General features: G+C 75.2%; 53 protein-coding genes and 1 riboswitch (2 of these 54 only partly in view). Of the genes, 31 read left to right on the forward strand and 22 right to left on the reverse strand.

Annotated features, from left to right (window positions below):
* From ACI78R_RS05685 to ACI78R_RS05705, 5 genes are all read right to left on the reverse strand, one after another.
* Nucleotides 1–76, reverse strand: partial view of a glycosyltransferase family 4 protein gene (locus tag ACI78R_RS05685; RefSeq protein WP_457039940.1) — the beginning only. The gene continues 1,043 nt to the left of window position 1, outside the view; the window shows 76 of its 1,119 coding nt (coding positions 1–76); the start codon lies at nt 74–76; its stop codon lies off the left edge, out of view.
* Nucleotides 73–1,389 carry a M48 family metallopeptidase gene (locus tag ACI78R_RS05690; RefSeq protein ID WP_457039941.1) on the reverse strand — a complete coding sequence of 439 codons (1,317 nt, stop codon included), beginning with the start codon at nt 1,387–1,389 and terminating at the stop codon, nt 73–75. Before ACI78R_RS05690 ends, ACI78R_RS05685 begins: the two co-directional genes overlap by 4 nt.
* Before the next feature lie 182 nt (nt 1,390–1,571).
* Nucleotides 1,572–2,618: a C40 family peptidase gene (locus ACI78R_RS05695; RefSeq protein ID WP_457039942.1), complete on the reverse strand. Its 1,047-nt coding sequence runs from the start codon at nt 2,616–2,618 to the stop codon at nt 1,572–1,574.
* A 161-nt stretch (nt 2,619–2,779) separates the two neighbouring features.
* A riboswitch (cyclic di-AMP (ydaO/yuaA leader) is annotated at nt 2,780–2,957 on the reverse strand.
* A 159-nt stretch (nt 2,958–3,116) separates the two neighbouring features.
* A complete protein-coding gene (locus tag ACI78R_RS05700) occupies nt 3,117–3,425 on the reverse strand; it encodes a hypothetical protein (protein WP_457039943.1) in 309 nt (102 codons plus the stop codon).
* Nucleotides 3,426–3,535: 110 nt separating this feature from the next.
* The gene (locus tag ACI78R_RS05705) at nt 3,536–5,263 is read right to left on the reverse strand and encodes an NlpC/P60 family protein (RefSeq protein WP_457039944.1); all 1,728 of its coding nucleotides are present in this window, start codon (nt 5,261–5,263) and stop codon (nt 3,536–3,538) included.
* A gap of 258 nt (nt 5,264–5,521) precedes the next feature.
* Between ACI78R_RS05705 and ACI78R_RS05710 the strand changes: the two genes are divergently transcribed.
* Together ACI78R_RS05710 and ACI78R_RS05715 are read left to right on the forward strand one after the other, a co-directional pair.
* Nucleotides 5,522–7,387 carry a DEDD exonuclease domain-containing protein gene (locus tag ACI78R_RS05710; protein ID WP_457039945.1) on the forward strand — a complete coding sequence of 622 codons (1,866 nt, stop codon included), beginning with the start codon at nt 5,522–5,524 and terminating at the stop codon, nt 7,385–7,387.
* Nucleotides 7,388–7,428: 41 nt separating this feature from the next.
* Nucleotides 7,429–7,716, forward strand: a complete 288-nt coding sequence (locus tag ACI78R_RS05715) for an Lrp/AsnC family transcriptional regulator (RefSeq protein WP_073422361.1) — start codon at nt 7,429–7,431, stop codon at nt 7,714–7,716.
* A gap of 7 nt (nt 7,717–7,723) precedes the next feature.
* On the opposite strand, the gene trpD is transcribed toward ACI78R_RS05715, so the two are convergent.
* Both trpD and ACI78R_RS05725 read right to left on the reverse strand, forming a co-directional pair.
* Entirely contained in the window at nt 7,724–8,782 is a 1,059-nt protein-coding gene (gene trpD / locus ACI78R_RS05720; protein ID WP_073422360.1) for an anthranilate phosphoribosyltransferase, read from the reverse strand.
* Nucleotides 8,779–9,216, reverse strand: coding sequence for a hypothetical protein (locus ACI78R_RS05725; protein WP_175562950.1), 438 nt, complete (start codon nt 9,214–9,216; stop codon nt 8,779–8,781). Before ACI78R_RS05725 ends, trpD begins: the two co-directional genes overlap by 4 nt.
* A gap of 132 nt (nt 9,217–9,348) precedes the next feature.
* Between ACI78R_RS05725 and ctaE the strand changes: the two genes are divergently transcribed.
* From ctaE to qcrB, 4 genes are read left to right on the forward strand one after another with little or no spacing between them, the layout of a single operon-like run.
* On the forward strand, nt 9,349–9,972 hold the full coding sequence (gene ctaE, locus ACI78R_RS05730) for an aa3-type cytochrome oxidase subunit III (protein ID WP_336029952.1): 624 nt from the start codon (nt 9,349–9,351) through the stop codon (nt 9,970–9,972).
* Nucleotides 9,973–9,979: 7 nt separating this feature from the next.
* Nucleotides 9,980–10,861, forward strand: coding sequence for a cytochrome bc1 complex diheme cytochrome c subunit (gene qcrC, locus ACI78R_RS05735; protein ID WP_073422359.1), 882 nt, complete (start codon nt 9,980–9,982; stop codon nt 10,859–10,861).
* Nucleotides 10,858–11,970, forward strand: coding sequence for a cytochrome bc1 complex Rieske iron-sulfur subunit (gene qcrA, locus ACI78R_RS05740; protein WP_083628976.1), 1,113 nt, complete (start codon nt 10,858–10,860; stop codon nt 11,968–11,970). Before qcrC ends, qcrA begins: the two co-directional genes overlap by 4 nt.
* Nucleotides 11,970–13,670, forward strand: coding sequence for a cytochrome bc1 complex cytochrome b subunit (gene qcrB / locus ACI78R_RS05745; RefSeq protein WP_073422358.1), 1,701 nt, complete (start codon nt 11,970–11,972; stop codon nt 13,668–13,670). The genes qcrA and qcrB overlap by 1 nt, the downstream gene beginning before the upstream one ends.
* Before the next feature lie 789 nt (nt 13,671–14,459).
* On the opposite strand, the gene ACI78R_RS05750 is transcribed toward qcrB, so the two are convergent.
* Nucleotides 14,460–14,864: a cytochrome c oxidase subunit 4 gene (locus ACI78R_RS05750; protein WP_073422357.1), complete on the reverse strand. Its 405-nt coding sequence runs from the start codon at nt 14,862–14,864 to the stop codon at nt 14,460–14,462.
* A gap of 42 nt (nt 14,865–14,906) precedes the next feature.
* Nucleotides 14,907–15,779, reverse strand: a complete 873-nt coding sequence (gene ctaC / locus ACI78R_RS05755) for an aa3-type cytochrome oxidase subunit II (protein ID WP_073422356.1) — start codon at nt 15,777–15,779, stop codon at nt 14,907–14,909.
* A 253-nt stretch (nt 15,780–16,032) separates the two neighbouring features.
* On the opposite strand from ctaC, the gene ACI78R_RS05760 reads away from it, so the two are divergent.
* Genes ACI78R_RS05760 through asnB form a run of 3 tightly spaced genes read left to right on the forward strand, consistent with a single transcriptional unit; the run spans nt 16,033 to nt 18,752 of the window.
* Nucleotides 16,033–16,398 carry a metalloprotease gene (locus ACI78R_RS05760; protein WP_073422355.1) on the forward strand — a complete coding sequence of 122 codons (366 nt, stop codon included), beginning with the start codon at nt 16,033–16,035 and terminating at the stop codon, nt 16,396–16,398.
* Complete coding sequence (locus ACI78R_RS05765; RefSeq protein ID WP_083628975.1) at nt 16,388–16,762, forward strand: DUF3817 domain-containing protein; 375 nt, start codon at nt 16,388–16,390, stop codon at nt 16,760–16,762. Before ACI78R_RS05760 ends, ACI78R_RS05765 begins: the two co-directional genes overlap by 11 nt.
* A 55-nt stretch (nt 16,763–16,817) precedes the next feature.
* The gene (gene asnB, locus ACI78R_RS05770; protein WP_457039946.1) at nt 16,818–18,752 is read left to right on the forward strand and encodes an asparagine synthase (glutamine-hydrolyzing); all 1,935 of its coding nucleotides are present in this window, start codon (nt 16,818–16,820) and stop codon (nt 18,750–18,752) included.
* A 65-nt stretch (nt 18,753–18,817) separates the two neighbouring features.
* On the opposite strand, the gene ACI78R_RS05775 is transcribed toward asnB, so the two are convergent.
* Entirely contained in the window at nt 18,818–19,174 is a 357-nt protein-coding gene (locus ACI78R_RS05775; RefSeq protein ID WP_073422353.1) for a HesB/IscA family protein, read from the reverse strand.
* A 143-nt stretch (nt 19,175–19,317) separates the two neighbouring features.
* Between ACI78R_RS05775 and ACI78R_RS05780 the strand changes: the two genes are divergently transcribed.
* Complete coding sequence (locus tag ACI78R_RS05780; RefSeq protein ID WP_336029832.1) at nt 19,318–19,929, forward strand: DUF3043 domain-containing protein; 612 nt, start codon at nt 19,318–19,320, stop codon at nt 19,927–19,929.
* Nucleotides 19,930–19,960: 31 nt separating this feature from the next.
* Nucleotides 19,961–20,944, forward strand: a complete 984-nt coding sequence (locus ACI78R_RS05785; RefSeq protein ID WP_073422351.1) for an aldo/keto reductase family protein — start codon at nt 19,961–19,963, stop codon at nt 20,942–20,944.
* A 54-nt stretch (nt 20,945–20,998) separates the two neighbouring features.
* On the opposite strand, the gene ACI78R_RS05790 is transcribed toward ACI78R_RS05785, so the two are convergent.
* The gene (locus ACI78R_RS05790) at nt 20,999–21,211 is read right to left on the reverse strand and encodes a hypothetical protein (protein ID WP_073422350.1); all 213 of its coding nucleotides are present in this window, start codon (nt 21,209–21,211) and stop codon (nt 20,999–21,001) included.
* A gap of 115 nt (nt 21,212–21,326) precedes the next feature.
* Here ACI78R_RS05790 and ACI78R_RS05795 point away from each other — a divergent pair, with 115 nt between their 5' ends.
* The 4 genes from ACI78R_RS05795 to ACI78R_RS05810 are packed head-to-tail and all read left to right on the forward strand — an operon-like array spanning nt 21,327 to nt 23,684.
* Nucleotides 21,327–21,767 (forward strand): phage holin family protein, encoded by a 441-nt coding sequence (locus tag ACI78R_RS05795; protein ID WP_073422349.1) that lies wholly within the window; start codon nt 21,327–21,329, stop codon nt 21,765–21,767.
* A complete protein-coding gene (locus tag ACI78R_RS05800) occupies nt 21,764–22,243 on the forward strand; it encodes a DUF3618 domain-containing protein (RefSeq protein WP_073422348.1) in 480 nt (159 codons plus the stop codon). The genes ACI78R_RS05795 and ACI78R_RS05800 overlap by 4 nt, the downstream gene beginning before the upstream one ends.
* Nucleotides 22,240–22,515: a DUF4235 domain-containing protein gene (locus ACI78R_RS05805; protein ID WP_073422347.1), complete on the forward strand. Its 276-nt coding sequence runs from the start codon at nt 22,240–22,242 to the stop codon at nt 22,513–22,515. The genes ACI78R_RS05800 and ACI78R_RS05805 overlap by 4 nt, the downstream gene beginning before the upstream one ends.
* A gap of 32 nt (nt 22,516–22,547) precedes the next feature.
* Entirely contained in the window at nt 22,548–23,684 is a 1,137-nt protein-coding gene (locus tag ACI78R_RS05810; protein WP_457039947.1) for a YihY/virulence factor BrkB family protein, read from the forward strand.
* Between the two features lie 34 nt (nt 23,685–23,718).
* Here the strand turns inward: ACI78R_RS05810 and gcvT are convergent, their stop codons facing one another.
* Complete coding sequence (gcvT, locus tag ACI78R_RS05815) at nt 23,719–24,828, reverse strand: glycine cleavage system aminomethyltransferase GcvT (RefSeq protein WP_457039948.1); 1,110 nt, start codon at nt 24,826–24,828, stop codon at nt 23,719–23,721.
* An 82-nt stretch (nt 24,829–24,910) separates the two neighbouring features.
* Here gcvT and ACI78R_RS05820 point away from each other — a divergent pair, with 82 nt between their 5' ends.
* The 4 genes from ACI78R_RS05820 to ACI78R_RS05835 all read left to right on the forward strand — a co-directional run bounded on the left by ACI78R_RS05820 (nt 24,911) and on the right by ACI78R_RS05835 (nt 31,005).
* Complete coding sequence (locus ACI78R_RS05820) at nt 24,911–26,422, forward strand: leucyl aminopeptidase (protein WP_457039949.1); 1,512 nt, start codon at nt 24,911–24,913, stop codon at nt 26,420–26,422.
* 150 nt (nt 26,423–26,572) lie between these two features.
* Nucleotides 26,573–27,952: a dihydrolipoyl dehydrogenase gene (gene lpdA / locus ACI78R_RS05825; protein ID WP_217651341.1), complete on the forward strand. Its 1,380-nt coding sequence runs from the start codon at nt 26,573–26,575 to the stop codon at nt 27,950–27,952.
* Nucleotides 27,953–28,018: 66 nt separating this feature from the next.
* Nucleotides 28,019–29,932, forward strand: coding sequence for a 2-oxoglutarate dehydrogenase, E2 component, dihydrolipoamide succinyltransferase (sucB, locus tag ACI78R_RS05830; protein ID WP_457039950.1), 1,914 nt, complete (start codon nt 28,019–28,021; stop codon nt 29,930–29,932).
* Between the two features lie 161 nt (nt 29,933–30,093).
* A complete protein-coding gene (locus tag ACI78R_RS05835) occupies nt 30,094–31,005 on the forward strand; it encodes a TIGR01777 family oxidoreductase (RefSeq protein ID WP_457039951.1) in 912 nt (303 codons plus the stop codon).
* Between the two features lie 5 nt (nt 31,006–31,010).
* On the opposite strand, the gene ACI78R_RS05840 is transcribed toward ACI78R_RS05835, so the two are convergent.
* A complete protein-coding gene (locus ACI78R_RS05840; protein ID WP_457039952.1) occupies nt 31,011–32,663 on the reverse strand; it encodes a serine/threonine-protein kinase in 1,653 nt (550 codons plus the stop codon).
* Between the two features lie 118 nt (nt 32,664–32,781).
* On the opposite strand from ACI78R_RS05840, the gene ACI78R_RS05845 reads away from it, so the two are divergent.
* The 4 genes from ACI78R_RS05845 to ACI78R_RS05860 are packed head-to-tail and all read left to right on the forward strand — an operon-like array spanning nt 32,782 to nt 35,834.
* A complete protein-coding gene (locus tag ACI78R_RS05845; RefSeq protein ID WP_457039953.1) occupies nt 32,782–34,026 on the forward strand; it encodes an NAD(P)/FAD-dependent oxidoreductase in 1,245 nt (414 codons plus the stop codon).
* The gene (locus tag ACI78R_RS05850; RefSeq protein ID WP_457039954.1) at nt 34,026–34,760 is read left to right on the forward strand and encodes a Type 1 glutamine amidotransferase-like domain-containing protein; all 735 of its coding nucleotides are present in this window, start codon (nt 34,026–34,028) and stop codon (nt 34,758–34,760) included. Before ACI78R_RS05845 ends, ACI78R_RS05850 begins: the two co-directional genes overlap by 1 nt.
* 22 nt (nt 34,761–34,782) lie before the next feature.
* On the forward strand, nt 34,783–35,442 hold the full coding sequence (gene lipB, locus ACI78R_RS05855; protein WP_457039955.1) for a lipoyl(octanoyl) transferase LipB: 660 nt from the start codon (nt 34,783–34,785) through the stop codon (nt 35,440–35,442).
* A gap of 5 nt (nt 35,443–35,447) precedes the next feature.
* Nucleotides 35,448–35,834 carry a PPOX class F420-dependent oxidoreductase gene (locus tag ACI78R_RS05860; protein ID WP_457039956.1) on the forward strand — a complete coding sequence of 129 codons (387 nt, stop codon included), beginning with the start codon at nt 35,448–35,450 and terminating at the stop codon, nt 35,832–35,834.
* A gap of 55 nt (nt 35,835–35,889) precedes the next feature.
* Here ACI78R_RS05860 and leuS read toward each other — a convergent pair whose 3' ends face one another.
* Nucleotides 35,890–38,805 (reverse strand): leucine--tRNA ligase, encoded by a 2,916-nt coding sequence (gene leuS / locus ACI78R_RS05865; protein WP_457039957.1) that lies wholly within the window; start codon nt 38,803–38,805, stop codon nt 35,890–35,892.
* Nucleotides 38,806–39,080: 275 nt separating this feature from the next.
* Between leuS and ACI78R_RS05870 the strand changes: the two genes are divergently transcribed.
* The 4 genes from ACI78R_RS05870 to ACI78R_RS05885 all read left to right on the forward strand — a co-directional run bounded on the left by ACI78R_RS05870 (nt 39,081) and on the right by ACI78R_RS05885 (nt 44,478).
* Nucleotides 39,081–41,297, forward strand: a complete 2,217-nt coding sequence (locus tag ACI78R_RS05870; RefSeq protein WP_457039958.1) for a putative bifunctional diguanylate cyclase/phosphodiesterase — start codon at nt 39,081–39,083, stop codon at nt 41,295–41,297.
* Between the two features lie 77 nt (nt 41,298–41,374).
* On the forward strand, nt 41,375–42,448 hold the full coding sequence (locus ACI78R_RS05875) for a hypothetical protein (RefSeq protein WP_457039959.1): 1,074 nt from the start codon (nt 41,375–41,377) through the stop codon (nt 42,446–42,448).
* A 102-nt stretch (nt 42,449–42,550) separates the two neighbouring features.
* Nucleotides 42,551–43,525 (forward strand): lipoyl synthase, encoded by a 975-nt coding sequence (gene lipA / locus ACI78R_RS05880; protein WP_073422333.1) that lies wholly within the window; start codon nt 42,551–42,553, stop codon nt 43,523–43,525.
* 62 nt (nt 43,526–43,587) lie between these two features.
* Complete coding sequence (locus ACI78R_RS05885) at nt 43,588–44,478, forward strand: DUF4191 domain-containing protein (RefSeq protein WP_457039960.1); 891 nt, start codon at nt 43,588–43,590, stop codon at nt 44,476–44,478.
* 77 nt (nt 44,479–44,555) lie between these two features.
* Here the strand turns inward: ACI78R_RS05885 and ACI78R_RS05890 are convergent, their stop codons facing one another.
* From ACI78R_RS05890 to ACI78R_RS05905, 4 genes are all read right to left on the reverse strand, one after another.
* Nucleotides 44,556–45,263, reverse strand: a complete 708-nt coding sequence (locus ACI78R_RS05890) for a DUF2652 domain-containing protein (protein ID WP_457039961.1) — start codon at nt 45,261–45,263, stop codon at nt 44,556–44,558.
* Between the two features lie 8 nt (nt 45,264–45,271).
* Entirely contained in the window at nt 45,272–47,002 is a 1,731-nt protein-coding gene (locus ACI78R_RS05895; protein ID WP_457039962.1) for an MFS transporter, read from the reverse strand.
* A gap of 61 nt (nt 47,003–47,063) precedes the next feature.
* The gene (locus tag ACI78R_RS05900) at nt 47,064–47,561 is read right to left on the reverse strand and encodes a GNAT family N-acetyltransferase (RefSeq protein ID WP_457039963.1); all 498 of its coding nucleotides are present in this window, start codon (nt 47,559–47,561) and stop codon (nt 47,064–47,066) included.
* The gene (locus tag ACI78R_RS05905) at nt 47,558–47,980 is read right to left on the reverse strand and encodes an RDD family protein (protein ID WP_336029882.1); all 423 of its coding nucleotides are present in this window, start codon (nt 47,978–47,980) and stop codon (nt 47,558–47,560) included. The genes ACI78R_RS05900 and ACI78R_RS05905 overlap by 4 nt, the downstream gene beginning before the upstream one ends.
* Nucleotides 47,981–48,142: 162 nt before the next feature.
* Here ACI78R_RS05905 and glnA point away from each other — a divergent pair, with 162 nt between their 5' ends.
* Nucleotides 48,143–49,579 carry a type I glutamate--ammonia ligase gene (gene glnA, locus ACI78R_RS05910; protein ID WP_073422327.1) on the forward strand — a complete coding sequence of 479 codons (1,437 nt, stop codon included), beginning with the start codon at nt 48,143–48,145 and terminating at the stop codon, nt 49,577–49,579.
* Between the two features lie 42 nt (nt 49,580–49,621).
* Here glnA and ACI78R_RS05915 read toward each other — a convergent pair whose 3' ends face one another.
* The gene (locus ACI78R_RS05915; protein ID WP_457039964.1) at nt 49,622–50,554 is read right to left on the reverse strand and encodes an EamA family transporter; all 933 of its coding nucleotides are present in this window, start codon (nt 50,552–50,554) and stop codon (nt 49,622–49,624) included.
* A 62-nt stretch (nt 50,555–50,616) separates the two neighbouring features.
* Between ACI78R_RS05915 and ACI78R_RS05920 the strand changes: the two genes are divergently transcribed.
* Entirely contained in the window at nt 50,617–51,120 is a 504-nt protein-coding gene (locus ACI78R_RS05920) for an Lrp/AsnC family transcriptional regulator (protein WP_457039965.1), read from the forward strand.
* A 77-nt stretch (nt 51,121–51,197) separates the two neighbouring features.
* On the opposite strand, the gene ACI78R_RS05925 is transcribed toward ACI78R_RS05920, so the two are convergent.
* Nucleotides 51,198–51,470, reverse strand: a complete 273-nt coding sequence (locus ACI78R_RS05925; RefSeq protein WP_073422321.1) for a hypothetical protein — start codon at nt 51,468–51,470, stop codon at nt 51,198–51,200.
* A 581-nt stretch (nt 51,471–52,051) separates the two neighbouring features.
* Between ACI78R_RS05925 and ACI78R_RS05930 the strand changes: the two genes are divergently transcribed.
* Both ACI78R_RS05930 and ACI78R_RS05935 read left to right on the forward strand, forming a co-directional pair.
* The gene (locus ACI78R_RS05930) at nt 52,052–52,828 is read left to right on the forward strand and encodes a transglycosylase domain-containing protein (RefSeq protein WP_457039966.1); all 777 of its coding nucleotides are present in this window, start codon (nt 52,052–52,054) and stop codon (nt 52,826–52,828) included.
* Between the two features lie 97 nt (nt 52,829–52,925).
* Nucleotides 52,926–54,386: a sugar porter family MFS transporter gene (locus tag ACI78R_RS05935; RefSeq protein ID WP_083628972.1), complete on the forward strand. Its 1,461-nt coding sequence runs from the start codon at nt 52,926–52,928 to the stop codon at nt 54,384–54,386.
* 27 nt (nt 54,387–54,413) lie between these two features.
* Here ACI78R_RS05935 and araA read toward each other — a convergent pair whose 3' ends face one another.
* A complete protein-coding gene (gene araA / locus ACI78R_RS05940) occupies nt 54,414–55,922 on the reverse strand; it encodes an L-arabinose isomerase (RefSeq protein WP_457039967.1) in 1,509 nt (502 codons plus the stop codon).
* Nucleotides 55,923–55,936: 14 nt separating this feature from the next.
* Nucleotides 55,937–56,555, reverse strand: partial view of an L-ribulose-5-phosphate 4-epimerase gene (locus ACI78R_RS05945; protein ID WP_457039968.1) — the 3' portion only. 56 nt of this gene lie beyond the right edge of the window; the window shows 619 of its 675 coding nt (coding positions 57–675); the start codon falls outside the window, past its right edge; its stop codon occupies nt 55,937–55,939.

A 56,555-nucleotide genomic window follows, 5' to 3' on the forward strand; every position in this document is an offset into this window, starting at 1 on the left:
GCAGCGCGGCGACGAAGGTCTGGATGCCGCCCTGCCGCGGCGGGAAGTCGTTGGTGACGACGAGCGTGCGGCTCACCGGCCGCCCAGTCCGAGCCAGTCCTCCGCCATCGCCACCCGCTGGGCCGTCGTCGGGTGCGAGCCGAAGAACCACTGCCAGGCCGCGGGCGGGCTGGGGTCGGAGAGGTTGGTCTCCCCCAGCCGCTGCTGCATCGCCACGAACGCCGCGGCGTCGCCGGTGAGGTCGAGGGCGTGCAGGTCGGCGCGCGCCTCCACGTGCCGCGAGACGAGGTTCTGCACCGGGGTGGCCGCCAGCGTGCCGACGGCGCTGAGCAGCAGCACCAGCGGCACGACCCGCGGGTCACCGGCGGACCCCGCGCCCGCCCGCCGGAGCAGGGGCGGCCACGACAGCAGCCAGCCGAGCAGCGCCACCGCTCCCGCCGCGCCGAGGGCGCCCATCAGCGTGCCGGTGAGGACGTCGTCGGTGGCCACGTGCCCGAGCTCGTGGGCCACGATCGACTCGATCTCGTCGTCGGGCACGTCGGCGAGCAGCGTGTCGTAGAGGACGACGCGGCGCGTGGAGCCGAACCCGGACACGTAGGCGTTGAGCGACGTCGTCCGGCGGGAGGCGTCGGCCACGAGGACGTCCTCGACCGGCGTGCCGCTCTCCTCGGCGAGCTCCAGGACGTCGGTGCGCAGTTGCCCGGCCGGGAGCGACGCGAAGCTGTTGAACGCCGGCTCGATCACCACCGGGTAGAGGAAGGAGCCGGTGACCACGAGCGCGGCGGCGCCCGCCGACGCCCACGCCCACCAGGTGCGCGGCGCCCACCGGGCCAGGGCGACCAGGGCGAGCAGCCCGAGCGCGGTCAGGCCGGCGTCGATGGCCGTGTTCACGGCGACGTCGCGCAGCCACAGCCCCCACGACCGGGTGGACAGGCCGTAGCGGTGCCGGACCACCTCGCCGTACGCGCTGATCGGCAGCGTGGCCAGCCGCCCGGCGAGCAGCAGGACCACCGTGGCGGCCAGGACGGTCAGCGGCCACCGGCGGCCGTCGGTCCGGCCGAGCGCGCCGACCAGCCGGCTGCCGAGGCGGGTCAGGCCGAACAGGGCGGAGACGGCCAGGCCGAGCAGGAGGTTGGCCAGCGAGGCGGGACGCAGGTCGGCGGCCAGCGCCTCGGCGCGGCGCACCACCTCGGCGGGCAGCCCGGCGTCGTCGCTGACCGGTGTGGCCCCGCCGGGCGGGGGCGGCAGCACGGTCCACGGCGTCCGGACGGCGACCACGACGACGAACGCCGCCCCGAGCACCGCGGCGACGACGAGGGCGGCGCGGCGGGCGGTCCAGCGGCGGGCCGGCGCGGGGCCGGTGCGGTCCTCCTGGCGGGCCCTGCTCACGCCGCCGCCCAGCCCACCCGGCCGATCCTAGGCGGGCGCCGGGACGGTCGGCCCGGGCCCCGGACGCGGCGAGGGCCGGGGACCCGTGCTGGGTCCCCGGCCCTCACCGGCGAGGTGCTGGAACGGCACCCTCCCGGGTCCCGCGCCGAGCTCGCGAGGCGTGGGGAGGAGGGGGTCCTTCGTCAGGCGATGCGGCGCATGGCGGTGATGCCGCCCATCGAGTCGACCGACACGACCTTCACCGGCACGCCGGAGGTGGAGGCGTGCACCATCTGGCCGTTGCCGATGTACATCGAGACGTGGCTGACCGGGCTGTAGTAGAAGATCAGGTCGCCCGGCTGCAGCTGCGACCGCGTGACCGCGGTGCCCATCTGCGACTGCATGCGGCTCGAGTGCGGGAGGCTGATCCCGGCCGCCGCGTAGGCGTACTGGGTCAGGCCCGAGCAGTCGAAGGCGTTCGGCCCGCCGGCGCCCCACACGTAGGGGTCGCCGACCTGCGCCAGCGCGGTCTGCACGGCGGCCTGCGCGGCGCCGCTGCCGCCACCGGCCGCCGCCACCGGGGCGGGCTGCGCCGCCGCGGCCCGACCGGCGGCCTGCGCGACCGGAGCGCTCTCGCCGGTGCTGCCACCGGCCGCCGCGGGAGCCGCGGCCTGCTCGGCCTCGCCGGCCTGCTGGGCGGCCAGGGCGGCCGCCTGCTGGGCGGCGGTCAGCGCGGCGAACTGCGCCTGGTAGTCGGCGATGTCCTCCTCGAGCCGCGCCTCCTGAGCGCTGAGGTCGTCGAGGGTGCGCTGCGCGTCGGCCTCGGCGGCGTCGGCGTCGGACTGCGCCTGCTGGGCGGCCGCGGCAGCCTCCCCGACCTCGGCGAGCACGTCGGTGGTGTGCCCGGCGATCTGGTCGAGGGTGGCCAGCGAGTTGACGAAGTCGTCGGCGGAGTCGCTGGTCATCAGCAGCTCGAGGCCGGCGAAGGTGTCGTTGCCGCCGGTCCACGCGGTGCGGGCGACCTCGCGGATCTGCCCGTCGAGGGCCTGCAGCTGGGCCTGCGCGTCGGCGAGCGCCTGGTCGGCGGCCGCGGCGGCGGCCTGCTGCTGCAGGACGGTCTCGCGGGCCTCGTTGACCTGCTCGGAGACGGCCTCCAGGCGGCGGCCGGCGTCGGCGGCGAGCTCGGCGGCCTGCTCCGGCGTGGTGGCCCGCTCCGGGTCGGCCACGGCGGTGCCGGGCAGGAGCGTCACGGTCAGCGCGGCGGTGGTGCCGACCAGCGCGACGCGGCCGAGGAGACGGCGGCGGGAGGGGCGGTGCGCCCCCGCGACACGGGCGGTGCTGCGGGACGCGGACTGTTCACGGGCATGCCCCAGGGAGGGGCGGGGGGTCGCCACGGGCGGCGGCTCTCCGTTTCTTCCTCAGCTACCGCCTACCGAGTTAGCTGACGGGTTCGGGCTGGGAAGACGTGCCCTATCTCTGGACCCCGGCGGACCGGTGTCCGTGAGAACTCACCCCAGTGCTGCGGTGGGTCCCCGGCTCACCTCGCGCACACCCGGGGGCGGCGTCCGGTGACTCGGCGGTGACCGGCCGAGGTCACCTCGCAGTGGGTGACGACCACCCGGCCGGACGCGGCCACAGTACGGACGTGATGCAGATGTGACAAACGCGGACCCCGGGAACTGTGAGAACACACACGGTGAGCAGTCGCGCCACTCCGGTGCGTGCCCGCCCGGGCCGTCACCTGCGTCTCAGCCGGTGCGGCGGCGCCCACCCGGCCGGGCCTCCCCCGCCGGCCGGTGACGCAGCGGAGGCACCAGGCCGCCGTCGGCCAGGGCGCGCACGGCGCGGCGCTCCACGTCGTCGAGGTCGACCACCACGCCCGCGAGGGGCGCGGCGGCGTCGCCCGTGGCGCGGGCGGTGGCGGCCGGGACCGGCGGCACCGGCAGCAGCACGGGCGCGGTGCCCAGCTCCGCCGGCGGCGCGCCGAGCAGCACGGTGACGACGCAGTCGGCGCAGCCGGTGCCGCGCACGGTGCACGAGTCGCAGTCGATGAGCATGGCGGTGTCCCTCCGGTGCCCCGCCGCGCGCCCGGGAGACCGGGCGACGGACGGGACGGGTCTCCCTGTCGGTTGGCCGGCACGCTAGGGACGGCCACCGACAGTCCGGCTCAGCTGCCCGCGTACTCCCAGTGCCAGGGCTCCTCGCGGCCGTTGCCCGGGTCGGCCCACGTGGGGTGCAGCCAGCCGAAGCGGCCGGCGTTGGCGACCATCCACGCGTACTGCGGGGTGCCGAAGGTGTCGATGCCGCCGCACAGGTCCACGGCCAGGCCCCAGCCGTGGTTGCTGGTGCCGGGCACTGCCGCGAGCGCCGGCTTCTCCCCGTAGAGCCGCACCTGCGAGGCGTAGGTGCGGTAGGAGTCGGTGATGCAGAGCGGCCCGCCGAACGCCGTCGCGTACGCGGCGCTCAGCGCCCGCCAGGCCGCCGCGGCGTCGCAGCGCAGCGCGTGCGAGCCGACGCCGATCGGGCACAGCGCGCTGGGCGGGATCAGGCCGTTGGGGTAGCCGCCCCACGAGCGCCCCCCGACGGAGCTCGGCGGGTAGACCGTGTTGCCGCACTCCACGCGCAGTGCGCCGCCGGTCGGGCCCGGCGGGGCCACCTCCGCGCGCGGGCCGAGGCTCGGCCGGCCGACGTGCAGCACCTGGTCGGCCGGCAACCGGCGGACGACGACCGCGCCGGCCCGCCCGTCGGCGGCCAGCATCGTCTGCCCGTCGAGGGCGATGCCCACGTGCCCGAGTCCCGACTCCGGCGTGCCGAGGAACACCAGGTCGCCGGGCAGCACGTCGGCGAGGTCGACCGGGGTCGTTCCCGCGAACAGCCCCGCCTGGTCGCCGGGCAGGTCGATCCCGGCGTCGCGGTAGACCGTCGACACCAGCGACCCGCAGTCCCAGGAGTCGGGCCCCGCCGTGCCGGGCGCGTACGGCCGGCCGAGGGCGTCCATCGCCGCGGTGACGGCGGCCAGCGTCTCGGCCGGCAGCACCAGCAGCGACGTGGGCTCCCGCGGGGACTGCGCCGCCCCGCGCTGGGCGCCGCCGGCCGCGGCGCCGACCGGCAGCAGCCCGCCGGGCAGCCCGGCCGCGGGGTCGAGCAGCACCGACGCCGGCGGGGCCGCGACCCCGGCCGCCGCGAGCTGGTCGAGGTACGCGCGCCAGTTGGCGGCCGTCTGGCGGTTGACGTCGGCCTGCTGGCGCTGCAGGTCCGACAGCTGCCGGTCGACGTCGCCGAGGGCCACGTCGAGCTCGTCGGTGACCGCCTCCGCGCTCGCCTGCAGCTCGGCCACCTGGCCGGACAGCCGGTCGGCCCGCTTCTGGGCCTCGGCCAGCGCGGCCTCGGCCGCCGTCCGATCGGCCACCGCGGCCCGGCGCTGCTGCTCCGCGGCGGTCACGGTGGCGGCGGTGTGGTCGTCGACGGCCTCGAGGTAGCCGAGGGCGGCGACGACGTCGCCCGGGTCGGCGCCGCTGAGCAGGACCGACAGCGGCGTCAGCGCACCGCCGTCCCGGTAGGCCGCCGAGGCGTAGCGGGCGACGACGGCCTGGTACCGCGCCAGCTCGCCCTCCGCGGCGGCGACGTCGGCACGGGCGGTGTCGGCGTCGGCCTGCGCGGCGGCCAGCGCCTGCTGCGCCGCGGTCACCTCGGCCTGCCGCTGCTGCAGGTCGGCCTGCACCTCGGCGGCGCGCTGCTGCAGCCGGTCCAGTGCCGCGCTGTCGAGGGTGCCGCTGGTGCCGCCGGGCTGGTCGCTGGGCGCCGCGGCGGCGGGGCCGGCGAGCGCGACCGCCAGGACCGCGGCGAGGGCGGCGACGCCGAGCGACGTCGCGCCGCGCCGGGACCGCGCACGCATCGGACCACCCTCACTGGACCGGACCCCCCTGGTCCGCCGGGCGATCGTCGTCCGGGCCGCGTCCGTGCCGCAACCGGTGCGGGCGCGCCTCCCCCGCCCGGGCGAGGACACGCCGGGCGCCGCGCCGGGGAGCCCGTCAGGACCCCCGCCCGGGAGCCGCCCCGGGACCGCCCCCGGGAGCCGCTCCGGGACCGCCTCCGGCAGCACCACCGGGGCCGCCTCCCCGGGACTGTCCGACCCCCGGCCTACCGTCCCGCCGTGCTCTTCCCCGCCAGCGGGGCCGGTTCCCGGCCGCCGCGACACGAGCAGGCACCCGCCCACGGCGACCGCCCGCTCCCCCGCACCCGGCCGGTCCCGCACGAGCCGCTGCCCTACGTGCAGGCGACGATCGACGAGCTCGGGACGCCGCTGGCCGGCGTCACCTTCGTGGTGGTCGACCTCGAGACCACCGGCGGGTCCCCGAAGGACTGCGCGATCACCGAGATCGGCGCGGTGAAGGTGCGCGGCGGGCAGGTGCTCGGGGAGTTCCAGACGCTGGTCGACCCGGGCTGCGAGGTGCCGCCCTACATCAGCGTGCTCACCGGGATCACGACGGCGATGGTGGCCACCGCGCCGCGCATCGACGCGGTCCTGCCGGCCTTCCTCGAGTTCGCCCGCGGCGCCGTCCTCGTCGCGCACAACGCCCCCTTCGACCTCGGGTTCCTCCGGGCCGCCTGCGAGCAGACCGGCACCGCCTGGCCCGCGGCCGCCTCGGTCGACACCGCCGTCCTGGCGCGCCGGCTGCTCAGCCGCGACGAGGTGCCCAACTGCAAGCTGGCCACCCTCGCGCCGTTCTTCTCCGCCACCACCTCGCCGTGCCACCGGGCGCTCGACGACGCCCGCGCGACCGTCGACGTCCTCCACGGCCTGTTCGAACGACTCGGCCCGCTCGGGGTGACGTCGCTGGAGGAGCTGACCGGGCTGACCCGGCAGGTCGACCCGGCGCGCCGCCGCAAGCGCCACCTCGCCGAGACCGTCCCGCACGGCCCCGGCGTCTACGTCTTCCGCGGCCCGCGCGACGAACCGCTCTACGTCGGCACGAGCAACGACCTGCGCACCCGCGTGCGCAGCTACTTCAACTCCAGCGAGCAGCGCAGCCGGATGACCGAGATGGTCGCCCTCGCCACCCGCGTCGACGCCGTCCCGTGCGCGCACGACCTGGAGGCCGCCGTCCGCGAGCTGCGGCTGATCGCCGAGCACAAGCCGCGCTACAACCGCCGGTCCCGCTTCCCCGAGCGGGCGCTGTGGCTGCGGCTGACGGAGGAGCCCTTCCCCCGGCTGTCGGCCGTCCGCCGGACGCGGCCGGGCGCCGGGGTCTTCCTCGGCCCGTTCGCCGACCGGCGCGCCGCCGACATGGCCATGGCCGCCGTCCACGAGGCGCTGCCGCTGCGGCAGTGCACCTCCCGGCTCTCGCCCCGGGTGACCACCAGCGCCTGCGCGCTGTTCGGCATGGGCCGCTGCGGAGGGCCGTGCACGGGCGCGCAGTCGGTCGCGGAGTACGCCCTCGTCGCCGAGGTGCTGCGCGCCGCCGTCGCCGGCGACCCGGGGGCGCTCGTCGGGCCCCTGCTCGAGCGGGTCGACCGGCTGGCCGCCGAGGAGCGCTACGAGGACGCCGCCGTGCTGCGCGACCGGGTCGCCGTGCTGGTGCGCGCCGTCCGCCGCCGGCAGCGGCTGGAGACGCTGGCCGCCGTCCCGGAGTTCGTGCTGGCCCGTCCCGACGGCGCCGGCGGCTGGCACCTGACGGTGGTGCGCCGCGGCAGGCTGGTCGCGGCCGGCGGCGCACCGCGCGCGACGTCGGTGCGCGACGCGCTGGCGCTGCTGCGGGCCACCGCGGAGACCGTGCCGGGCTCGGACGGCGAGCTGGCCGCCTCCGTCGACGAGACCGAGCTGGTGCTGCGCTGGATGGAGAAGCCCGGCACCCGCCTGGTCGAGGTCGACGGCACGCTGGCCTGCGCGGCGCCGGGCACGGGCGGCTTCAGCGGGTTCCTCGCCCGCGTCGAGGCCGGGCGGGCGCTGCGCGACCCGTTCGCCGACGGCCGCCGGCTCGGCACCCGCTCCCGGCCCGACCGCGTCGTCGTCGCCTGAGCGCCCGCGGGGCGGCGCCCCCGCGGCTAGAGTCCGGCAGCGTGATCACCGCCATCGTGATGGTCGACGCCGCCACCGACGCGATCCCTGAGGTGGCGGCCGCGATCGCCGACCTCGACGGCGTCAGCGAGGTCTACTCGACCGCCGGCGAGGTCGACCTGATCGCGATCGTGCGGGTCCGCGAGTTCGAACAGGTCGCCGAGGTGATCGCCGGGCGGATCAACAAGGTCCCCGGCGTCCTCGAGACCGAGACGCACATCGCCTTCCGCGCCTACTCCCGGCACGACCTGGAGGCTGCGTTCTCCGTGGGGCTCGAGAACGCCGACTGAGCCGGCGTCAGGCGCCGGCGGCCGCCCGGCTCACGTCCACCCAGCGCGCCAGCAGCGCCGCCGCCCGGCCGTCGTCGACGGCGGCCGCGGCCCGCCCGAGGCCGGCCGCCAGCACGTCGGGCAGCTCCCCGCCGCGCTCGTCGAAGGCTGCCAGCGCCGCGGCCGCGTTGAGCAGCACCGCGTCGCGCACCGGCCCGCGCTCGCCGTCGAGCACCCGGCGGAACACGTCGGCGTTGTGCGCCGGGTCCCCGCCGCGCAGCGCGTCCGGGCCGGCCGGCGCGATGCCGAGGGCGGCCGGGTCGACCGTCCCCGCCGTCACCGCGCCGTCGCGGGCCACCCACACCCGCGACGTCGTCGCGGTGGTGAGCTCGTCGAGGCCGTCGTCGCCGCGGAAGACCAGCGCGCGGGCACCCCGGCCGGCCACCACCTGCGCCAGCACCGGGGCCATCCGGGCGTCGGCGCAGCCGATCGCCGCGGCCACCGGCCGGGCCGGGTTGGTCAGCGGGCCGAGGAAGTTGAAGACCGTGCCGATGCCCATCTCCCGGCGCGGGGCGGCGGTGTGCCGGTAGCCGGGGTGGAAGACCGGCGCGAAGAAGAAGCCGATGCCGGCCTCGCGCACGCAGCGGGCCACCGCGGGGGCCGGCAGGTCGATGACGACGCCGAGCGCCTCGAGCACGTCGGCCGCCCCGGACGACGACGACGCCGCCCGGTTGCCGTGCTTGGCCACCGGCACCCCGGCGGCGGCGGTGACCACGGCGGCCATCGTGGAGATGTTGACGGTGTGCGCCCCGTCGCCGCCGGTCCCGACGATGTCGACGGTGGCCACCGGCAGGTCCACCGGCGTCGCCCGCTCGAGCATCGTGGCGGCGAGCCCCGCGACCTCGGCCGGCGCCTCGCCCTTGGCCCGCAGCGCCACGGCGAAGCCGGCGATCTGGGCAGCCGTCGCCTCCCCGGTCATGACCTCGCGCATCGCCCAGGCGGTGTCGTCGGCGCCGAGGTCCTCACCGGCCAGCAGGCGCGTCAGCAGGCCGGGCCACGTGGGTCCGGCAGCGGTGCGGGCGCTCACCGGCGGGCGGGACGGCGCAGCGGCGGCCGGGCCGCCCGCTCGCGCAGCAGCCCGGCGACGACCTGCGGCGCGGTCAGCGGGTCCACCGGCAGGGCCAGCGTCGCGTCGGCGCGCGACCAGTGCGCCAGCCAGCGGTCGGGCTGGCGGGCGATGAGCACGCACAGCGCGGGACGGTCGGCGACCTCGACGGTCAGCTGCCGCGACAGCGCCAGGCCGCCGGTCGGCTGCGCCTCCCCGTCGAGGATGCAGAGGTCCACCCCGCCGCCGTCGACGGTGTCGACGACGTCCTCGCCGGTGGCGCACTCGATCCAGGTCAGCGGCCCGACGTCGGGTGCCGGACGGCGTCCGACGGCGGTGCGGACGGCCTCGCGGACCTCCGGCCGCGAGCTGTAGACCAGGACGGTCGCCGGCGCAGCGCTGATGCCATCGCTCACACCCGGCAGCCTAGTGCCCACGGCCGTCCCGCCCGGGGGACGCGACCCCGTCCGGGGGACGGTCTCGGACCGGTCACGGCCCGGGCACGCCGTGCCACCCACGGTCGGCCCGTGTCGCCGGCCGATGCCATGATGGGCAGCGTGACAACGGCCCCCGTGGCGAGCAGCACCTTCGACACCTCGCGGGTGCACTCCCTGACCCGACCGAACATGGTCAGCGTCGGCACGATCATCTGGCTCTCCAGCGAGCTGATGTTCTTCGCCGGGCTGTTCGCCATGTACTTCACCGCGCGGGCGCGCGCGACCGACGGCTGGCCCCCGGAGCCGACGGAGCTGAACCTCCCGTACGCGCTGTTCTTCACCCTGATCCTGGTGGCCTCCTCGGTCACCTGCCAGATCGGGGTCTTCGCGGCGGAGAGCGGGAACGTCTACGGCCTGCGCCGGTGGTTCACGATCACCTTCGTCATGGGCCTGGTCTTCGTCCTCGCCCAGGCCAACGAGTACCGCGTGCTCGTCACCGAGCACGGCACGACGATCTCCAGCTCCACCTACGGCTCGGTCTTCTACCTGACGACCGGCTTCCACGCGCTGCACGTCATCGGTGGCCTCGTGGCCTTCGTGTACGTGCTCATCCGGTCCACCATGGGCCGGTTCACGCCGGCACAGGCGACCTCGGCGATCGTGGTCTCCTACTACTGGCACTTCGTCGACGTCGTGTGGGTCGGGCTCTTCGCCACGATCTACCTGATCCGCTAGGGAACCGGTGTCCACCACGAACCCCCAGTCCGAGACCCAGGCCGACGAGGTCGCGCCGCGGTCCCGCTGGTCGCGCCGGCGCCCCGCCGAGGGCACCCCGGCCGCGGCCGCCCGCGCCCGGCGCCGCTCCAAGCAGCGCCGCCGGCTGGCCAACGTCGCCGGCCTGATGGCCGCGCTGGTCCTCACCGGCGCCGTCTACTCGACCCTCGCCCCCGGCGCCCAGGCGGCCGACGAGGGCAGTGAGTCCAGCGCCGAGGCCGCCGGCCGCGAGCTGTACGAGCGCAGCTGCATCAGCTGCCACGGTGAGAACCTCGAGGGCGTGCCCAACCGCGGGCCCTCGCTCATCGGTGTCGGCGAGGCCGCCGTCTACTTCCAGGTGCACACCGGCCGCATGCCGCTGATCCGCCAGGAGGCCCAGGCCCCCGACAAGCCGGCGATCTTCTCCGACGAGGAGATCGACCAGCTGATGGCCTACGTCCAGGCCAACGGCGGCGGCCCGACCCTCCCGTCGGGCGACCTGCGCGACGGCGACCTGGCCGCCGGTGGCGAGCTGTTCCGCCTCAACTGCGCCCAGTGCCACAACTTCGTCGGTGAGGGCGGCGCGCTGTCCTCGGGCAAGTACGCGCCGAGCCTCGAGGACGCCAACGACCTCGAGATCTACACCGCGATGCTGAGCGGGCCGGAGAACATGCCGGTCTTCGGGGACAACCAGCTCACCCCCGAGGAGAAGCGCTCGATCATCAACTACGTGCAGACGATCACCGACATGCCGGACCCGGGTGGCGCGGGCATCGGCCGCATCGGCCCGGTCAGCGAGGGCCTGGTCATCTGGGTCGTCGGCGTCGCGGCCCTGCTGTTCGGGATCTTCTGGATGGGGAGCAAGGCGTGACCGCCAGCAACACCCGCCCCGGCACCACGGGCGGCGCGGACGTCCCCGGCCCGCTGCACGGCGGCCCGGACGACGACTACACCCCGGAGCAGCTCGCCGCGCTCCCCCGCGAGGAGCTCGACCGCCTCGGCGCGCGCTACGACGGCGTCGAGATCCTGCACGTCGAGCCCGGCCCCGAGCCGGGCTCGGCGCTCGAGAAGCGCGCCGTCCGCCAGGTCGGCACCATGTTCGCCCTGGCCGGCCTCTCGGCGTTCGCCTTCGTCGTCGTCTACGCCGGTGCCGGCTGGTTCCTCCCCAACTGGGAGTGGCAGCTCGGCAGCAGCACCTGGAGCGTGCTCTACACCCCGCTCCTGGGCCTGACGATGGCGCTGGCCTTCACCTTCTTCGGCGTGGGCCTGGTGCTCTACACCAAGAAGCTGCTGCCGCACGAGACCGCGGTGCAGGACAAGCACGACGGCTCGCACTTCGACCGCGTGACCACCGGCGCGACGCTGGTGGGCGGCCTGCACAACTCGGGCCTCAAGCGGCGCAAGCTGATCACCCGCAGCCTCGCCTTCATGGGCGGTGGCCTCGGCCTCATGCTGCTGGCCCCGCTCGGCGGTCTGATCAAGAACCCGAACCGCGGCAACCCCCTGGGGACGACGTCGTGGGCCGAGGGCGTGCGCCTGGTCCGCGACGACGGCACCCCGGTCCGCCCCGGCGACCAGGAGCCCGGCTCGCTGGAGACCGTCTTCCCGGCAGTCCCCGGCGGCAACCGGCAGACCGACGCGGCGACCATGCTCATCCGCCTCCGCCCGTCGCAGCAGGCCGATGCCAGCTTCCGCGCCGGCCAGGAGGACTTCGGCTACGGCGACTACGTCGCCTACTCGAAGATCTGCACGCACGCCGGCTGCCCGGTCTCGCTCTACGAGCAGGAGACCAGCCGGATCCTGTGCCCCTGCCACCAGTCGCAGTTCGACGTCACGCAGGGCGCGAAGCCCGTGTTCGGGCCCGCCACCCGGTCGCTGCCGCAGCTGCCCATCGCTGTCGACGACGAGGGCTTCTTCGTGGCGCGCAGCGACTACATTGAGGCCGTGGGTCCCACTTACTGGAACCGGGAGCGCATCTGATGGCTCGCACCGCCACCGCACCGGGAGCGCCCAAGACGCTCGCGGGCAGGGCCGCTCTCGAGGTCGACGACCGGCTCATCGTCGCCGGTCCGCTGCGCAGGACGCTGAACAAGGTCTTCCCCGACCACTGGTCGTTCCTGCTCGGGGAGATCGCGCTCTACTCGTTCATCATCCTGCTGCTGACCGGCACGTACCTGACGTTCTTCTTCCAGGCCTCGATGACCGAGGTCGTCTACGACGGCTCGTACGCGCCCCTGCGCGGTGTCGAGATGTCGATCGCCTACGCGTCGACGCTCGACATCTCCTTCGACGTCCGCGGTGGTCTGCTCATCCGGCAGATCCACCACTGGGCAGCGCTGCTGTTCATGGCGTCGATCGTCTGCCACATGCTGCGGATCTTCTTCACCGGCGCCTTCCGCCGGCCGCGCGAGACCAACTGGCTCATCGGTGTCGCGCTGCTGATCCTCGGCATCTTCGAGGGCTTCGCCGGCTACTCGATGCCCGACGACCTGCTCTCGGGCACCGGCCTGCGGATCATGTCGGCGATCATCCTGTCGATCCCCGTCATCGGGACCTGGGCCCACTGGGCGGTCTTCGGCGGCGACTACGTCGGCGACCTGATCGTCGGGCGGCTCTACATCGCCCACGTGCTGATCATCCCGGCGATCATCCTGGGCCTCATCGCGGTCCACCTGCTGATCCTGGTCAAGCAGAAGCACACGCAGTTCCCCGGCCCGGGCCGCACCGAGCACAACGTGGTCGGCAACCGCCTCTTCCCGACCTTCGCCGGGAAGGCCACCGGCCTGCTGCTCGTCGTCTTCGGCGTCTGCGCCGGCCTCGGCGGTCTGGTGCAGATCAACCCGCTGTGGCTGTGGGGCCCGTACAACCCGGCCCAGGTGTCCTCGGCGTCCCAGCCCGACTGGTACGTGATGTTCCTCGACGGGTCGACGCGTCTGTTCCCCGCCTGGGACATCTACCTCCCGGGGAACTACAACATCCCGGCGCTGTTCTGGCCGACCGTGGTGCTGCCCGGCATCATCTTCACGCTCCTGCTGGCCTACCCCATGCTCGAGCGGAAGCTGACCGGCGACACCGCGTCGCACCACCTCCTGCAGCGTCCGCGCGACGTGCCCGTGCGCACCTCGCTGGGCCTGATGGCCATCACGTTCTACGTGGTGCTGCTGCTCTCGGGTGCCAACGACGTCATCGCCGACAAGTTCGACATCAGCCTCAACGCGATGACCTGGATCGGCCGCATCGGCCTGATCATCCTGCCGCCCATCGCGTACGTGCTGACCTACCGGATCTGCCTCGGTCTGCAGCAGCACGACCGCGAGGTCCTCGAGCACGGCATCGAGACCGGTGTCATCCGCCGGCTGCCCCACGGTGAGTTCATCGAGGTGCACCAGCCGCTCGGCCCGGTCGACGAGCACGGCCACGGCCAGCTGGCCTACGGCGGCGCTCCGGTGCCCAAGAAGATGAACCAGGTCGGTGGCGCCCGCCGCGCCATCCGCGGGTTCTTCTCGCCGATCGAGGAGCCGCGCGCGGTCGAGCTCGAGCAGCGCGGTGAGGAGCGGGGTCTCGCCCCGGCCGACCCGCACCGCGAGCTGACCTCCAGCGGTCGCCCGTCCGAGGGCGGCCGTCCCTCCGAGGGCGGGCGCCCGTCCGAGGGTGGCCGGCCGCAGGAGCCGCGCGACTAGTCGCACCAGCACGCACAGCAGGGCCCCGGTGGATCTCCACCGGGGCCCTGCTGCATATCGGGGGCAGGACGCCGGGAGCAGGGACGCCGGGAGCAGGGACGCCGGGAGCAGGGACACACGGCCGGTGAACGGTGCCCGGGGAGCCCTCCCCCACCGACGGCGCGCCTGCTCCCGCACTCACCCACCGGTCGACGCTCCACCCGACACCCGACACCCGGCACCCGGCACCCGGCACCCGACACCCGGCGACCGGAGGCTTGGGCCACCCGCGTCGGGACTCCCCGCCCGACCGTGCCGGGGGCTGCGCCGCCGTGGCGGCTCCCGCGCGAAGTCGCAGGTGCGGTCGGCCTGGGACGGGACGCGGCCTGGGCGGGAGGGCAGCCGCCGACGGCTCCAGCGCCCGCCTGACGGTACCGCGCCGGGACCAGGCGACTCGGGGCCCGGCAAGGGGCCCACGGACCGTGCGCAGGCCCGGTGGTGGCCCGGCACCACGGCATCCCTGCCCGTCGATGCCCGTGCCGTCAGCGCGGTCGCAGGACCGCGGTCGGGGGCGCCGGCACGGCCGCTCCCAGCTCGACCACAGGCGGCAGCCCGCCCACCGGTCGACGGCCGCCGTCCTCCGCGCTCGGCCTGCACGGCACCGGTTCGCGGGGGCCGTGCCGGGTCGCCGTCAGCCCGCCCAGGACTGCGTCAGGACCTCGCCGCCGTCCCCGGCACCCGGCAGGTACCCGGGATCGCACGAGGGCCCCCTCCCGCGGTGCGGTAGGGGGCCCTCGACGAGACGGACGCTCAGCTGGACTGCGCGTTCTGCCCCACGTAGTACTCGAACAGCAGGCCGCCGACGGTGACCAGGAGGGCGACCGTGCCGATGGCGATGAGCCAGAAGTACCAGAACGCCAGGCCCAGGCCGGTGAGCGCGGCACCGACGGCGATGGCGAAGGGCCAGTAGCTCGCCGGGCTGAAGAAGCCCAGCTCACCGGCGCCCTCGGCGATCTCGGCGTCCTTGCGGTCCTCGGGACGGGCGTCGATGCGGCGCGAGACGAACCAGAAGAACCCGCCGATCAGGCCGGTCAGGCCGGCCGACAGCACCAGCGCGGTGGTGCCGATCGGCTCCCGCGACCAGAAGCCGTACACGGCGGCCGCGACGACGCAGAAGACCGCGATGAGGTTGAAGATGAGCGCTTCGACCTTCACGGTCGTCCTCCCTGCGCGACGTGGGTGCGGCCGGCGGCCGGGTCAGTCATTGGCCTGCTGGTAGTAGCCGTCGCCCACCCGGAACGGGCGGGTCGTGGTGGCCTCGCCCTCCTGGCCGATGGTCTCCAGCGCCTCGTAGGTGGTCTGGCCCTCCTCGCGCGCGGCGAGGTACGCCTCGTAGTCCTCGGCGCTGACGACGCGGACCTCGAAGTTCATGTACGCGTGGTAGCTGCCGCACAGCTCGGCGCACCGGCCGACGTAGGAGCCGGTCTCGTTGGCGTGCACCTCGAAGACGTTGTCGCGGCCGTTCTCGTTGCCCGGGATGACGTCGAGCTTGAAGAGGAACTCCGGCACCCAGAAGGAGTGGATGACGTCGGCGGAGGCGACCTCGAAGCGCACGTCCTGGTCGACCGGCATCACGAGGATCGGGATCTCGTCGGTGGCGCCGACGGTGTTCACCGGCTCGCCGTCGGCACCGGTGGTCTCCGGGTAGACGAACTGCCAGTTCCACTTGAACGCGTTGACCGCGATCGTGGTGTCGGGGTCGTCGCTGCGCTCCTGGACGTCGTTCTGCACGACGACCGTGAAGAAGAACAGGCCGGCGATGATGAGGAACGGGACGATCGAGTACGCGATCTCCAGCGGCAGGTTGTAGGCCGTCTGCCGCGGCAGCTCGTCGCCCTTCTTCCGGTGGACGATCACCGACCAGATGATCAGGCCCCACACGAGGAACCCGATGATGAGCGCCGCGATCACCGAGCCGGTCCACAGCTCGCGGACCACGGTGGCCTCCTCGGTCACCCCCTCGGGGAAACCGAAGCGCCAGAACTCGTTGTTCAGGTCGCACCCGGTGAGGGTCAGCACCCCCAGGAGACCGAGCGCGGCGACCCGCGCGAGCCTGCTGCGTCGAGCCACTGCTCGCTGCCTCCTCGTCCTCCGTCCGTGGAACCGGACGGCTCTGTCGGCGCGGCCTCGGACGGTTCCCGCCGAGGCCGGTGCGCCAGACCCCAGTCTGGGCCGAGACTAGCCGACCGCGCGAGGCGGCCGACGACCGGAGAGCGGGTACCGGCGGGTCGCCCGGGGCGTCCGGGACGGCGGTGACCAGGGTCGCGCCCGGGAGCCCGCCCGCGCCGCCGCCCCGCGCGCGGTGACGGTTAGAGTCGGATGCGTGTGGACGCGGCTGCTGACCCCCCGGTGGGTGCTGCTGCACCTGCTGGTCGCCGTCCTGTTCGTGGCCACCTTCTTCCTCGGCTACTGGCAGCTGACCAAGGCCGAGAACGGGGGCGGCGCGGTCAACTGGAGCTACGCGCTGCAGTGGCCGCTCTACGGCTTCATGGGCCTGTGGTTCTACGTGCGCATGGTGCGCGAGGAGCTGCGCCGCGATCCCGACGAGGACGCTCCCGGCAACTCGCTGGTGCTCTACCAGCGGCCGCGGATCGACACCACGGGCGACCCGGAGCTCGCGGCCTACAACGCCTACCTGGCCGAGCTCAACGAGCGCGCCCTGGGCCAGGAGAGCTCCCGTGGCCGCTGAGCCCACCGTCGCCTCCGACCGGCTGCCCCGGGCACTCGCCCGCCGCGTCGGGCAGGGCGTCCCCGCCGCGCTGCTGCGCTACCGGGTCATGGCCTGGATCGTCGGCGTCCTGCTCGTCGCGCTGATCCTGGTCGCCGTGCCGGTCAAGTACCTGGCCGAGATCGACGAGCCGGTCGCCGTCATCGGCACCGCCCACGGCTGGCTCTACGCCATCTTCTTCGTGACCGCCTGCGACCTCGCCCTGCGCGCCCGCTGGACGCTCAAGGGCACCGTCCTGGTGCTGCTCGCGGGCACCGTGCCCGTGCTGTCCTTCGTCGCCGAGCGCGTCGCCACCCGCAAGACCCGCGCCGGCGAGCGCGTCTGACCCTGTCCCGGCCCCCTCGGGCCGGGCTCGAGCCGACCCCGGAGACCTGCGCCTCATGTGCGGCCTGCTGGCCTACCTGTCCACCGATGCCCCCCGGGTCGCCGAGACCCACGTCGACGACGTCCGCGAGGCGCTGCACTGCCTGCACCACCGCGGCCCCGACGACACCGCCGTCTGGTCCGACCAGCACGTCGTGCTCGGCTTCAACCGGCTGTCGATCATCGACGTCGAGGGCAGCCCCCAGCCCCTCCCCTACGCCGCGGACCGCTACCGGATCCTGTTCAACGGCGAGATCTACAACTACGTCGAGCTGCGCGAGGAGCTGCAGGCGGCCGGCGCGCAGCTGGCCACCCACGGCGACACCGAGACGATCGTCGCGGGCTACCACCTGTGGGGCCAGGACGTCGTCCGGCGGCTGCGCGGGATGTTCTCCTTCGTCATCTGGGACACCCAGACCCGCACCGCGTTCGGCGCCCGCGACCCGTTCGGCATCAAGCCCCTGTTCACCGCGCGCCTGGCCGACGGCGGGCTGGTCTTCAGCTCGGAGAAGAAGGCGCTGCTGCAGCTGCTCGGCGGCAGCGCCGCGGCCGGCGGCGTCGACCCGGCGTCGCTGCAGCACTACCTGACGCTGCAGTACGTGCCCGAGCCCGCGACGCTGCACCGCGGGATCCGCCGCATCGAGAGCGGTACCAGCTTCACCGTCGTCGACGGCGAGCTGGCCACCGCGCGCTACTTCCACCCGGCGTGGACGCCGCAGCCGGTGCCCGCCGGCCGCGAGCAGGACCTCTACGACCGCATCGCCGACGTCCTCGACGAGTCGGTGGCCAAGCACATGCGCGCCGACGTCACCGTCGGGTCGTTCCTCTCCAGCGGCATCGACTCCACGGCCATCGCCGCGCTCGCCCACCGCTACAACCCCGACCTGCTGACCTTCACGGTCGGCTTCCAGCGGCAGGCCCAGTCGGAGATCGAGATCGCCGCGGAGTCGGCGTCGATCCTCGGCGTCAAGCACGTGCCGGTCGAGGTGAGCGCCCAGCAGTTCGCCGACGCCATCCCCGAGGTGGTCTGGTACCTCGACGACCCGGTGGCCGACCCCGCGCTCGTGCCGCTGTACTTCGTGGCCCGCGAGGCCCGCAAGCACGTCAAGGTCGTGCTGTCCGGGGAGGGCGCCGACGAGCTGTTCGGCGGCTACACCATCTACCGCGAGCCGATCAGCCTGGCCTGGGCGTCGGGGCTGCCGCCGGCCGCCCGCCGCGCCATGGCGCGCATCGCCGGCCTGCTGCCCGAGGGCGTGCGCGGTCAGGACCTGCTGCGCCGCGCCGCCACGCCGCTGGAGCAGCGGTACTACGGCAACGCCCGCAACATGCGCGACGACGAGCTCGCCGCCCTGCTGCCCGGGCGTGACCCCGACCTGTCGCACGTCGCGGTCACCGAGGACCTCTACCGGCGCACCCGCGAGGCCGGCTACGACGACGTGACGGCGATGCAGTACGTCGACCTGTTCACCTGGCTGCGCGGCGACATCCTGGTCAAGGCCGACAAGATGACGATGGCCAACTCGCTGGAGCTGCGGGTGCCCTTCCTCGACCCCGAGGTGTTCGCCGTGGCGAGCTCCATCCCGGTCGAGCAGCGGGTGCCGCGGCGCGGGGACGCCACCAAGTACGCGCTGCGCCAGGCGATGCGGCAGATCGTGCCCCCGCGGATCATGAACCGGCGCAAGCTCGGCTTCCCCGTCCCGACGGCGGAGTTCCTCGCCGGGCCGCTGCACGAGTGGGCCCGCGACGTCGTGACGAGCAGCCAGACCCAGCAGTGGCTCGACCGCGACGTCGTCCTCGGCCTGCTCGACCGGCTGCGCGCCGAGGAGGTGCCGAGCAAGCGGGTCGCCCGTCAGCTGTGGTCGGTGCTGGTCTTCATGGTGTGGCACGGGATCTTCGTCGAGGAGCGGATCGTCGTCGACGTCCCGGAGACGGTCTACCCCGTCAAGCTCTGAGGAACGACAGCGGCGCCCGTCCCCTGCCGGGGACGGGCGCCGCTGTCGCGTTCAGGCGTGGGTGCTCAGGAGAAGGAGTCACCGCACGCGCAGGAGCCCTGCGCGTTGGGGTTGTCGATCGTGAAGCCCTGCTTCTCGATGGTGTCGACGAAGTCGATCACCGCGCCGCCCAGGTACGGGCCGCTCATCCGGTCGACGATGACCTCGACGCCGCCGAACTCGTACGTCTGGTCGCCGTCGAGGAACCGCTCGTCGAAGAAGAGCTGGTAGCGCAGGCCGGAGCAGCCGCCGGGCTGGACGGCGATGCGCAGACGCAGGTCGTCGCGGCCCTCCTGGTCCAGCAGCGCCTTGACCTTCGAGGCGGCCGGGTCGCTGAGCAGCACGCCGGTACTGCCGGCGGTCTCGGTGTCCTGCACCGTCATGTTCTGTCCTCCCACATCCGAGGGCGTCCGTTGCGGCACTCCCTGCAGCGGACCAACACCGCCGTGGCGGGTCGTCTTCCCACTGTACGGCGCGCGGCCGCGAGGACCAGTGTCGTGAGCGGACGCACGTAGACTCGTCTGCCGTGAAGCTCCGCCTGCCCGGGCGCCGGGACCGCGCCGCCGAGACCGCCCCGGACACCTCCGCCGACCTGACCGGGCAGCTGGTCAAGGCCGGCGGCAAGGGCCGCCCCACGCCCAAGCGCCACGAGGCGCAGGGCCGCCGTCCCGGTCCCCCGCCGCCGCCTCCGACCACCCGCAAGGAGGCCTACGCCCGCACGCGCCAGCAGCAGGCGCAGCGCCGGGCGGAGACCCGCGCCGGCATGGCCCGCGGCGACGACGACTACCTGCCCGCGCGCGACCGCGGCCCGGTCCGCCGGCTGGTGCGCGACCTCGTCGACTCCCGCCGCAACGCCGGCAGCTTCTTCCTGCCGGTCGCCGCGCTGGTCCTGGTGGGCTACTTCATCCCGAACCCGGCGGTGCAGAACTACACCGTCTTCGTCTGGTTCCTGTTCTTCCTGGTGATCATCGTCGACTCGGTGTTCCTCGGCCGGAAGATCAAGAAGACGGTGGCGGCCCGCTTCCCCGGGCAGCCGCAGCGGATGAAGGGGCTGGTCTGGTACGGCGTCAGCCGCGCCACGATGGTCCGCCGCTGGCGGTTCCCCAAGCCGGAGGTCGCGGTCGGCGCCGAGGTGTGAGGTCGGCCGGCGCCGCCTAGCGTCGGGGCACGTGGAGTACCGACGCCTCGGCCGTTCCGGCCTGACCATCTCCGAGATCGCCTACGGCAACTGGCTCACCCACGGTGGCCAGGTCGAGGAGGACGCCGCGCAGGCCTGCGTGCACGCGGCCCTCGACGCCGGCATCACGACCTTCGACACCGCCGACGTCTACGCCGGCACCCGCGCCGAGGCGGTCCTCGGCCGGGCCCTCGCCGGCCAGCGGCGCGAGGGCCTGGAGATCTTCACCAAGGTCTACTGGCCGACCGGCCCCGGCCCGAACGACCGCGGGCTGGGCCGCAAGCACATCACCGAGAGCTGCGAGGCGTCGCTGCGGCGCCTGCAGACCGACCACATCGACCTCTACCAGGCCCACCGCTACGACGCGACGGTGCCGCTCGAGGAGACGATGACCGCCTTCGCCGACCTGGTGCGGGCGGGCAAGGTCCTCTACCTCGGCGTCTCGGAGTGGCGGGCCGAGGAGATCGCCGCCGGCGCCGCCCTCGCCCGCGACCTCGGCGTCCAGCTCATCAGCAGCCAGCCGCAGTACTCGATGCTGTGGCGGGTCATCGAGGACGAGGTCGTGCCGACGTCGCAGCGCGAGGGCGTCTCGCAGATCGTCTGGTCGCCGCTGGCGCAGGGCGTGCTCACCGGCAAGTACCGGCCCGGCGAGGAGCCGCCGGCCGGCAGCCGGGCGACCGACCCGGAGGCCGGGCGCTTCCTCAAGCAGTTCATGACCGACGAGGTGCTCACCCGGGTGCAGGGCCTGCGCCCGGTCGCCGACGACCTCGGCCTGTCCATGGCGCAGCTCGCGGTGGCGTGGGTGCTGCAGAACGAGAACGTCGCCGCCGCCATCATCGGCGCCACCCGCCCGGAGCAGGTGCACGACAACGTGAAGGCGGCCGGCGTGCGGCTCGAGGCCGACGTCCTGGCGCGCATCGACGAGGTGCTCGGCGACGTCGTCGAGCGCGACCCGGCCAAGACCGCCCGCGGCTGACCGGCGGGCCTGGACCTCGACCTCAGGTCGAGGTCCAGGCCCGGCCTCCCCCGCTCAGGCCGGCTCGAGGCCCATCGGTCCGTAGGCCCGCGTGTCGCCGTCGAACAGGCTCACCGCGACCACGCCCCGGCCGAGCAGGTCGCGCCAGTTCTCCCCCAGCCACGACTCGGCGTCGCCCTGGTTGTCCGACGGGGGCACCTCGACGCCGAGCGCGGCCGGGTCCAGCGTCGCGCCGTCGCGGCCCTCCAGCCGCCAGGTCCAGCTCATGCGGCCAGGCTAGTGACGGCACGCCGGTCGTGTCCGGGGTGTGACCGGAGCGCGGGTTACGCGCCCGACGGCGGGGGCATGGGGGCGGGGACCGATCCCGCCCCACGGAGGACCGATGACCGCCCCGACCGCGGGGGGCGCCTCGCGCGCCACCCCACCGCCCCCTCCGGCCGAGGACACCTCGACCGGCCAGCTGATCAGCCAGCTGACCGAGCAGGTCTCGCGCCTCGTGCGCGACGAAGCGCGGCTCGCCCAGGCCGAGATGACCCAGAAGGCCAAGCGGCTCGGCGTCGGCGCCGGACTGTTCGGCGGCGCCGGGCTCTTCGGCTTCCTCGGGCTGTGCGTGCTCGTCGCCACGGCCGTGCTGGCCCTCGACGTCGTGCTGCCCGCGTGGCTGGCCGCGCTGATCGTCGCCGTCGTCCTGTTCGCCGTGGCCGGCGTGCTGGCGCTGATCGGCAAGAAGGACGTGCAGCAGGGCACCCCGCCGGTGCCGACCGAGGCGATCGCCAGCACCAAGGCCGACATCGCGACCGTGAAGGAGAACGCGCGCCGATGAGCACCCCCAGCGATGCCAGCAGGTCCGGTGCCGGCGGGTCCGACCCCGCCGCGTCCGGTCCGTCCGACCCGGACGCCATCAAGGCCGAGATCGAGGCCACCCGCGAGCAGCTCGGCCGCACGGTCGACGAGCTCAGCCACCGGCTCGACGTGCCGGCGCGCGCCAAGGAGGGCGCCGCCCGCGCCCGCGACACCGCCGTCGAGACCTACCGGGAGAGCCCGCCGGCCGTGGCCGGCGCCGGTGCGGCGCTCGCCGGTCTCGTCGGGCTGGTCGTGTGGCGCCGCCGGCGCAAGCGGCGCCGGGCCGCGGCCGCCTCGACCGGCACCTCCGCCGCGCTCGCCGAGGCCCGCGCCGAGACCCGCCGGGCGCGCCGGCGGGCAGACCGCGAGGCCGCGCGGGCCCGGAAGGCGATCGCACGGAGCACGAAGCGGACCAAGCGCACGGCGCGGAGGACGGCGAGGAGGGCACGGAAGTGAGCAGCAAGGGCGCGAAGCTGGTCTACCGCCCGGTGGGCCTGGCCGGCGGTGTGCTGGCCGGCCTCATCAGCGGCACCATCTTCAAGCAGGTGTGGAAGCGGGTGTCCGGCGAGGAGGACGCGCCCAGTGCCCTGCAGAGCGAGTACCGGATGCGGGAGGTGGTCCTCGCCGCCGCCATCCAGGGCGCGCTGTTCGCCGCCACCAAGGCCGCGATCGACCGCGCGGGCGCGCGGGGCTTCACCAAGCTGACCGGCAACTGGCCGGGCGACTGACGCAGGCACCACCGAGCAGAGGGGGCGGCGAGATGGCCGGGACCAGGCAGCGCGACAGCGCCGTCGACCGGATCCGGGAGCGGGTCGAGGAGAAGGCGGCCCGGCGGGCGGCCGCACGCGCGGCCGAGGAGCGCGCCGCCCGCGGCGAGCAGCGGGGGGACCCCGGCGCCGTCCCGCCGGGCGGCCCCTCCGCCGAGCGGCTGCCCGGCGTCCACGCCGACTCGCCCACGGAGATCCCGGCGCGCGGCTGGAAGCAGGTCGTCAAGCGGGCCTGGGCGGAGCACAACGCCGACAACATGCCGATCATCGCCGGCGGTGTCGCGTTCTTCGCCTTCCTGGCGATCTTCCCGGCGCTGATCGCCACCATCTCGATCTACGGGCTGGTCGCCTCGCCGGAGACCGTCGCCCAGCAGGTCGAGGACCTCTCCGCCCAGCTGCCCGACGAGGCCGCGAGCCTCATCGGCGACCAGCTGACCGCGATCACCCAGAACAGCGGCGGCGCGCTGTCGATCGGCCTGGCGATCTCGGTGCTCGCCGCGCTGTGGTCCGCGTCGGGCGGGACCGGCAACGTCGTCTCGGCGGTCAACATCGCGTACGACGAGGTCGAGACCCGCTCGTTCGTCAAGCGCAAGGCGCTGGCCCTCGGGCTCACGCTCGGCGCCATCGTGTTCGTGCTGGTCACCTTCACGCTGGTCGCCGTCGTCCCGGCCGTGCTCGACGCGCTGCCGCTCGGCGTGGTCGGGACGGTGCTGGCGCAGGTGCTGCGGTGGGTGCTGCTGCTCGGCGTCTTCGCGGGCTCGCTCGCGGTGCTGTACCGCGTCGCGCCCGACCGCGACGCCCCGCAGCTGAAGTGGGTGAGCCTCGGCGCGATCGTCGTGACGGTCATCTGGGCGCTGGTCAGCCTGGGCTTCAGCTTCTACGTCAACAACTTCGGGTCCTACGACAAGACCTACGGCACGATCGCCGGCGTCATCGTCCTGATGCTGTGGCTGTACCTGACCTGCTACCTGGTGCTGCTCGGCGCGGAGATCAACTCCGAGGCCGAGCACCAGACGGCGGAGGACACCACGCAGGGCCCGCCGGTGCCGATGGGCGAGCGCAACGCCACGATGGCCGACGAGCTGCCCGACCCGCCGGAGCCGACCAAGGAGTCGAAGCAGAAGGCCTGAGCGCCGGCCCGGCTCGACCCGGGGGCGGTCGCGCCTACCGGACGTGCGAGGGCACGAACGGCGGCCTGACGACCTCGACCGGCTGGGGGCGCCCGCGCACGTCGACGGCGAGCGCGGCGCCCTCGGCCGGGGAGGCCGCGGTGTCGAGCAGGGCGAGGGCGATGCCGGTGCGCAGGCTCGGTGAGAAGGTCCCGCTGGTGACCTCGCCGACCCGCGCGCCGTCGGTGTCGAGGACCGCCATGCCCGGGCGGGGGATGCCCCGGCCCGGGGCGCGCAGGCCCCACAGCAGGCGGGCCGGCCCGGTCGCCCGCTCGGCCAGCAGCGCCTCGCGGCCCCAGAACGTGGGCTTGCGCCAGCCCACGGCCCAGCCGCTGCGCGCCTGCACGGGGGTGATCGACCGCGACAGCTCGTGACCGTGCAGCGGGTAGCCCATCTCGGTGCGCAGGGTGTCGCGCGCGCCCAGCCCGCAGGGGCGCATGCCCTCGGCGGCGCCGGCCTCCAGCAGCCGGTCCCACAGCTCCCCGGCGCGCTCGGTGGCCACCAGCAGCTCGTAGCCGTGCTCGCCGGTGTAGCCGGTCCGGCAGACCGTGACCTCCTGCCCCTCGCCGCCGGCGAACGCCATGTAGGCCAGATCCGCGGCCAGCCCCGCGGCGGCCAGGACGGCCGGGGAGCGCGGCCCCTGGACGGCGAGGACGGCGACCTCCTCGTGCCGGTCGGTGACGGTCACCCCGGCGGGGGCGGCGTCGGCGAGCCGCGCCAGCACCTCCTGCGCGTTGGCGGCGTTGGGGACCAGCAGGACGTCGTCCGGGCCGTGCAGGTAGACGATCAGGTCGTCGACGACGCCGCCGGCGTCGGCCTCCCCGTCGGGGACGCAGCACAGCGTGTACTGCGCCTGGCCCGGCCCGATGCGGGAGAGGTCGTTGGTCAGGCAGGCGTCGACGAACGCGGCGGCGCCCGGCCCGCGGACCGTGCCGGTGCCCAGGTGGGAGACGTCGAAGAGCCCGGCCGCCTCGCGCACCGCCGCGTGCTCGGCGAGCACGCCGCCGCCGGCGTACTCGATGGGCATCGACCAGCCGCCGAAGTCGGCCAGCTTGGCGCCGGCCGCGAGGTGCCGGTCGTGCAGGGGCGAGGTCCGGGGGCTCACGCCCGGAACCGTAGCGACGCCGGCCCGGCCGCTCCTTCGCAGTCCTCAGGACCGCGGCGCGGGCGGGCCCTACGATCGTCGGGTGCCGCCGACGATCACCGCCACCGACCGCCCGCTCGAGAAGACGCCCGCCGACGCCGTCGTCGTCGGCGTCGGGAAGGGCAGCTCGGGGCTGCTGCCCACGCCCGGCGCGGAGGCCGTCGACCGGCTGCTCGGCGGCCGGCTGCTGCCCGCGCTGGCCGACCTCGGCGCCCGCGGGGGCGAGGACGAGGTCACCAGGGTCGCGAGCCTCGGCCAGGGCCCCTTCCCCGTCGTGGCGGCCGTGGGCCTCGGCGCCCCGCAGGCCGGCGGTGGCTGGTCGCCCGAGGCGCTGCGCCGCGCGGCCGGTGCCGCCAGCCGGGCGCTGACCGGGCGGTCCTCGGTGGTCACGCTGCTCGCCGCCGTCGGGGGCACCCCGGACGCCGAGCGCCTGCACGCGGTGGGCGAGGGCTCGCTGCTCGGCGCCTACGAGTTCACCGCCTACCGCTCCGACCTCCCCGCCGACCGGCCGGCGCCGCCGCGCGAGTTCACCGTGGTCGTCCCCGACGCCGGCGCGGCCAAGGCCCCGCTCACGCGGGTGCGGGCGGTCGCCGACGCGGTCGCCCTGGTCCGCGACCTGGTGAACACCCCGCCCAACGACCTCTACCCCGCCGAGCTCGCCGCCCGCGGCGCGGCCGCCGGCAAGGCCGCGGGCCTGTCGGTGGAGGTGCTCGACGAGGCGCAGCTGGCCGCCGGCGGCTACGGCGGCGTGCTGGCGGTCGGCGGCGGCTCCGCCCGCGGCCCGCGCCTGCTGCGGCTGACCTACAACGGCAAGAAGGCCCGCAAGAAGGTCGCCCTCGTCGGCAAGGGCATCACCTTCGACAGCGGCGGCCTGTCGATCAAGCCCGCCGCCAACATGCACCACATGACCAGCGACATGGCCGGCGCGGCCGCCGTGATCGCCACCGTCTGCCTGGTCGCGCAGCTGGGCCTCCCGGTCGACGTCACGGCCACCGTGCCGATCGCGGAGAACCTGCCCGGCGGCAGCGCCTACCGCCCGGCCGACGTCGTGACCTTCCGCAACGGCAAGAAGGCCGAGATCACCAACACCGACGCCGAGGGCCGCGTCGTGCTCGCCGACGCCATCGCCCGCGCCGCCGAGGACTCCCCCGACGTGCTGTTCGAGACCTCCACGCTCACCGGCGCCCAGCTGGTCGCGCTGGGGTCCCGCACGGCCGGCGTGATGGGCAGCGACCACCTGCGCGACGCCGTCGTGGCCGCCAGCCGGCGCAGCGGCGAGCCGATGTGGCCGATGCCGATGCCGGAGGAGCTCCGCCGGGGCATCGACTCCCCCGTCGCCGACTTCGTCAACGCCAACGCCGACCGCATGGGCGGCATGCTCGTGGGCGCCCACTTCCTCGCCGAGTTCGTCCCGGCCGGGCTGCCGTGGGCGCACATCGACATCGCCGGGCCGAGCTACAACACCGGCGCGCCCTGGGGATACACGCCCAAGGGCGGCACCGGCGTCCCGGTCCGCACGCTGCTGGCCGCGATCGAGGACCTCGTCGCCGGCTGACCCGGGCCGGCCGGGTCCCCGGCCGGCCCCCACGGCGCGTCCGGGACCGCCCCGCCCTCGGACTGCGGCGCCGCACGGAGTGGCAGGATGGATCCGGACCATCCCCCACCCACTCGAGCGGGGGAACCCGAGAACCTCGAGGAGCACGTCGTGAGCGCACCCACCACCCCTGCCGACCTGGTCATCCTCGGCGGTGGCTCGGGTGGCTACGCCGCCGCGCTGCGGGCGGCGGAGCTGGGCCTGTCGGTCGTCCTGATCGAGAAGGACAAGGTCGGCGGCACCTGCCTGCACCGCGGCTGCATCCCGACCAAGGCGCTGCTGCACGCCGGCGAGGTCGCCGACCTGGCCCGCGAGGGCGAGCAGTTCGGCGTGAAGACCTCCCTGGCCGGCATCGACATGGACGGCGTCAACTCCTACAAGGACGGCGTCGTCTCCCGCCTCTACAAGGGCCTGCAGGGCCTGATCAAGAGCCGGAAGATCACCTACGTCGAGGGCGAGGGCCGGCTGGTCTCCCCCACCGCGGTGTCGGTGAACGGGCAGACCTACGAGGGCCGCCACGTCCTGCTGGCCACCGGTTCCTACTCCCGCACCATCCCCGGCGTCGAGCTCGACGGCGTCCGCGTCATCGACAGCGAGCAGGCTCTCGGCCTCGACCGCGTCCCGACCTCGGCGATCATCCTCGGCGGCGGCGTCATCGGCTGCGAGTTCGCCAGCGCCTGGAAGTCCTTCGGCGTCGACGTCACGATCATCGAGGGCCTCAAGCACCTCGTCCCGCTCGAGGACGAGAGCTCCTCGAAGCTGCTCGAGCGCGCCTTCCGCCGCCGGAAGATCAACTTCGAGCTCGGCAACATGGTGTCCTCGGTGCAGTCCACCGAGAACGGCGTCAAGGTCAGCCTGCAGAACGGCAAGGAGTTCGAGGCCGAGATCGTCCTCGTGGCCATCGGCCGCGGGCCGGTCAGCCAGGGCCTCGGCTACGAGGAGGCCGGCGTCGCCATGGAGCGCGGCTACGTCCTCGTCGACGGCTACTGCCAGACCAACGTCCCGACCATCTCCGCCGTCGGCGACCTGATCCCCACCCTGCAGCTGGCCCACGTCGGCTTCGGCGAGGGCATCCTCGTCGCCGAGCGCCTCGCCGGCCTCCCGGTCGTGCCGATCGACTACGCCGGCGTCCCCCGGGTCACCTACTCCGACCCCGAGGTCGCCTCCGTCGGCCTCACCGAGGTGCAGGCGCGCGAGAAGTACGGCGACGTCGAGACCCTCGTCTACGACCTCGGCGGCAACGGCCGCAGCCAGATCCTCAAGACCCAGGGCGCCGTCAAGCTGATCCGCCAGAAGGACGGCCCGGTCGTGGGCGTCCACATGGTCGGCAGCCGCGTCGGCGAGCTGGTCGCCGAGGCGCAGCTCATCTTCAACTGGGAGGCCCTGCCCGACGAGGTCGCCTCCCTCATCCACCCGCACCCGACGCAGAGCGAGGCCATCGGCGAGGCCCACCTGGCCCTCGCCGGCAAGCCGCTGCACGCCCACAGCTGACGCCGCACCCCGCGCCGCCGCCCGACCTCTCCCCCACCCGCGCCACCCCGAAGGAGCCCTCTCCCGATGCCGACCTCCGTCACCATGCCCGCCCTGGGCGAGAGCGTCACCGAGGGCACGGTCACCCGCTGGCTCAAGCAGGAGGGTGAGCAGGTCGAGGTCGACGAGCCCCTCCTCGAGGTCTCCACCGACAAGGTCGACACCGAGATCCCGTCCCCCGCGGCGGGCGTCCTCACCAAGATCCTGGTGGCGGAGGACGAGACCGTGGACGTGGGCGCGGAGCTCGCCGTCATCGGCGGGGAGGGCGACGGCGGCGGCGCAGGTGGGCCGGCGTCGGCCGAGGACGCCGACTCGACGCCGCAGACCCCCGACGAGCAGGTCGAGGACGCGGGCCCCGGCCCGTCCGAGGCGCCGGCCCCGGCCGCCGAGGCGCCCGCCCCCGACGCCGGCCAGGGCGGGAGCCAGGGCGGCCAGGGTGGTGGCGAGGGGACGCCGGTCACCATGCCGGCGCTCGGCGAGAGCGTCACCGAGGGCACCGTCACCCGCTGGCTCAAGGCCGTCGGCGACGAGGTCACCGCCGACGAGCCGCTGCTCGAGGTCTCCACCGACAAGGTCGACACCGAGATCCCGGCTCCGGTCTCCGGCACCCTGCTGGAGATCACCGTCAACGAGGACGAGACCGTCGACGTCGGCGCGCAGCTCGCGGTGATCGGCAGCGCCTCGTCCGGCGGTGGCGCCCCCGCGCCGGCCCAGCAGGCCCCGGCCCAGGAGCAGGCCCCGGCCCAGCAGGACACCCCGGTCACCCAGCCGGCGGCACCCCGTCAGGAGCCGCCCGCCGAGGCGCCCCCCGGCCCCCCGCCGTCGGTCCCCGCGGGCGCCGACTACGGCTCCGGGGCGGCCGAGACCGTCGCCGAGCAGCAGCAGACGCCGCCCACCCAGCCCGCTCCCGCGCCGGCGCAGCAGCAGGCCCCGGCTCAGCAGCAGGAGCCGGCGCAGCCGTCCGCGCCGGCCCCGGCCGACGGCAGCGGCACCTACGTCACCCCGCTGGTCCGGCGCCTGGCCGCCGAGCACGGCGTGGACCTCACCTCGGTGACCGGCACCGGCGTCGGCGGCCGCATCCGCAAGCAGGACGTCCTGGCCGCCGCGGAGGCGGCCGCGGCTCCGGCTCCGGCCGCCGCTCCCGCCGCGCCGTCGGCCCCGGCCGCCGCCGGTCGTCCCGCCGCCCCGTCCCCGGCCGCCCAGCCGGACCCGGCGCTGCGCGGCCGCACCGAGAAGATGTCGCGCCTGCGCGGCGTCATCGCCCGCCGGATGGTCGAGTCGCTCGCGATCAGCGCGCAGCTGACCACGGTCGTCGAGGTCGACGTCACCCGGATCGCCAAGCTCCGCGACCGTGCCAAGCGGGACTTCGAGACCCGCGAGGGCGCCAAGCTCTCGTTCCTGCCGTTCTTCGCCAAGGCGGCCGTCGAGGCGCTCAAGGCCCACCCTGCCGTGAACTCCTCGGTGGACATGGAGGCCGGCACGGTCACCTACCACGACACCGAGAACCTCGGCGTCGCGGTGGACACCGAGCGCGGACTGCTGGTGCCGGTCATCCACGGTGCCGGCGACCTGAGCATCGGCGGCCTGGCGCGCAAGATCGCCGACCTGGCCGAGCGGACCCGGATCAACAAGGTCACGCCCGACGAGCTCGGCGGCGGCACGTTCACGCTGACCAACACCGGCAGCCGCGGCGCCCTGTTCGACACCCCGATCATCAACCAGCCGCAGGTGGCGATCCTGGGTACCGGCTCGGTGGTCAAGCGCCCGGTCGTCGTCCAGGACCCCGACCTCGGCGAGGTGATCGCGGTCCGGTCGATGGTCTACCTGGCCCTCACCTACGACCACCGGATCGTCGACGGCGCCGACGCCGCCCGCTTCCTGGGCACCGTCAAGGAGCGCCTGGAGGCCGGCCAGTTCGAGGGCGAGCTCGGCCTCGCCTGATGTCCCCCGGGGGGGGGGGGGGGGGGGGGGGGGGGGGGGGGGGGGGGGGGGGGGGGGGGGGGGGTGGGCGGGGGGGGGGGGGGGGGGGGCGGGGGGGCTGGGGGCCCCGGCGCACGCGCCGGGGCCCGACCGCTTCCGTGCCAGGGGGGACGAGGAGCGTCATGAAGATCGCTGTCACCGGGGCCTCGGGCCTCATCGGCTCGGCGCTGGTCCCCGCCCTGCGCGAGGACGGCCACGAGGTCATCCGTTTGGTCCGGCGCACCCCGCGCACGGCCGACGAGCACCGCTGGGACCCCCAGCACCGGCGCATCGACGCGGCGGTTCTGGCCGACGTCGACGCCGTGGTCAACCTGGCCGGCACGCCGATCCGGCCGCGTCCGTTCACCGCGTCCTACAAGCGGGACCTGCTCGCCAGCCGGGTCGACAGCACCACCACCGTCAGCGAGGCGCTGGCCACCGCGGCCGCCGCGGACCCCTCGCGGCCGCGGGTGCTGCTGTCGGCGTCGGCGGTCGGCTACTACGGCGACACCGGTGACCGCGTCACCGACGAGCAGGCGCCGCCCGGGGACGACTTCCTCGCCCGCGTCTGCGTCGAGTGGGAGGCCGCCACCCGCCCGGCCGCGGACGCCGGCGTGCGGGTGGTGACCCTGCGGACGGGCCTGGTCATCGACCGCGGCGCGATGCTCGTGCGGATCCTCGGCACCGTCTTCCGCCTCGGCCTGGGCGGGCGGATGGGGTCGGGCCGGCAGTACTGGCCCTGGGTCGGCCTCGCCGACGAGATCGGCGCCATCCGGTTCCTGCTCACCGCCGACGGCGTCCGCGGGCCGGTCAACCTGACCGGGCCCGAGCCGGTGCCCAACGCCGAGTTCGTCCGGGAACTGGCCGCCGCCGTGCGCCGGCCCGCCGTCCTGCCGGTGCCGGCGTTCGCCATCCGCGCCGGCCTGGGCGAGTTCGGCCGGTCGAGCGTGCTCGCGGGCCAGCGGGCGGTCCCGGCCGCGCTGCAGGCCGCCGGGTACCGCTTCACGCACGCCACGCTGTCCTCCGCCCTGCAGCAGGCACTCGCCCGGCGCTGATCGGCTCACGCCAGCCGCCCCGCCGAGCCGATCCGCCAGCCCTCCGGGCCGGGGACCAGCACCATCGCGACCTCCGCCGGCGCCCGCCCGGGCTCGGTGCGCAGGGCCGGACCGCCGGGGTCGGCCGCGGGCACGACGGTGTAGGCCGGCCAGGAGTCGACGAGGCCCACCCGCACCTGCCCGTCCGCGGCGGGCGGCCCGGCGACCTCCACGCCGGTGACGGCCGGCTCGAAGCCGCGCAGCGCCTCGCCGGCCGCGGCCAGCGCGGCGAGGGAGGCGCGGTCGGCGGCGAGGAGCGGGCTGTCGGCGGTGTAGACGCCGTCGAGCAGGGCCGTGTCGCCGGTGGTGAAGGCCTCCGCGCGGCGGTCGTAGAGGGCGACGAGCACCGCCGTCCAGTCCGTCGCCTCGGGCGCCGGGGTGGGCTCCGGAGTGGGCTCCGGGTCCGGGAGGACCGGCTCGGGGAAGACCGGCGCGGGGGTCGGGAGACCCGTGTCCGGCGCGGGCTCCGGGGCGGCCGTCGCCGTCGCGGTCGCCGGTGCGCTGGCCGTGGCGGCCGCTGCCGCCTCCGCCGGGAGCGGTGCCGCGCCCGGTCCGGACCGCGACCACAGCAGGCCGCCCCAGACGGCGACGCCGACGAGCAGCGCCGTGCCGACGGCGGCCGCGGCGCGGCGGAGCACCGCCGCCGAGGGCCGGCGCCGGCCACGCGCCGGCGGCACCTCCCGTGGCGCGGGGCGCCGGTGCCGGCCGGGCACCTGGTGGGTGAGCTCCGTGCGCGGCCCCGTGCCGGCATCGGCGAGGTCGGCGTCCGGGACCCCGGCCGCGGGCAGCCGGACGGGCTCGGGCCGGCAGGCGTGCCGCAGGTCGAGGGCGAACGCGGCGGCCGAGCCCCGGGCGTGCGGATCGGCCGACAGCCCGCGGGCGACCACCTCGAGGAGCGCGGGCGGGCAGCCGGGCGCCAGGGCGGCGAGGTCGGGCAGCTCCCCCGCCGCCGCGACGTCGAGGGTGTCGGCCGGGGTGGCGGCGTTCCACGGCGGCACCCCGGTGAGGGCGTGGAAGGCCGCCGCCGCCACGCCGAAGACGTCGGAGGCCGGGCCGGGTGCACCCCCGCGGGCGACCGCCGGGTCGACGTAGGCCGGCGTGACCTCCCCGGCCGCCTCCTCGCCGAGCACCCGGGCCACACCGAGGTCGGTGAGCACCGGCCGCCCCTCCGCGGTGAAGACGACGTTGCCCGGCGAGAGGTCGCCGTGCACCACTCCGTCCTCGTGCGCGCGGGCGAGCGCCGCGGCGACCGGCGCCAGCGCGGTGACGACCTCCCCGGGCCGCAGCCGCCCACGTCGGGCCAGCAGTGCGGCCAGGCTGCCGCCCTCCAGCAGGTCGAGGACGAGTGCCACCCGGGCCGGTCCGCCCCGCCGCGGCTGGTGCACCACCTCGTGCAGCCGGACCAGGTGCGGGTGGTCCAGCGCACCGAGCAGGGCGGCCTCGCGCGCCTGCCGGGCGGCATCGCCCGCGACGAGGACCTTGACCGCCACCGGCGGGCCGCCGCCGCGCGGCCGGGCGCGCCAGACCTCACCCGACCCGCCCCGGCCGAGCAGCCGGTCGAGCAGGTAGCCGGGCACGACGGGCGGCAGCGGGCACTCGTCATCGGGAGGCGCGGACACGGCCGGGACGGTAGGTCCCGCGGCGTCCCGCCCGCTCCGGCCGTCCACAGGCCGGGATGCCGTCCACAGCCCGCCCGGCCGACGGGTGCCGCGGCCGTGCTGCGCCTAGGTTCGGGCCATGCCGCTCCCTGCTCGTGCCGAGGTCGTCGTGGTCGGCGCGGGCCTGGCCGGCCTGTCGGTGGCCACCCGGCTGGCCGCCGCCGGGGTCGACGTCCACGTGCTCGAGGCCGCCGCGCACGTCGGGGGGCGGCTGGCCACCGAGCGGGTCGACGGGTTCGTGGTCGACCGCGGGTTCCAGGTGTTCAACACCGGCTACCCGCGGGCCGCCGACCTCGACCTGCCCGCCCTGGACCTCGGGTACTTCGTGCCCGGCGCGGTGGTCCGGGTGGACGGCGCGGCGCACCGGGTCGCCGACCCGCGGCGCCGGCCGGGCGCGGCGCTCGACACCCTGCGCGCGCCGATCGGGTCGCTGCCGCAGAAGGCGGCCATCGCCGCGTTCTCCGCCCGGGCCGGGTACTGGCCGGTCCGGCGGCTGCTCGGCGCCCGGGAGACCTCGGCGGCCGGGCACCTGCGGCAGGCCGGGGTGGGCACCGCGGCGCTCGAGCGCTTCTTCGGCCCGTTCCTCGCCGGTGTGCTGCTCGAGGACCGGCTGGAGACCTCCAGCCGCTACCTCGACCTGCTGTGGCGGAGCTTCGCCCGCGGCGCCACCGGGCTGCCCGCGGCGGGCATCCAGGCGATCGGTGAGCAGCTCGCCCGCCGGGTCGGCAGCGACCGGGTGCACACCGGCGTCCGAGTGGAGGCGGCCACCGGCGACGGCGTCACCAGCGACGCCGGTCCGGTGCGGGCCGACGCCGTCGTCGTGGCCACCGACCCCGGCACCGCCACCCGGCTGGTCCCCGCGGTCGAGGCGTCCGCGCCGCGGCAGGTCACCACGCACTACCACGTGCTGCCGTCCTCGCCCTGGACGGAGCCGCTCATCGTCCTGGGCACCCCGGGCGGGCGGCTGGTCAACAGCGTCGTACTCAGCGACGCGCAGCCCGCCTACTCCCCCGACGGGCGGGCCCTCGTCGCGAGCAACAGCCTCGCCCCCACCCGCGAGGCCGACGTGCGCGACGAGGTGGCCCGGCTGCACGACGTCGCCGCCGCCGACCTGGCGCACCTGACCACCGTGACGGTGACCGGCGCCCAGCCCGCCGCCCTGCCGCCGTTGCGTCACCTCCGCCCGGTCGACCTCGGCGGCGGGCTGTACGTGTGCGGCGACCACCGCGACACCCCGTCCATCCAGGGCGCCATGGCCAGCGGCCGCCGCACCGCCGCCGCCGTCCTGCGCGCGCTGCGGCCGGGCACCGCCGGAGCCGCCTGATGGCCGCCACCGCACCGACCGTCCTGGCCACGAGCATCGGCTTCGACTCCCGCGGCCGCGGTCCCTCCGACTGGGCGCCCGGTCCCGTCTTCGACCTCGCCGCCGAGCTCGCCGGGGCGCCGGAGCGGCCGCGGCTGTGCTGGCTCGGCACCGCCACCGGCGACGACCCGGCGCGCCTGGCCGGCGTGTACGGCGCCTTCGCGGGCAGCCGGGTGCAGGTCAGCCACCTGAGCCTCTTCCCGATGCCCACGGTCGCCGACGTTCGGGCGCACCTGCTGGCGCAGGACGTCGTCTGGGTGGGCGGGGGCAGCGTCGCGAACCTGCTCGCGGTGTGGCGGGCGCACGGGCTCGACGAGGTGTTCCGCGAGGTGTGGGAGGCGGGCGTCGTGCTGGGCGGGGTGTCGGCGGGGTCGCTGTGCTGGCACGTCGGCGGCACCACCGACTCCTTCGGCCCCGACCTGCGCCCGGTGACGAACGGCCTGGGGCTCATCCCCACGTCCAACGGCGTCCACCACGACTCCGAGGAGCAGCGCCGCCCGCTGTACCACCGGCTGGTGGCCGACGGCACGCTTCCGGCCGGGCACGCCACCGACGACGGCGTCGGCCTGGTCTACCGGGGCACCGACCTGGTGGAGGCCGTGGCCGACCGGCCGGGGAAGGCCGCCTACCGGGTGGAGCGGGGGCCCGACGGCGGTGCCGTCGAGACCCGGGTCGAGCCGCGCCGGCTGCGGTGAGCGCGGGCATAGGCTGGGTGGCGTGACCGAACTGCGCGTCGTCCGGGCCGGCACCGTCCCCTACGAGGAGGCGTGGGCACGCCAGCGCGAGATCCACGCCGCGCGCGTGGCCGGGGAGGGCCCCGACACGCTGCTGCTGCTCGAGCACCCGTCGGTCTACACCGCCGGCCGGCGCACCGAGCCGCACGAGCGCCCGTTCGACGGCACCCCGGTCGTCGACGTCGACCGCGGCGGCAAGATCACCTGGCACGGGCCCGGCCAGCTGGTCGGCTACCCGATCGTCGCCCTGCCCGACCCGGTCGACGTCGTCGCGCACGTGCGGCGCCTCGAGGACGCGCTGATGGAGGTCTGCGCCGGCCTCGGCGTGAGCACGCAGCGGGTCGAGGGACGCAGCGGCGTCTGGATGGCCGCCGACCCGCCCGGCCCGGACAGCCGGCACCGCCCCGAGCGCAAGATCGCCGCGATCGGCGTGCGCGTGGCGCGCGGCGTGACCATGCACGGGTTCGCGCTCAACTGCGACCCCGACCTGGGCGCGTTCGGCGCCATCGTCCCGTGCGGCATCGCCGACGCCGGCGTCACGTCGCTCACCGCGGAGCTCGGCCGCGACGTCCCCGTCGCCGAGGTCGTCGACGCCGTCGAGGACGCGGTGCGCCGCGTGCTCACCCTCGCCCCGGCCGTCTGACCGCCGTGGCCGGCCTGCCGCAGAGCAGCACCTACGTCAACCTCATCACGTTCCGCCGCACCGGCGAGGCCGTCCCCACCCCGGTGTGGGCCGCGCCCGACGGCGACCGGCTCGTCGTCTGCACCCGCGCCGACTCCGGCAAGGTCAAGCGCCTGCGGCACACCGCCCGGGTCACCGTGGCGCCGTGCGACGTCCGCGGCCGCACCACCGGCGAGCCCGTCGAGGCCACCGCCGTCCTGCTCGAGCCGCACGAGTGGCGGCAGGCGCGGGCCGCCCTGGCGCGGCGCTACGGCTGGCAGTGGAGGGTCTCCTACGCCAGCTCGAAGCTCTGGCAGCGGGTCACCCGACCCGGCATCCAGCGACACGCGATGATCCGCGTCCGCCCCGCCTGAGCCGGGGACGGCCCGCCCCGTCCCGCCCGGGCCGGAGCCCGGGCGGGACGGACGGTCAGCCGACGACGAAGTTGACCAGCCGGCCCGGGACGGCGATCACGCGCCGCACCGTCTTGTCCGCCAGCTGCGCGGCCACCCGCTCGTCGGCCCGCGCGGCCGCCTCGAGCGCTGCGGCGTCGGCGTCGGCCGGCACGTCGACCTGCGCGCGCACCTTCCCGTTGACCTGCACGGCCACCTGCACGGTGTCCTCGGCCAGCCAGCGCTCGTCGGCGACCGGGAACGGCGCCCACGCCACCGAGTCGGCGTGCCCCAGCCGGGCCCACAGCTCCTCGGCCAGGTGCGGCGCCAGCGGCGCCACCAGCAGCACCAGCGGCTCGGCCACCTCCCGCGGCACCGGCGAGTCGGCGCCGTAGGCCGCGGTCAGCGCGTTGGTCAGCTCCGCGACCCGGGCGATCGCGACGTTGAACCGCAGCGTGGCCATGCCGTCGCGCACGCCGGCGATCGCCCTGTGCAGCGCCCGCAGCTCGTCGTCGCCGGGGGCGGCGTCGGCGGCCCGGACGGCGCCGGTCTGCTCGTCGACGACGACCCGCCAGATCCGCTGCAGCAGCCGCTGCGAGCCGACGACCGCCTTGGTGTCCCACGGCCGCGACTGCTCCAGCGGGCCGGTGGACATCTCGTACACCCGGAAGGTGTCGGCGCCGTAGGCCCCGATCATCTCGTCGGGCGTGACCATGTTCTTCAGCGACTTGCCGATCTTGCCGTACTCGCGGTTGACCGGCCTGCCCTCGTAGAGGAAGCGCCCGTCCTGCTCGACGACGTCGGCCGCGGGCACGTAGAAGCCGCGCTCGTCGGTGTAGGCGTAGGCGGAGATGTAGCCCTGGTTGACCAGCCGGCGGAACGGCTCCTCGCTGGAGACGTAGCCCAGGTCGTGCAGCACCTTGTGCCAGAACCGCGCGTACAGCAGGTGCAGCACCGCGTGCTCCATGCCGCCGACGTAGAGGTCCACGCCGCCGACGTCGCCGGGCGTCCGCGGGCCCATCCAGTAGCGCTCCAGCTCCGGGTCGACCATCTGCGTGTCGTCGCCCGGGTCGATGTAGCGCAGGTAGTACCAGCACGAGCCCGCCCAGTTGGGCATCGTGTTGGTCTCGCGGCGGTAGGGCTTCAGGCCGTCGCCCAGGTCCAGCTCGACCGTCGTCCACTCGGCCACCCGCGACAGCGGGGGCTCGGGCGCGGAGTCGGCGTCGTCGTCGGCGAAGGTCTTGGGCGAGTAGTCGTCGACCTCGGGCAGCAGCACCGGCAGCAGCGACTCCGGCACCGCCCGCGGCAGGCCGTCGGCGTCGTAGACGACCGGGAACGGCTCGCCCCAGTAGCGCTGCCGGCTGAACAGCCAGTCGCGCAGCTTGTAGGTGGTCGTCGCCTCGCCGTGCCCGGCGGACACCAGCCACGCGGTCATCCGGGCGATGGCGTCGGCCTTGTCGGTCAGCCCGTCCAGCGAGACCTGCTCGTTCGACGAGTTGATCATCGGCCCGCTGCCGGTGTACGCGCCGCCGTCGAAGTCGGCGGGCGGCTGCACGGTGCGGACGACGGGCAGGCCGAAGGCCTCGGCGAACTCCCAGTCCCGGGTGTCCTCGCCCGGCACGGCCATGATCGCGCCGGTGCCGTAGCCGGTCAGGACGTAGTCGGCGATGAAGACCGGCAGCGCGCGGCCGGTCACCGGGTTGACGGCGGTGACGCCCAGCCAGACGCCAGTCTTCTCCCGGCTCTCGTTCTGCCGGTCCAGCTCCGAGCGCCGCGAGGCCTGCCGCTGGTACTCGCGCACCGCCTCGGCCGGGGTGGCCGCGCCGCCGGTCCAGCGCGGGTCGGTGCCGTCGGGCCACGCCCGCGCGGTGAGCGTCTCCACCAGCGGGTGCTCGGGCGCCAGCACCATGTACGTGGCCCCGAACAGCGTGTCGGGACGGGTGGTGAACACCTCGATCGTCTCGGCTGAGTCGTCCGCCCGCCCCGCCGCCCCGACGGCGAAGCGGATCCGCGCACCGGTCGACCGGCCGATCCAGTTGCGCTGCATCTGCTTGACCGAGTCCGACCAGTCCAGCCGGTCCAGGTCGGCCAGCAGCCGCTCGGCGTACGCGGTGATCCGCATCATCCACTGGGTCAGCGGGCGCCGGAACACCGGGAAGTTGCCGCGCTCGGAGCGCCCGTCGGGCGTGACCTCCTCGTTGGACAGCACCGTGCCCAGGCCCGGGCACCAGTTCACCGGCGCCTCGTGCCGGTAGGCCAGCCGGTGCGCGTCGACGACCTGCCGCTTCTCGACGTCGGACAGCTCCGCCCACGGCCGGCCCGACGGGTTGGTGCCCGGGGCGGGCGAGCGGGTGCCGGCGTCCAGCTCGGCCACCAGCTCCTCCACCGGGCGGGCGCGGCCGGCCTCCTCGTCGAACCAGGCGCCGAAGATCTTCAGGAAGATCCACTGCGTCCACCGGTAGTAGCCGGGGTCGATCGTGGCGAAGGTGCGGCGCTCGTCGTGGTCGACGCCCAGCCGGCGCAGCTGCGCCCGGATCGCCGCGATGTTGGCCTCGGTGGTGATCCGCGGGTGCTGCCCGGTCTGCACGGCGTACTGCTCGGCGGGCAGGCCGAAGGCGTCGTAGCCCATCGGGTGCAGCACGTTGTCGCCGTCCATGCGGCGGAACCGGCTGGTGACGTCGGTGCCCAGGTAGCCCAGGGGGTGCCCGACGTGCAGGCCCGCGCCCGAGGGGTACGGGAACATGTCCATGATGAAGGTCTTGGGCCGGTCGGCGACGCGGTCGAAGCCCTCGGACAGCCGGCCCGTCGGGTTGGGCGTGTGGAAGGTGCCCTCGCGCTCCCACCTGTCCTGCCACTCCAGCTCGATCCGCTGCGCCAGCGCGGGCGTGTAGCGGTGCGGCGGGACGCCCTCGTCCGCAGGCTCGGTGGTGGGCTGGCTCGCCGTCTGGCTCATCGCGGTGCTCCCGGGGTCATCCGTCGGCGGACATGAAAAAACCCCTCACGCAGGAGGGGTCGCCGTGCTGACTGGTGCTTCAGGTCAGCACGGCCGGAGAAGCAGGCGCCCGCCGGTCACTCCCCCAGCCTAGCGCGACGCCGCGACTCACCCGGAGGGGTCGGACCGGCGGTGCCCGGGTGCATGTCGGCGCGGTACCCGCCGATGGAGTCCTCGTGCGCCCTGACGCGGTCTCCCCCCGGCGTGCCGGGACCGATCCCCGTGACCTCCTGCTGGTGGTCGCGGCCCTCGGCGTGGCCGCGTTCTCCACCGGCGTCGGCCCGCGGCCGGGCGGAGCGGTGTGGGACGTCGTCTACGACGTCGTGCTCTACCACGTGGCCTGGGTCGCCGCGGGCATCGCCTGCTGGCTGACCGCCCCCCGCGCCCCGCGCGAGGCCCTCGGCTGGCGCGCCATCGGCACCACGCTACTGCTGGCCAGCGTCGGCAACATCGCCCGCATCATCGAGACCGGCCAGGCCGGGACGACGCCGTCGGTGGTCGGCGACACCTGCGTGACGGTGGCCTACGCGTTCCTCTACGTGGCGCTGTTCGTGTTCATCCGCGCCCGCGTGAGCCGGTTCCTGCCGAGCATGTGGCTCGACGGCGTCATCGGCGCCCTCGGCACCGGCGCCGTCGGCATCGGCTTCCTGCTCGGTCCCTACCTCACCGGCGCCGGCACGGTCTCCTACCTGCAGCTGGCCTGGCCTGCCGCCGACGTGCTGCTGCTGGCCCTGCTCGCCGGGGTCGGCGCCATCCTCGGCGTGCACCTGGACCGTACGCTGCTGCTGGTCAGCGCGTCGGTCGCCCTCATCTGCGTCGCCGACGTCGGGCTGTTCCTGCTCAGCGTCGCCGGCCGCTACTCCGACGGCGGGCCGCTGGAACTGGTCTGGCTGGCCGGCGTGCTCTGCGCCGGCGTCGCCGCGCAGCGCACCACCGGCGACCCCGAGCCGCGCGAGGAGGGCGCCGGCGTCCGGATCTCCTGGCGGCTGGTCGCGCTGCCGCTGGCCGGGGCGCTGGCCGCGCTCACCGTGCTCGCCGCCGGCTACGGCGACCACCTGCCCGCCAGCGCCGGCTGGCTGGCCGTCGGCTGCGTGCTCGCCGTCCTCGGCCGGACGGCGGTCACCTTCCGGGAGGTCCGCTCCTTCGCCGTCGCCCGCCAGGAGGCCCGCACCGACGAGCTGACCGGCCTGCCCAACCGCCGGGCGCTGCTGGAGACCGCGCGCACCGTCGTCGCCGGCGCCACCACCGCCTCCCCGGCCGCGCTGCTGCTGCTCGACCTCGACGGCTTCAAGGAGGTCAACGACAGCCTCGGCCACGGCGCCGGCGACCAGCTGCTGTGCCAGGTCGGCCCGCGGCTGACCCCGGCCCTGCGCCCCGGCGACGTGCTCGCCCGCCTCGGCGGCGACGAGTTCGCCGTCCTGCTGCCCGCCACCGACCTCGACGGCGCCGCCGAGCGGGCCGGCATCGTGCACGACCTGCTGCGCCAGCCGTTCGTCGTCGACGGGATCCGGCTGCACGTCGGCGTCAGCGTCGGCGTCTCCACCGCCCCCGTGCCCGCCGACGACGTCCAGGAGCTGCTGCGCTGCGCCGACGTCGCCATGTACGCGGCGAAGACCGAGCGCACCGGCGTGCACGTCTACGTGCCCGACCCGCACAGCGGCTCCGGCGAGCGGCTGCGCACGATGGAGGAGCTGCGCACCGCGCTGGTCGAGGACCAGCTCGACGTCCACCTGCAGCCGCAGGTGGCCATGGACGACGGCCGGGTGGTCGGCGTCGAGGCCCTGCTGCGCTGGCACCACCCCGAGCGCGGCCTGGTCGGCCCCGGCGTAGTGCTGCCGGCCGCCGAGCAGGCGGGGCTCATGCGCCCGCTCACCGACACCGTGCTCGAGCGCTCCCTCGACGCGGTCGCCCGCTGGTGGGGCGAGCACCACGTGCCGGTGTCGGTGAACCTGTCGGCGGCCAACGTCGCCGACCTCGACCTGCCCGGCAAGGTCGCCGCCAAGCTGGCCCGCCGTGGGCTGCCGCCGACCGCGCTCACCCTCGAGCTCGTCGAGGACACCCTCATGGCCGACCCCGAGCGCGGCCGCACCGTGCTCGGCGAGCTGCGCCGCCTCGGGGTGCGCACCTCGATCGACGACTACGGCACCGGCTACAGCTCGCTGGCCTACCTGCGCCGGCTGCCGGCCGACGAGCTCAAGCTCGACCGCAGCCTCACCTCCGACGTCGACGTCGACGAGCGCGCCGCGGCGATCGTGCGGCACACCGTCGCCCTCGCCCACGACCTCGGGCTGACGCTGGTCGCCGAGGGCGTCGAGGACGGCGCCACCGCCCGGCGGCTGGCGGCGCTGGGCTGCGACGTCGCGCAGGGCTACGCCGTCGCCCGGCCGATGCCGGTCGAGGACCTGCTGGTCTGGCTCGCCGCCGACCGGGCGCCGCTCACCGCGGCCCCCTGAGCGGCACCGCCCCGGGGTGTGCCGATCCGGCCGAGCGTGCAGGATGGCCGGAGTCGATCAACCCGGAGGTGCGATCCGTGTTCCGCTCCCAGTCCCACGGCCAGGTCATCGGGGCCGAGCTGCAGGAGAGCCTGAGCCACCTCGGCGCCGCCGTGTCCGAGGCCGGCCGGGCCGCCGCGGAGCAGCTGGGCCCCCGCGTGGAGGCCGCCCGCGAGGCCACCGGCCCCGTCCTCGACGCCGCCCGTGAGGCCGTCGCCCCGAAGGTGGCCGCGGCCGTCGCCGCCGCCACCCCCGCCGTCGACGCGCTCGTCGACGCGCTGACCCCCCGCGTGGAGGCCGCCCGCGACGCTGCGACGCCCGCGCTGGAGCTGGCGCGCGAGCGGGTCGACGCCGCCGTCGACGCGCTCACCCCGCGCGTCGTGGCCGCCCGCGAGTCGGCCGGCCCGGCGGTCAACTCGGCGCTGGCCGCCGCGGGCGCCGCCGCCGCGAAGGCCGCCGCCGACCTCGGGCCCCGGCTCGAGGCCGCGCAGTCCGCCACCCGCACGGCGCTGGCCGCCGAGGTGGCGCCCCGCGTGGCCGCGGCCCGCGACACCGTCGTCCCCGCGCTGGGCAGCGCCCGCGACACCGTCGTCGCCGGGGTGGGCACCGCGCTGGGCGAGCTCGACCAGCGGCGCGCCGAGCTTATCGGCGGCACGGCGAAGGCCGCGAGGAAGACGAAGAAGAAGTCCGCGAAGAAGGTCGCGCAGGCGAAGCGATCCGTGGGTAGTGACACGGGGTCGCGCCGCTGGCCGTGGGTGCTCCTGGCCCTCGCCGTCGGTGCGGCGACGTTCTCCTTCCTGCGCCGCAGGAAGCAGGACCCGTGGACGCCGGCCCCGGCCGGTGACGGGCCCGTGCCGAGCTACCGAGAGGACCCCGTGCCCAGCGCACCGAGCAACGACCAGTCCGGCAAGACCGTCTCCTCCGCCCAGTGGGAGGCGGGCGACTCGGCCCCGCCCGAGTCGGACATGGGCATCCGCGACGCCCAGAACGTGGCCGGCGACGACGACGCCGGCGCCACCGACCCGACCGAGACCGCGCCCGAGCCGTTCACCGGCGGCGGCAACGCGCAGGAGGGGCCGACCGCCGGTCCCGCCGGGCCGGGCATGGCCTGACGGCACCCGCCGCAGCACCCGCCGCGGCACCCGCTCCGCACACCGCCCCCGCCGCCTCCGAGGCCGCGGGGGCGGTGTGCGTCCGGGGGTACCGTGGGGATCATGAGCGAGACGGCGACGACCAGCACCTCCGACTCGTCCCCACTCGGTCCCGCCGGCCGCAAGCTGCTGCGCCTGGAGGTGCGCAACAGCCAGGTGCCCATCGAGCGCAAGCCCGAGTGGATCAAGACCCGGCTCAAGACCGGCCCGGAGTACACCGAGCTCAAGTCGCTGGTCCGCCGCGAGGGCCTGCACACCGTCTGCGAAGAGGCCGGCTGCCCCAACATCTACGAGTGCTGGGAGGACCGGGAGGCCACCTTCCTCATCGGCGGTGACCAGTGCACCCGGCGCTGCGACTTCTGCCAGATCGACACCGGCAAGCCCGCCGACTTCGACGCCGACGAGCCCCGCCGCGTGGCCGAGAGCGTCGCCGCGATGCAGCTGCGCTACGCCACCGTCACCGGCGTCGCCCGCGACGACCTGCCCGACGGCGGCGCGTGGCTCTACGCCGAGACGGTGCGGCAGATCCACGCCGCGGTCCCCGGCTGCGGCGTCGAGCTGCTCATCCCCGACTTCAACGCCGACCCCGCGCAGCTGGCCGAGGTGTTCTCCTCCCGTCCGGAGGTGCTCGCGCACAACGTCGAGACGGTGCCGCGGATCTTCAAGCGCATCCGCCCCGGCTTCCGGTTCGAGCGCTCGCTCGCCGTGATCACCGCCGCGCGCGAGGCCGGCCTGGTCACCAAGTCCAACCTCATCCTCGGCATGGGCGAGGAGCCGCACGAGGTCGTCGAGACCATGCGCGCGCTGCACGAGGCCGGCTGCGACCTGCTGACCATCACGCAGTACCTGCGCCCCTCGCCCCGGCACCACCCCGTCGTCCGCTGGGTCAAGCCCGACGAGTTCGTCGGCTTCCAGCAGCAGGCGGAGGAGATCGGCTTCCCGGGCGTGCTCGCCGGGCCGCTCGTGCGCAGCTCCTACCGGGCCGGCCGGCTCTACCAGCAGGCCGTGGAGGCCCGCGGTCTGACCCCTCGGGGCTGAATCCCGCGGTCCCCCGCCCGCGCCCGACCGGGGACGCACCCGCGCGCCCCTATCCTGGGGACATGGCACGCAGCAAGCCCACAGACTCCACCGCGCCGTCCGGACGCGGCAAGGCCGCGACCGGTCCCGGCTCCCGCGGCCGGACGACGGGCGGTGCCACCGCGGCCAGTGCCGTCGGCGCGGCCGGGACCGGCAAGGCCCCCAAGGCCGGCAAGGCCGGCAAGGCCCCCAAGGCCCCGAAGCTCGGCAAGGACGGGCAGCCCAAGGTCGGCCGGCTCAAGCGGTTCGGCAACCAGGCCCGCATGATCAAGCAGGCCTACTCGCTGACGGCGAAGAACGACCCGAAGCTCCCCTGGTTCATGCTCATCGCCTTCGTGGTGGTGGCCGGCCTGATCGAGCTGGTGGCGATCCTGTTCGGCGCGCCGTTCCTGTTCCTGCCGATCGCGATCGTCCTGGGCCTGCTCGCCGCGATGATCGTCTTCGGCCGGCGGGCGCAGGGCTCGGCCTACCGCCAGGTGGAGGGCCAGCCCGGCGCGGCCGCGTGGGTGCTCGAGGGCATGCGCGGCGACTGGCGGGTCTCCTCCGGCGTCGCCGGCACCGCGCAGCTGGACTCCGTGCACCGGGTGCTCGGCCGCCCCGGCGTGATCCTCGTCGGCGAGGGCTCCCCCACCCGGGTCCGCGGGCTCATCGCGCAGGAGAAGAAGAAGATCGCCCGTGTCGTCGGCGACACCCCGATCTACGACATCACCGTGGGCGACGAGGAGGGCCAGGTCCCGCTGCGCAAGCTCTCCACCCACGTGATGAAGCTGCCGCGCAACCTGTCCGCTGGTGAGGTCAACACCCTCGGCCGGCGGCTGGCCGCCCTCGGCGGCGCGCGCATGCCGGTGCCCGGCGGGCCGCTGCCCGGCGGCCGGCAGATGACCGTCAGCCAGCGGCAGGTCCGCCGCCGCTGACCCCCGGTCCGGCAGGGAGCCCTGCACCGCACGGTGCGGGGCTCCCGTCGTCTCGGGGGCGCGTCAGACGGCGGCCGTCAGACCGCGAGGGCCGGACGACGCCGCCGGAGGCCCAGCATGTACGGCAGCCCGGCCCCCGCGACGGCGGCCGTCCGGCCCAGCCGCGCCCGCAGCGGCGGGGCCGGCAGCTCGGGCGGCGGGCCGGCGAGGTCGCCGACGTCGACGAACCACGACCGCACCGGGCCGATCCCCTCGAGGTCCTGGGCGATCTCGTGGGCGTCGTCCGGCAGGCCGTCCCCGCTGCGGTAGAGCTCCTCGGACAGCAGCACGTACTCCGGGACGTCGACGGGGTTCTTGAGCATCCGGTGCACCTGGATGACGTCGATGCCCACGAGCTTGCGGCGCTGCCGGATCGTCTGGGTGGCCACCTCCCCGACGTGCGCGACGAACTTCAGCGTCAACGCCTCCGCCTGGGCGCAGCCCCGGCACGGGCACAGCACCGCCGCGACGTGGCGTCGCTCCGCGTGGAACGCGCGGTGCATGGCGACGACGGCGCGCGTGGTGGCGTCCAGCGGGCCGCCGCCGGGGCCGTCGGCGCGGCGCGAGAGGAAGGCGGCGTCCCCCTCGATCTCGACCAGGTCGAAGCCCCGGGCGGCGTCGACCACCCGGTCCAGCAGCCGCGCGGTGTTGACCTCGGCGTGCGCGAGGCTCATCCGGTGGGTGCTCATGTACTCGGTGTAGCCACCGATGTCGGCGATCAGCAGCAGAGCCCGGGCGGAGGCCATGCGGCACGCTAGCGGCCCGCCGGCGGGCCGGACGGGTCCGCGCCCGGCCTCGCTCGTGGCGGCACCGGCCCGCGGCCGGTCGTGTCCGACGGTGTGTACCGGTGCAGCATCGAGTCCACCGCCGTCCCCGCCTGCCGGGCGCTCGGCGGGTAGCCGAGGACGGCCGCGACGAAGCGCTCCGGGCGCAGCGTCTGCAGCCGCAGGTCACTGAGGGCGCGGACGGTGGCCGTGCGACGGGTGCTGCGCAGCAGCGCGATCTCGCCGAAGCCCTGCCCCGGGCCGAGCATCGCCAGGGTGCGCCCGTCCCCGGTGACCGCGGCCGTCCCCGACTCGATGACGTAGTACCGGTCGCCCACGTCGCCCTCCGCGACGACGACCTCGCCGGCAGGGACGGCCACCGGCTCCAGGTGGCGGGCCAGCTGCTCGACGGCGGGCAGGGGCAGGACGCCGAGCACGTCGACGGACCGCAGCAGGCCGATGTCACGGTCGCGGACGCCGATCGAGCGGTCCAGCCGCCGCAGCCGGCGCCACGCGGCCGCCGCCGCGAGCGGGCAGACCAGGCCGATGGTGACCAGGGCGGTGCGCACCCCGGCCCGGTCGGCCACGAGCGCCGCGACGATCGCGCCGGTCCCCATGGCCAGCGCGACCAGGCTCTCCAGGACACCGAAGACCCGCGCCAGCACGTCGTCCGGCGCGGTCCGGCCGAGCAGGGTGAAGCCGCCGACGTCGATGAGCGCGTTGCCCACCCCGACGCAGGCGAGCAGCAGCAGCGCCGTCGTCTCCGTGGGGACCACGCCGATCAGGGTCACCGGCAGGCCCCACAGGGTGACGCCGAGAGCGAACCAGGCGCCCAGCGCGCGCGTGCCGACCAGCAGCGACGCGGCGAGCGAGCCGAGCACCGCCCCGGCGCCGATGGCGGCGGTGAGCGCCCCGGCGCCGGGCTCCCCGGTGCCGAGCAGGTCGATGGCGACCACCACGGTGAGCACGGTCAGCGCGCCGCGGGTGAGGGTCTGCGCCGCCGCCAGCCCGACGACGAGCGCCAGGTCGCCGTTGCCGGCGACGGCCCGGATCCCCGCGAGCGCCTCACCGACGAGGTGCACCCCGGCCGGGGCCGGCGGTCGCGGTGGGGCCTCGTAGCGCAGCCGCACCAGCAGGAGCGCCGCCCAGCCGGAGGCGGCGGCCGAGACGGCGAACACGACCGTCACCCCGGCCCAGCCGAGCAGCACCGCGGCCAGCAGCGGGCCGAGCAGGGTGGCCAGCGAGTCGAGCAGGCCGCGCACCACGTTCGCGCCGGCCAGCTCGCGCCCGGTGCGGCACAGGGACGGCAGCAGCGCGGAGTGCGCCGGCCGGTACAGCGTGGCCGCCACCGTGGACACCACGGCCAGCGCGTAGACGACCGCTGACGGGCCGCCCGTCCCGACGACGACGGCGGCCCCCGCGGTGGCCGCGCCGCGCACGGTCGACACCAGGACCAGCACCCGCTCCCGGCGGCCGCGGTCGGCCACCGGCGCGAGCAGCGGCGTCAGGACGGCGGAGGGCACCATCCGCAGCAGCCCGACCAGCCCGACCGCCGTCGCCCCGCCGTCGCGGTAGGCCACGATCCCGAGCCCCACGGTGAACGCCCACTCGGCGGTCCAGGCCCCGAGGAAGCTCAGCTGCGCCCGGCGCAGGGCGGGGTTGCGCGCGTTGGCGGCGAAGGCGGCTGCGGCCTGCCCGACCCGGCCGCTCCCCTGCGCCATGGCGGGACGCTAGCGCCGCCGGGGCCGCCGATACCGCTCCGCCGGCGTCCGGTGGAGGAGGTCAGAGGCGGTCGAAGGGGGCGGCGTAGCGGAAGGTCCCGCGCGGCCAGGGGTCGGTGAGCACGCGGGCCTGGAAGTGCGCGCCCCACGCGGGGTCCGGCGCCGCCACCCCGAGGTCCGCGGCGGGCACGAAGCCCATCCGGGCGTAGTAGGCCGGGTCGCCGAGCAGCGCGACCAGCCGCTCCCCCGCCGCCTCGGCCACCGCGACCAGCGCGTGCACGAGCACCGTCCCGACGCCGCGGCCCTGCGCCTCCGGCCGCACGCCGAGCGGGCCGAGTCCGAGCGCCGGGGCGCCGTGCGGCTCGACCCACCCGCGGGTGGCGATCACGTGCCCCACCACGTCGTCGCCGTCGACGGCGACCAGCGACAGGTGTGGCAGGAAGCCCACGTCCTCGCGCAGCTCGTCGGTGAGCCGCGCCTCGACGTCGGTCGGGAAGGCCGCCCGGTGCACGGCCGCGACGGCCTCGGAGTCGGCGGGCCGCTCGCGGCGGACGATCACCTGTCGCGGACGACGGCGGTGTCGGTGAGCCGGTCGTGCAGGCCGCGGCCGTCGGCGTCGACGACGAGCGCCGGCACGAGCAGGAACAGCAGCCCGGTGCGCACGACCGCCCGCCACGGGGCCAGCCGCGACGCCGGCCGGGGGTGGGCCAGGCGCAGCCCGAGCAGCCGCATGCCCGGCGTCTGGCCGATCGCGACGAGGAAGACGACGTACACCACGGCCAGGGACAGCAGGCTCCAGTTGCCCGGCAGGTCCGGCGCGGTGAAGAACCCGGCGACGACGGCGGAGAGGAACGCGTCGACGAGGAAGGCGAGCACCCGGGTGCCGAAGCCGGCCAGGGACCCGGGCCCCTCGGCGGGGAGGCCCAGAGAGGCGCCCCGCCGTCGCTCCTGAGAGGGTGGCTGCGCGTCCCTGACCATGCTCTCAGCGTAGGACCCGACCGCCGTCGGCCCGCCCGCCGCGGGGAGTGCCCTCCCCGACACGCCGGGCTCGTTGTTACCGCCCCGAAACAGACGGGACACCGGCGGGCAACTCCCCGGCCATAGCGTGCGGACGGCTGTCCACCCGATACCGGAGGATCGATGTTCACCAGTCCCGACGAGGTCGCCGGCTACATCCGCGACAACGACGTCGAGTTCGTCGACGTGCGTTTCTGCGACCTGCCCGGCGTCATGCAGCACTTCACCATCCCGGCATCGACGTTCGGCGAGGACACCTTCTCCGACGGCCTCGGCTTCGACGGGTCCTCGATCCGCGGCTTCCAGGCCATCAACGAGTCGGACATGCTGCTGCTGCCCGACGCCAACAGCGCCTACGTGGACCCGTTCCGCAAGAGCAAGACGCTCAACGTGAACTTCTTCATCCACGACCCGATCACGCGCGAGGCCTACAGCCGCGACCCGCGCAACGTGGCGAAGAAGGCCGAGGCCTACCTCGCCAGCAGCGGGATCGCCGACACCGCCTACTTCGGCCCCGAGGCGGAGTTCTACATCTTCGACTCGATCCGCCACGACACCGGGATCAACGAGGGCTACTACCACATCGACTCGGTCGAGGGCTCGTGGAACTCGGGCTCGGCGACCGGCGTCAACGGCGTCGGCCCGAACCTGGGCTACAAGACCCGCGCCAAGGGCGGCTACTTCCCGGTCGAGCCCTACGACCACTACAGCGACCTGCGCGCCGACATGATGCGCAACCTGACCGGCGTGGGCCTCGAGCTCGAGCGCGGCCACCACGAGGTGGGCACCGCCGGCCAGGCGGAGATCAACTACAAGTTCGACACGCTGCTGCGGTCGGCCGACAGCCTGATGCTGTTCAAGTACGTCATCAAGAACACGGCCTGGCAGGCGGGCAAGACCGTCACCTTCATGCCCAAGCCGCTGTTCGGTGACAACGGCTCGGGCATGCACTGCCACCAGAGCCTCTGGAAGGACGGCGAGCCGCTCTTCCACGCCGAGACCGGTTACGCGGGCCTGTCCGACACCGCCCGCCACTACATCGGCGGACTGCTGGCCCACGCGCCGTCGCTGCTGGCCTTCACCAACCCGACGGTCAACAGCTACCACCGCCTGGTGCCCGGCTACGAGGCCCCGATCAACCTCGTGTACTCCGCGCGCAACCGCTCGGCCTGCTGCCGCATCCCGATCTCGGGCGACAACCCGAAGGCCAAGCGCATCGAGTTCCGCGTGCCCGACCCGTCGGCCAACCCCTACCTCGCCTTCTCGGCGATGCTCATGGCCGGCCTCGACGGCATCAAGAACAAGATCGAGCCGCCGGCGCCGGTGGACAAGGACCTCTACGAGCTGCCGCCCGAGGAGGCCCTGGGCATCGAGAAGGTGCCCGCGTCGCTGGACGCCGTCCTCGACCGGCTCGAGGTCGACCACGACTACCTGATCGACGGCGGCGTCTTCACGCCCGACCTGATCGAGACGTGGATCGAGTACAAGCGGGAGAACGAGATCGACCCGATCCGCCTCCGCCCGCACCCGCACGAGTTCGCGATGTACTACGACATCTGAGTCGTCCCGCGGACGGAAGGGCCGGTGACCTGCGCCAGCAGGTCACCGGCCCTTCCCGTGTCCCCGCTCCGCCCGCTCGCGGTGCAGGGCCACCCCGGCCACGACCAGCGCGACCCCGGCGGTCTCCCGGGCGGTCGGGACCTGGGCCAGCACGACGATCCCGATGACGGTGGCCGTCGCCGGCAGCAGCGACACCATCAGCGCGTAGGTGGCCCGGGGCAGCCGCCGCATCGCCAGCTGGTCGCAGACGTAGGGGACGACCGAGGACGACACCCCGACGCCGATGCCGGCGGCCAGCGCGACCGGGTCGGTCAGGGCCGGGACGGCGCCGGTGATCCCGACAGGCAGCGCCACGGCGGCTGCGACCAGCATCGACAGCGCCAGCCCGTCGACGCCCGGCAGCCGGTCGTCGCGCGCGACGCGGTGGCCCAGCACGACGTAGGCGGCGAAGAGCACGGCGTTGGCCGCGGCGAGGGCGAGGCCGGCCGGCTCGGCGACGAGCTGCACGTCGGTGAGCAGGTACACCCCGCCCACGGCCAGCAGCAGGGCGGCCAGGTTGCGCCGGGTGCGGGCGGCCAGCGCGGCCAGCGCGACCACCGGCAGGAACTCGACGGCGGCCACCGTGCCGAGCGGCAGCCGGTCGACGGCCAGGTAGAAGCAGCTGTTCATCACCGCCAGCACCGCGCCCCAGGCGACCAGCAGCCGGCGGGTGCGCCCGTCCAGCCGGCGCCAGGTCCGCCACGGCCGCCGCCACAGGGCGAACACGAGCGCGGCGGAGGCGATGCGCAGCCAGGCGACGCCCAGCACGTCGACGCGGGCGAACAGCAGCACCGCGAAGGCCGGCCCGAGGTAGTGGAAGACCGCGCTGACGACGAAGTACGCGTGCGGGGGCACCCGCGCGGCGGCGCCGGTCGCCCCGCGTCGCGCGGGGGCCGGACCGGGTCCCGCGCCGGTCCCGGCGGAGGAGGATGTCACGCAGCCAGGGTCGGAGGCGGCCCTCGGCAACACCAGGGACGGCCTGAGGTCAGGAGCGCCGCATGGGTGCCACCCGGAAAGCGCGGCTGCCGGACGGCCTTCCGTCCGGGAACCAGCTCCTCGACGAGGTCAACCGGCGCCTGCTGGACGAGCTGACGGCCGACCCGCGCCTGAGCGCCGCCGCCCTCGCCCGGCGGGTCGGGATGTCCGCCCCGGCCGTCCGCGAGCGCGTCGCCCGCCTCGAGCAGGCCGGCGTCATCCGCGGCTACCGGCTCGACGTCGACCCCGCGGCCCTCGGCCTGCCGGTGAGCGTCTGGGTGCGGCTCCGCCCGACGCCGGGCAGCCTGCCCCGGGCCGAGCAGCTGGCCCGCCAGGTCCCCGAGGTGAGCGAGTGCCACCGCGTCTCCGGGGAGGACTGCCTGCTGCTGCGCGTCCACGTGCCCACGATCGCCTCGCTGGAGGGGCTCCTGGACCGGTTCCTGCTCTACGGGCAGACCACCAGCTCGTTCATCGTCTCGACCCCTGTGCCGCCGCGGACCCCCGGACCCGGGGACACGACCCGCTGAGCATCCGGACGCGCCGCGGCCCCCACCGGCCTGCCGGTGGGGGCCGCGGTGCGTCCGGACGTGCCGGGCGCCGGGCCTCAGACAGCGGCCGGGTGGCCGGCGACGATCACCGAGCGCTCGCTGACCTCGAACACGTCGTTGACCGCGTTGTCCCCGACCAACTGGTCGAGGACGCCGTCGAGCGTCTCCCGGTCCTGGACCCGCCACAGGCACAGGGCCCGGCTGTCGTCGGCGGCGGTGCAGGTGGACATGAGCTCGACGCCCGCCGGCAGGGCGCCGAGGTCGGCGTTCGCCATCATCTGCTCCCACCGCTCGCCGTCGCGGATGGTGTGCACGACTCCGAAGTACACGGCTGCCTCCCTGGATCGCGGATGGCCGGGACGCGCCACAGCGTGCTCGGCGAACCGCCCGGCGGACAGGGCCGAGGGGCCCTGCCACCGGGCGCCGCGCGGGCGACCCACCGCCCGCGACGGCGGCTCGAGCACGGGTGCCGCCCGTACCCTGGAGGACCGGTCCGTCGGTCCACGGGAGGACAGCACGCATGCCCTTCGCGCCCCGCCGCCGCTCCTCCGGCGAGCCCCCGCCCGAGCCGCGCCGGACCGACCGCGTCCGCACCCGACGGACGCCGCGGCCGGTCGCCGGAGCAGCCGGGTCCGGCCCGTACGGCGACCCCTGGCCGTACGAGGGCCCCGGGCCGTACGAGGGGTCCGGCCCGTACGACGGGTCCGGGCCGTACGGCGAGCCCTGGTCTCCTCCTCCCCCGTCGGCGCCCGGTACCCCGCCGGGCCGCGGCGCGCGGCCACCCGGCGGCGGGGCACCCCCGCCCCCGCCGCCCGGTCCGCCGCCGCGGCGGGGCTGGGGCCGGCGCCGCGACGAGGGACCGCAGCCGCGCCGGCCGCGCCGCCGGCGCGTCCTGCGCCGGATCGGGCTCGTGCTCGGCGTCGTCTTCGTCGTGCAGGCGCTGGTCATGGTGTCGCTGCGCTGGGTGGACCCGCCGACGACGGCGTTCATGGCGGCCAACGACCTCGGCGCGATCCAGCAGTCGGTGCCGGTCGAGCACGTGTCGCGCAACTTCCTCGCCGCCGTCATCGCGCACGAGGACCAGCAGCTCCCCTACCGCGACGGCGCCTTCACCTGGGACGAGCTCTCCGGCCGCGCCGAGGCCCGGCTGCGCGGCGAGGAGGACCCCTCGGGGTCGACCATCCCGCAGCAGGTGGCCAAGAACATCTTCCTCAACCAGAGCATGAGCGTCTGGCGGAAGGCGCTGGAGGCCGGGCTCTCGGCGGAGATGGCGCTGGTCGTGGACGACCGGCGGATGCTCGAGCTCTACGTCAACTACGCGCAGCTGGGCCCGCAGCTGTACGGCATCTGCTCGGCCAGCTGGTACTACTTCGACACCCCGCCGTCCACGCTGACCGTCGACCAGGCCGTGCAGCTGGTCGGGCTGCTCCCCTCCCCCGGTCACGTGCAGCGGGCACCCGGCGGCGGGCTGGACTACGACGTCGAGGACGGCCTCGGCTGGCTGTCGCGGTCCCACGTCATCAACGCGCAGAACCGGGTGCCGCGGCACATCGACGCGCAGGGCTTCGGGCCGGTCGAGGACGCCGGCGTCGAGGGCCTGGCCCAGGACCAGCCGCCCTCCGACGACGACTGCTCCGAGCGGCCCGAGGAGGTCGCCGACCTCATCGCCGAGCAGGGCACCGCGTAGCTCCTCCGGCAGGCGGCGTCGCCAACGGCCCCGTAGCGTCCCGGTCGATGCCTCAGGGACGGGGCACCGCGCTCCACCGTCCAGGGGAGAGGACCGCATGGCCACGTCCGAGGGCCACGGCGCCCGCACGTCCGCATCCGGCACCGTCGGGAGCCGGCCAGGAGCGGACGACGGCGGGGGCCTCACCGGCGCCGTCGTCGTCGTGGCCCTGGTGTCGGCGATCTCCGGCCTGCTCTACGGCTACGACACCGGCATCATCTCCGGCGCGCTGCTGCAGATCAGCGACGAGTTCGGCATCGGCAGCGGCTGGGAGCAGGTCATCGCCGCCTCGATCCTCGCCGGTGCCGTCATCGGCGCGCTGGTGTGCAGCCGCCTGTCCGAGCGGCGAGGCCGGCGCGGGACCCTGCTGATCGTCGCCGGCGTCTTCGTCCTCGGCTCGCTCGGTGCCTCGCTGGCGCCGGACCCGCTCACGCTGTCGATCGCGAGGGTGGTCCTCGGCTTCGCCGTCGGCGGCGCCACCCAGACCGCCCCGGTCTACGTCGCCGAGCTGGCGCCCAGCCGCTACCGCGGCCGGCTGGTGCTGTTCTTCCAGATCGCCATCGGCGTCGGCATCCTCGTCGCCACGATCGTGGGTGCCACGGAGGCCGTCGACTGGCGCATCGCGATCGGCGCGGCCGTGGTGCCCAGCGCGATCATGCTCGGCCTGATGCTGCGCCTGCCCGACAGCCCGCGCTGGCTGGTCAAGCACGGGCGGGACGACGACGCGCGGCAGGCGCTCGAGCGCGTCCGCCCGGCGGGCACCGACGTGTCCGGCGAGCTGTCGGACATCGACGAGCTGGTGGAGGCCGAGCGGACGGCGAGGACCAGCGGCTGGCGCGGCCTGCGGGAGCCCTGGGTGCGGCCGGCGCTCGTCGTGGGCTGCGGGCTCGCGATCTTCACCCAGCTGTCGGGCATCGAGATGATCGTCTACTACTCCCCGACGATCCTCACCGACAACGGCTTCTCCGACACCGCCGCGCTGCGGGTCTCCGTCGCCCTCGGCGCCACCTACCTGGTCACCCAGCTGATCGGGCTGGCGATCATCGACCGCGTCGGCCGGCGACGCCTCACCCTGCTCACGCTGCCCGGCGCGGCGCTGGCGCTCATCGTCCTGGGCACCTTCTTCGTCACCGGCAACGACGGCGAGGCGCAGGTGCCCTGGATCATCGCCACGCTGATCGCCTTCATGGCCTTCACCGCGGGCGGCATCCAGCTCATGGGCTGGCTCACCGGCTCCGAGATCTACCCGCTGGCCACCCGCGAGGCGGGCGCGGCGGCGCAGTCGGCGTCGCTGTGGGGCACCAACCTGCTCATCACGCTGACGCTGCTGACCATCATCGACACGATCGGCACCGGCCAGACCTTCTGGCTCTACGCCGGCTTCAACGTGGCCGCCTTCGTCTTCCTCTACCTGCGCATGCCCGAGCTGACCGGCCGCAGCCTGGAGCAGATCGAGCACAAGCTGTCGGAGGGCGAGTTCCGGCCCGCCGACTTCGCCGGGCAGCGCGCCGGCCGGTGACCCGCGGGGGTCACCGGCCGGCCGCGGTCAGAGCCCCCCGGCGAGGCGGTGGTAGGCCGCGCTCCACCGCAGCTCCTTGGCCAGCGAGCGGCGGGTTGTCGCGTCGTCGATGAGCACCAGCTCGGTGCCGAAGACCTCAGCGAGGTCGGTGAGCTCGCCGGCGCCCAGCGCCGTCGACAGCACCGTGTGGTGCGGCCCGCCTGCGGTCAGCCAGCCCTCCGTGGCCGTCTCGAAGTCCGGCCGCGGCCGCCAGACGGCGTGCGCCACCGGCAGGTTCGGCAGCGCCTCACCGGGGTCGACGACGTCGATCTCGTTGGCCACCCACCGGAATCGGTCGCCCAGGTCGCACCACCCGACGACGACGCCCTCGCCGGGTGCGGCGGTGAACACCAGCCGCGCCGGGTCCTCGCGGCCGCCGATCGACAGCGGGTGCACCTCCACCCGCGGCCGGCCGCCGGCGATCGTGGGACACACCTCGAGCATGTGCGCGCCCAGGATCCGCGGCGTCCCGGTGAGGTCGTAGGTGTAGTCCTCCATGAACGACGTCCCGCCGGGCAGCCCGGCCGCGGCGACCTTGAGCGTCCGGAGCAGGACGGCGGTCTTCCAGTCCCCCTCCCCGCCGAACCCGTAGCCGTCGGCCATGAGCCGCTGGACGGCGAGGCCCGGGAGCTGGCGCAGGCCGCCGAGGTCCTCGAAGTTCGTGGTGAAGGCGCCGAAGCCGCCGTCGTCGAGGAAGGTCCGCAGCGCCGCCTCGACGCGGGCCTGGTAGCGCACGGCGTCGTGCCGGTCGCCGCCCGGTCGGCAGTCGTCGGCGAAGGCGTAGAGGTCGCCGTACTCCTCGACGAGGACGTCGACCGCCTTCTCCTCCACCGCCTCGACCACGGCGACCAGGTCGTTCACGCCCCACGTGTTCACCGAGACGCCGAAGCGGATCTCGGCCTCGACCTTGTCCCCCTCGGTGACGGCGACGTCACGCATGTTGTCGCCGAAGCGGGCCAGCTTCAGCGACCGCACGGCGGTGGCCGCGGCCGCCGCGCGGGCCCACGAGCCGACCCTCGCCCGCACCCGCGGGTTCCCCACGTGACCGGCGACCGTCGTCCGCGGCATGCGCAGCCGGGTGAGCACGAACCCGTACTCGCGGTCGCCGTGGGCGGCCTGGTTGAGGTTCATGAAGTCCATGTCGATCGTCGCCCACGGCAGGGCGGCGTCGGCCTGGGTGTGCAGGTGCAGCAGCGGCTTGCGCAGCGCGTCGAGGCCGGAGATCCACATCTTCGCCGGGCTGAACGTGTGCATCCAGGTGACCACGCCGACGCAGGACGGGTCCTCGTTGGCCTCCCCCATCGTGCGGCGGATGGCGCCGGCGTCGGTGAGCACCGGCTTCCACACGACCCGCACCGGCACCTCGGCGGCCTCGTCGAGCGCCTTGGCCACCCGCTGCGACTGCTCGGCGACCTGCAGCAGCGTGTCCTCGCCGTACAGCCCCTGGCTGCCGGTCAGGAACCACACCTCGTGCGCGGCGAACGGGTCTGCGACCACGACGGCGTTCCTCCTCACTGTCCGTAGACGTTCTGGTAGCGCGCGTACAGCGCGTCGACGTGCCCGGGGCTGATCGGGAGCGGCTCACCGAGTTGGCGGGACAGGTGCACGGTGCGGGCGACGTCCTCGGTCATGACGGCGGCCTTGACCGCGTCCCGCGCGGAGGCGCCGACGGTGAAGACGCCGTGGTTGCGCATCAGGACCGCCGGCGAGCGGGACCCGCGCAGGGTGGTGACGACCCCCCGCCCGATCGAGTCGTCGCCGATGAGCGCGAACGGGCCGACGGGGATGGCGCCGCCGAACTCGTCGGCCATCGCCGTCAGCACGCAGGGGATCTCCTCGGCGCGCGCCGCCCAGGCGGTGGCGTACGGGCTGTGGGTGTGTACCTGCCCGTGCACCTCCGGCATGTGCCGGTAGACGTAGGCGTGCGCGTCGGTGTCGCTCGAGGGCCGGCGCACGCCGTCGACCACGCCGCCGTCGAGGTCGCAGACGGTGATGCCCTCCCAGGACAGGCCGTCGTAGGGGACGCCGCTGCCCTTGATGACGAAGAGGTCCTCGCCGGGCACGCGCTCGGACACGTTGCCCGAGGTCCAGGTGACCAGGCCGTTGCGGGTCAGCTCGCCGTGCAGGCGG

The organism is Geodermatophilus sp. SYSU D01106 (genome assembly GCF_054049995.1).

Bases quoted from the DNA above. Each gene is read 5' to 3' on its own strand.
- ACI78R_RS05700 (WP_457039943.1), bottom strand. From the start codon at position 3,425: ATGCTCATCGACTGCGACTCGTGCACCGTGCGCGGCACCGGCTGCGCC.
- ACI78R_RS05705 (WP_457039944.1), bottom strand. From the start codon at position 5,263: ATGCGTGCGCGGTCCCGGCGCGGCGCGACGTCGCTCGGCGTCGCCGCC.
- ctaE (WP_336029952.1), top strand. From the start codon at position 9,349: ATGGGCAGCGTGACAACGGCCCCCGTGGCGAGCAGCACCTTCGACACC.
- qcrB (WP_073422358.1), top strand. From the start codon at position 11,970: ATGGCTCGCACCGCCACCGCACCGGGAGCGCCCAAGACGCTCGCGGGC.
- asnB (WP_457039946.1), top strand. From the start codon at position 16,818: ATGTGCGGCCTGCTGGCCTACCTGTCCACCGATGCCCCCCGGGTCGCC.
- ACI78R_RS05775 (WP_073422353.1), bottom strand. From the start codon at position 19,174: ATGACGGTGCAGGACACCGAGACCGCCGGCAGTACCGGCGTGCTGCTC.
- ACI78R_RS05790 (WP_073422350.1), bottom strand. From the start codon at position 21,211: ATGAGCTGGACCTGGCGGCTGGAGGGCCGCGACGGCGCGACGCTGGAC.
- ACI78R_RS05795 (WP_073422349.1), top strand. From the start codon at position 21,327: ATGACCGCCCCGACCGCGGGGGGCGCCTCGCGCGCCACCCCACCGCCC.
- ACI78R_RS05800 (WP_073422348.1), top strand. From the start codon at position 21,764: ATGAGCACCCCCAGCGATGCCAGCAGGTCCGGTGCCGGCGGGTCCGAC.
- ACI78R_RS05810 (WP_457039947.1), top strand. From the start codon at position 22,548: ATGGCCGGGACCAGGCAGCGCGACAGCGCCGTCGACCGGATCCGGGAG.
- sucB (WP_457039950.1), top strand. From the start codon at position 28,019: ATGCCGACCTCCGTCACCATGCCCGCCCTGGGCGAGAGCGTCACCGAG.
- ACI78R_RS05835 (WP_457039951.1), top strand. From the start codon at position 30,094: ATGAAGATCGCTGTCACCGGGGCCTCGGGCCTCATCGGCTCGGCGCTG.
- ACI78R_RS05845 (WP_457039953.1), top strand. From the start codon at position 32,782: ATGCCGCTCCCTGCTCGTGCCGAGGTCGTCGTGGTCGGCGCGGGCCTG.
- ACI78R_RS05850 (WP_457039954.1), top strand. From the start codon at position 34,026: ATGGCCGCCACCGCACCGACCGTCCTGGCCACGAGCATCGGCTTCGAC.
- leuS (WP_457039957.1), bottom strand. From the start codon at position 38,805: ATGAGCCAGACGGCGAGCCAGCCCACCACCGAGCCTGCGGACGAGGGC.
- lipA (WP_073422333.1), top strand. From the start codon at position 42,551: ATGAGCGAGACGGCGACGACCAGCACCTCCGACTCGTCCCCACTCGGT.
- ACI78R_RS05885 (WP_457039960.1), top strand. From the start codon at position 43,588: ATGGCACGCAGCAAGCCCACAGACTCCACCGCGCCGTCCGGACGCGGC.
- ACI78R_RS05890 (WP_457039961.1), bottom strand. From the start codon at position 45,263: ATGGCCTCCGCCCGGGCTCTGCTGCTGATCGCCGACATCGGTGGCTAC.
- ACI78R_RS05895 (WP_457039962.1), bottom strand. From the start codon at position 47,002: ATGGCGCAGGGGAGCGGCCGGGTCGGGCAGGCCGCAGCCGCCTTCGCC.
- ACI78R_RS05905 (WP_336029882.1), bottom strand. From the start codon at position 47,980: ATGGTCAGGGACGCGCAGCCACCCTCTCAGGAGCGACGGCGGGGCGCC.
- glnA (WP_073422327.1), top strand. From the start codon at position 48,143: ATGTTCACCAGTCCCGACGAGGTCGCCGGCTACATCCGCGACAACGAC.
- ACI78R_RS05920 (WP_457039965.1), top strand. From the start codon at position 50,617: ATGGGTGCCACCCGGAAAGCGCGGCTGCCGGACGGCCTTCCGTCCGGG.
- ACI78R_RS05935 (WP_083628972.1), top strand. From the start codon at position 52,926: ATGGCCACGTCCGAGGGCCACGGCGCCCGCACGTCCGCATCCGGCACC.